The 57,671-nt window shown below is 40.4% G+C and carries 40 protein-coding genes, 1 pseudogene and 2 riboswitches (2 of these 43 cut by a window edge); of the genes and pseudogenes, 12 read left to right on the plus strand and 29 right to left on the minus strand.

The features are described 5' to 3' along the window. The 13 genes from AACU25_RS18275 to ntrB all read right to left on the minus strand — a co-directional run. A protein-coding gene (locus AACU25_RS18275) for an acyltransferase family protein (RefSeq protein ID WP_096577979.1) crosses the window boundary here: on the minus strand, window positions 1-20 show its 5' end (the start). Its footprint begins 1,126 nt before the window's first position; 20 of the gene's 1,146 nt are visible here — the first part of the coding sequence; the start codon lies at window positions 18-20; its stop codon lies off the left edge, out of view. A gap of 190 nt (window positions 21-210) precedes the next feature. After that, window positions 211-5,103, minus strand: a complete 4,893-nt coding sequence (locus tag AACU25_RS18280) for a type I polyketide synthase (protein ID WP_096577981.1) — start codon at window positions 5,101-5,103, stop codon at window positions 211-213. Window positions 5,104-5,106: 3 nt separating this feature from the next. Next, complete coding sequence (locus AACU25_RS18285) at window positions 5,107-7,083, minus strand: non-ribosomal peptide synthetase (RefSeq protein ID WP_321206766.1); 1,977 nt, start codon at window positions 7,081-7,083, stop codon at window positions 5,107-5,109. Window positions 7,084-8,098: 1,015 nt separating this feature from the next. After that, window positions 8,099-9,220: a sensor histidine kinase gene (locus AACU25_RS18290; RefSeq protein WP_096577985.1), complete on the minus strand. Its 1,122-nt coding sequence runs from the start codon at window positions 9,218-9,220 to the stop codon at window positions 8,099-8,101. Window positions 9,221-9,239: 19 nt separating this feature from the next. Next, a complete protein-coding gene (locus tag AACU25_RS18295) occupies window positions 9,240-9,656 on the minus strand; it encodes a hypothetical protein (RefSeq protein ID WP_096577987.1) in 417 nt (138 codons plus the stop codon). Further along, a complete protein-coding gene (locus AACU25_RS18300; protein WP_096577988.1) occupies window positions 9,657-10,154 on the minus strand; it encodes a GTP-binding protein in 498 nt (165 codons plus the stop codon). A gap of 2 nt (window positions 10,155-10,156) precedes the next feature. Beyond that, complete coding sequence (locus AACU25_RS18305) at window positions 10,157-12,070, minus strand: OmpA family protein (protein WP_096577990.1); 1,914 nt, start codon at window positions 12,068-12,070, stop codon at window positions 10,157-10,159. Between the two features lie 190 nt (window positions 12,071-12,260). Next, the gene (locus AACU25_RS18310) at window positions 12,261-12,869 is read right to left on the minus strand and encodes a hypothetical protein (protein ID WP_096577992.1); all 609 of its coding nucleotides are present in this window, start codon (window positions 12,867-12,869) and stop codon (window positions 12,261-12,263) included. 440 nt (window positions 12,870-13,309) lie between these two features. Further along, window positions 13,310-14,647, minus strand: coding sequence for an ArsB/NhaD family transporter (locus AACU25_RS18315; protein WP_096577994.1), 1,338 nt, complete (start codon window positions 14,645-14,647; stop codon window positions 13,310-13,312). Window positions 14,648-14,888: 241 nt separating this feature from the next. Then, window positions 14,889-15,533, minus strand: coding sequence for an adenine nucleotide alpha hydrolase family protein (locus AACU25_RS18320; RefSeq protein WP_096577996.1), 645 nt, complete (start codon window positions 15,531-15,533; stop codon window positions 14,889-14,891). 196 nt (window positions 15,534-15,729) lie between these two features. Then, a riboswitch (cyclic di-AMP (ydaO/yuaA leader) is annotated at window positions 15,730-15,867 on the minus strand. A gap of 17 nt (window positions 15,868-15,884) precedes the next feature. Next, window positions 15,885-16,721, minus strand: coding sequence for an ABC transporter ATP-binding protein (locus tag AACU25_RS18325; protein ID WP_096577998.1), 837 nt, complete (start codon window positions 16,719-16,721; stop codon window positions 15,885-15,887). Window positions 16,722-16,845: 124 nt separating this feature from the next. Further along, on the minus strand, window positions 16,846-18,288 hold the full coding sequence (locus tag AACU25_RS18330; protein ID WP_096578000.1) for an ABC transporter substrate-binding protein: 1,443 nt from the start codon (window positions 18,286-18,288) through the stop codon (window positions 16,846-16,848). Window positions 18,289-18,374: 86 nt separating this feature from the next. Beyond that, the gene (gene ntrB, locus AACU25_RS18335; protein ID WP_096578002.1) at window positions 18,375-19,226 is read right to left on the minus strand and encodes a nitrate ABC transporter permease; all 852 of its coding nucleotides are present in this window, start codon (window positions 19,224-19,226) and stop codon (window positions 18,375-18,377) included. A gap of 88 nt (window positions 19,227-19,314) precedes the next feature. Then, a riboswitch (cyclic di-AMP (ydaO/yuaA leader) is annotated at window positions 19,315-19,458 on the minus strand. Window positions 19,459-19,883: 425 nt separating this feature from the next. On the opposite strand from ntrB, the gene AACU25_RS18340 reads away from it, so the two are divergent. Beyond that, window positions 19,884-21,071, plus strand: coding sequence for a sensor histidine kinase (locus tag AACU25_RS18340; RefSeq protein WP_096578004.1), 1,188 nt, complete (start codon window positions 19,884-19,886; stop codon window positions 21,069-21,071). Between the two features lie 156 nt (window positions 21,072-21,227). On the opposite strand, the gene rnc is transcribed toward AACU25_RS18340, so the two are convergent. The 5 genes from rnc to AACU25_RS18360 form a co-directional block, all read right to left on the minus strand. Further along, on the minus strand, window positions 21,228-21,911 hold the full coding sequence (gene rnc / locus AACU25_RS18345; RefSeq protein WP_045873867.1) for a ribonuclease III: 684 nt from the start codon (window positions 21,909-21,911) through the stop codon (window positions 21,228-21,230). 95 nt (window positions 21,912-22,006) lie between these two features. Then, the gene (locus AACU25_RS36975; RefSeq protein ID WP_096578006.1) at window positions 22,007-22,243 is read right to left on the minus strand and encodes an HNH endonuclease; all 237 of its coding nucleotides are present in this window, start codon (window positions 22,241-22,243) and stop codon (window positions 22,007-22,009) included. A gap of 623 nt (window positions 22,244-22,866) precedes the next feature. Then, complete coding sequence (locus AACU25_RS18350) at window positions 22,867-23,295, minus strand: hypothetical protein (RefSeq protein WP_199347377.1); 429 nt, start codon at window positions 23,293-23,295, stop codon at window positions 22,867-22,869. After that, a complete protein-coding gene (locus AACU25_RS18355; RefSeq protein WP_199347378.1) occupies window positions 23,296-23,475 on the minus strand; it encodes a hypothetical protein in 180 nt (59 codons plus the stop codon). It lies immediately after the preceding gene. 7 nt (window positions 23,476-23,482) lie between these two features. Next, entirely contained in the window at window positions 23,483-24,070 is a 588-nt protein-coding gene (locus AACU25_RS18360) for a Uma2 family endonuclease (RefSeq protein WP_096578008.1), read from the minus strand. Window positions 24,071-24,166: 96 nt separating this feature from the next. Between AACU25_RS18360 and bchD the strand changes: the two genes are divergently transcribed. Next, window positions 24,167-26,200 carry a magnesium chelatase ATPase subunit D gene (gene bchD, locus AACU25_RS18365; RefSeq protein WP_096578010.1) on the plus strand — a complete coding sequence of 678 codons (2,034 nt, stop codon included), beginning with the start codon at window positions 24,167-24,169 and terminating at the stop codon, window positions 26,198-26,200. Window positions 26,201-26,275: 75 nt separating this feature from the next. Here bchD and AACU25_RS18370 read toward each other — a convergent pair whose 3' ends face one another. Continuing rightward, window positions 26,276-27,061, minus strand: a complete 786-nt coding sequence (locus AACU25_RS18370) for an RNA polymerase sigma factor SigF (RefSeq protein ID WP_045871083.1) — start codon at window positions 27,059-27,061, stop codon at window positions 26,276-26,278. Between the two features lie 980 nt (window positions 27,062-28,041). Between AACU25_RS18370 and AACU25_RS18375 the strand changes: the two genes are divergently transcribed. From AACU25_RS18375 to AACU25_RS18395, 5 genes are all read left to right on the plus strand, one after another. Next, window positions 28,042-28,770, plus strand: coding sequence for a Bax inhibitor-1/YccA family protein (locus tag AACU25_RS18375; RefSeq protein WP_096578012.1), 729 nt, complete (start codon window positions 28,042-28,044; stop codon window positions 28,768-28,770). A gap of 150 nt (window positions 28,771-28,920) precedes the next feature. Beyond that, a protein-coding gene (locus AACU25_RS18380) for a PCRF domain-containing protein (RefSeq protein WP_096583863.1) occupies window positions 28,921-30,043 on the plus strand; the annotation gives its coding sequence in 2 pieces (ribosomal slippage) (window positions 28,921-28,992 and window positions 28,994-30,043; 1,122 coding nt in all). Between the two features lie 130 nt (window positions 30,044-30,173). Next, window positions 30,174-31,296, plus strand: a protein-coding gene (prfB, locus tag AACU25_RS18385; RefSeq protein WP_096578014.1) for a peptide chain release factor 2 whose coding sequence is annotated in 2 segments (ribosomal slippage) — window positions 30,174-30,245 and window positions 30,247-31,296 — 1,122 coding nt in all. Because the reading frame shifts where the segments join, the coding sequence is not laid out codon by codon here. 145 nt (window positions 31,297-31,441) lie between these two features. Continuing rightward, window positions 31,442-31,837, plus strand: a complete 396-nt coding sequence (locus AACU25_RS18390; RefSeq protein ID WP_096578016.1) for a carboxymuconolactone decarboxylase family protein — start codon at window positions 31,442-31,444, stop codon at window positions 31,835-31,837. 1,548 nt (window positions 31,838-33,385) lie between these two features. Further along, window positions 33,386-35,410: a serine/threonine-protein kinase gene (locus AACU25_RS18395; protein WP_096578020.1), complete on the plus strand. Its 2,025-nt coding sequence runs from the start codon at window positions 33,386-33,388 to the stop codon at window positions 35,408-35,410. A gap of 263 nt (window positions 35,411-35,673) precedes the next feature. On the opposite strand, the gene AACU25_RS18400 is transcribed toward AACU25_RS18395, so the two are convergent. The 3 genes from AACU25_RS18400 to AACU25_RS18410 all read right to left on the minus strand — a co-directional run bounded on the left by AACU25_RS18400 (window position 35,674) and on the right by AACU25_RS18410 (window position 44,219). Beyond that, window positions 35,674-36,354 carry a PAS domain-containing protein gene (locus tag AACU25_RS18400; RefSeq protein ID WP_045871089.1) on the minus strand — a complete coding sequence of 227 codons (681 nt, stop codon included), beginning with the start codon at window positions 36,352-36,354 and terminating at the stop codon, window positions 35,674-35,676. Further along, window positions 36,335-36,790 carry a ribbon-helix-helix protein, CopG family gene (locus AACU25_RS18405; protein WP_096578022.1) on the minus strand — a complete coding sequence of 152 codons (456 nt, stop codon included), beginning with the start codon at window positions 36,788-36,790 and terminating at the stop codon, window positions 36,335-36,337. The genes AACU25_RS18400 and AACU25_RS18405 overlap by 20 nt, the downstream gene beginning before the upstream one ends. A 541-nt stretch (window positions 36,791-37,331) precedes the next feature. Next, a complete protein-coding gene (locus tag AACU25_RS18410) occupies window positions 37,332-44,219 on the minus strand; it encodes a PAS domain S-box protein (RefSeq protein WP_096578024.1) in 6,888 nt (2,295 codons plus the stop codon). A 227-nt stretch (window positions 44,220-44,446) separates the two neighbouring features. On the opposite strand from AACU25_RS18410, the gene AACU25_RS18415 reads away from it, so the two are divergent. Then, on the plus strand, window positions 44,447-45,265 hold the full coding sequence (locus tag AACU25_RS18415; protein ID WP_096578026.1) for a radical SAM protein: 819 nt from the start codon (window positions 44,447-44,449) through the stop codon (window positions 45,263-45,265). Window positions 45,266-45,349: 84 nt separating this feature from the next. Then, entirely contained in the window at window positions 45,350-45,976 is a 627-nt protein-coding gene (locus AACU25_RS18420; RefSeq protein WP_096578028.1) for a 4Fe-4S single cluster domain-containing protein, read from the plus strand. Between the two features lie 193 nt (window positions 45,977-46,169). Here AACU25_RS18420 and AACU25_RS18425 read toward each other — a convergent pair whose 3' ends face one another. Further along, window positions 46,170-46,676, minus strand: a complete 507-nt coding sequence (locus tag AACU25_RS18425) for a DUF6174 domain-containing protein (RefSeq protein ID WP_096578030.1) — start codon at window positions 46,674-46,676, stop codon at window positions 46,170-46,172. Between the two features lie 494 nt (window positions 46,677-47,170). Here AACU25_RS18425 and AACU25_RS18430 point away from each other — a divergent pair, with 494 nt between their 5' ends. Further along, window positions 47,171-48,193, plus strand: a complete 1,023-nt coding sequence (locus tag AACU25_RS18430) for a tetratricopeptide repeat protein (RefSeq protein WP_096578032.1) — start codon at window positions 47,171-47,173, stop codon at window positions 48,191-48,193. A 107-nt stretch (window positions 48,194-48,300) separates the two neighbouring features. On the opposite strand, the gene AACU25_RS18435 is transcribed toward AACU25_RS18430, so the two are convergent. The 4 genes and pseudogenes from AACU25_RS18435 to AACU25_RS18450 all read right to left on the minus strand — a co-directional run bounded on the left by AACU25_RS18435 (window position 48,301) and on the right by AACU25_RS18450 (window position 53,256). Continuing rightward, on the minus strand, window positions 48,301-48,816 hold the full coding sequence (locus tag AACU25_RS18435; protein ID WP_096578034.1) for an outer membrane beta-barrel protein: 516 nt from the start codon (window positions 48,814-48,816) through the stop codon (window positions 48,301-48,303). Between the two features lie 931 nt (window positions 48,817-49,747). Beyond that, window positions 49,748-51,982 (minus strand): CHASE2 domain-containing protein, encoded by a 2,235-nt coding sequence (locus AACU25_RS18440; protein WP_096578036.1) that lies wholly within the window; start codon window positions 51,980-51,982, stop codon window positions 49,748-49,750. A gap of 388 nt (window positions 51,983-52,370) precedes the next feature. Beyond that, window positions 52,371-52,928: pseudogene (locus AACU25_RS18445) on the minus strand (sensor histidine kinase); the annotation flags it as partial. Then, window positions 52,882-53,256: a hypothetical protein gene (locus AACU25_RS18450; RefSeq protein WP_096578039.1), complete on the minus strand. Its 375-nt coding sequence runs from the start codon at window positions 53,254-53,256 to the stop codon at window positions 52,882-52,884. The pseudogene AACU25_RS18445 and the gene AACU25_RS18450, both read right to left, overlap by 47 nt. Before the next feature lie 239 nt (window positions 53,257-53,495). Here AACU25_RS18450 and AACU25_RS18455 point away from each other — a divergent pair, with 239 nt between their 5' ends. Continuing rightward, window positions 53,496-54,029, plus strand: coding sequence for an MgtC/SapB family protein (locus tag AACU25_RS18455; protein WP_096578041.1), 534 nt, complete (start codon window positions 53,496-53,498; stop codon window positions 54,027-54,029). An 83-nt stretch (window positions 54,030-54,112) separates the two neighbouring features. On the opposite strand, the gene AACU25_RS18460 is transcribed toward AACU25_RS18455, so the two are convergent. Both AACU25_RS18460 and ahcY read right to left on the minus strand, forming a co-directional pair. Further along, the gene (locus AACU25_RS18460) at window positions 54,113-54,451 is read right to left on the minus strand and encodes a hypothetical protein (RefSeq protein WP_096578043.1); all 339 of its coding nucleotides are present in this window, start codon (window positions 54,449-54,451) and stop codon (window positions 54,113-54,115) included. Between the two features lie 455 nt (window positions 54,452-54,906). Then, window positions 54,907-56,184, minus strand: coding sequence for an adenosylhomocysteinase (gene ahcY / locus AACU25_RS18465; protein ID WP_045871100.1), 1,278 nt, complete (start codon window positions 56,182-56,184; stop codon window positions 54,907-54,909). A gap of 555 nt (window positions 56,185-56,739) precedes the next feature. Here ahcY and AACU25_RS18470 point away from each other — a divergent pair. Continuing rightward, window positions 56,740-57,671: the 5' portion of a mechanosensitive ion channel family protein gene (locus AACU25_RS18470; RefSeq protein ID WP_096583865.1), read on the plus strand. It continues 685 nt past the right edge of the window; the window shows 932 of its 1,617 coding nt (coding positions 1-932); the start codon lies at window positions 56,740-56,742; its stop codon lies beyond the right edge, outside the window.

The following is a 57,671-nucleotide window of genomic DNA, read 5'->3' on the forward strand; positions in this document are numbered from 1 at the left end:
GAATTAATGTGTTTATACATTGATACTTTTGCTGGGATAATTTTTACAAATTGGTCAAAAGCAATAATTAACTGCCGATAGAAGAGGATGGACGCAGATAAATTAGTAATTCAGTAGATGATGATTTCTAGATTTATGTGATTGATGTTTGGCGTTGCTGAATTGGATGAAACAAATCATTCCGCCAGCAACGCCAATTTTTACAGTACTTTAGGAAACACCGGCGACTTGTAAATATTTCCCAGGACGCTCAGGATCAGGAATATACCAGGAAGGATTACCTTGCGGATCACGTCCTAATTTTGCACCAGGCTGGGGAGGACGATTGCGGAGGCTGTTATTGGTAACGACAACTGCATTTTGGCTGCGGCTTGTTAGTTCTTGATCTGGTGCAGCAAAGAAGCCAGCAGCTTGCATTTCAGCAAGACTCTCTTTAAAGGCTGTCATCACAAAAGCCAAATCAGCTTCAGAATGGGCGGTGGTGAGGAAGCAAGGACGGTGATCCCAAATATGCACTCCCTTTTCCCGCATCAAGTAAAAGAACAAATCTCCATAGATGAACTCTGGCGCAGGTTTCACCATGAATAGGGAACCGAAATTATAAGCTGTGAAGGGTGCTTTTACTTGTTGGAAACATCTCATTATTTCTGCAACAAACTTATCGGTTCTAGCATTGAGATTTTGCTGTAAGCTAGGGCCACTCTGCTTTAAATGTTGCAGTACGGCTTTTGCTGCTGCTAGTGCTAGAGGATGGCGGACGAAAGTACCAGCAAAGTAAGTGACACCAACCTCTGGAACTGAATCATCACCATACTGCCAAAAGCCACCATCTAAAGCATCCATATATTTTGATGTTCCAGCAATCACCCCAATCGGTAGTCCACCGCCGACAATCTTACCGTAGGTAGCAATGTCTGCTTTAATACCGAAGTGAGCTTGAGCGCCACCGGGATGAATTCTAAATCCAGTAACGATTTCATCAAAGATGAGAGCAATATCAGCCTCTTCAGTGAACTTACGCAATTGCTGCAAGAATTCTTTGGGTTGGTATTCTGGGCGGCGGCTTTGTACAGATTCCACCATCACCCCTGCTAATTCATCAGCCCGACTTTTGAGGATTTCTAAAGACTCGGGTGAATCATAATCCAATACCAAAATATTCTCTACTTTTTCTGGGGGAATACCAGGTGCGGCGGGAATTGACCGCAGTTGCTTGCTACCACGAACAATAACTTCATCTAAAATGCCGTGATAGGCTCCCGAAAAGATAGCGATTAAGTTACGACCTGTAATTGTCCGCGCTAACCGCATCGCCCCTAAAACAGCTTCTGAACCTGTGTTGCAAAAAGCGGCGCGGTCAAAGTTGGTCAATTCACACATTAACTTTGCGACTTCTCCCACTAAAGGAGTTTGGGGGCCGATTTCCATACCCAGTTTCAGTTGGGCTTCAATTGCTTCGGTAATGAAAGCTGGTGACCAACCGAATAAATTCAAACCAAAACCATTGCTTAAATCAACATATTCGTTACCGTCAATGTCCCAAAGTTTAGAACCTGATGAACGAGATACCACAATCGGGTAAACCATCTCTTTCATCGTGGGGTTGAAGCCAGAAACACTTCTGGGATCTGCCAAGTAACGGCGATGAGATTGGGTATATTCTTTGGATTGTTGCGTCCGTTTTGTATATCGTTGGATAAATTTATCTAGATAAGCGCGTTGTGCTGTTGTCAGAGTTTTCTGGGTTTTTTCAATTCGCGCTGCTGCACCAAATGCCTTTTTAGCGCCATTTGTCTCGGCTTCTACTACTGGTTTTGCTTCTGTGGTGGTTTGGGTAGGGGTAACAGATACAGTGTTTTGTGGAGTTGGTACTGTCGGTACAACTGGCGTTGTCAGAGATAAATTGTTGTTACCCAGTAACGCCAATTGTTGAGTCATGATTTGTAGCTGCTGATTAATCACAGTTTCTAGGAAACTAGATGCAACAACAGGTTGGGGCGTAATTTGTTGCGGTGCAGATACATTCGTGGGAACTATGGTTGCAGGTGTTGGTAATGGTGCTTCTGAAGTAGGTTCTGCAACGGTTTCTGTTAAACCAAGCGCGGATACAATTTCTGGCGACAAACCTTCATTAACTAAGTCAGCCAAGGTTCCCAAATTCGGGCAAACTTCTAATAACTGTCTGAGTGTGACCTTGACTTTAAATTTTTTCTTTAACGCTAGTCCAACTTGCGTGAGAGATAGGGAATCTAACCCCATTTCTAAAAACGTTGTCGAGTCATCAAAACCAGCGATTTCTAGTCCAGAGGTTTCTTCGAGAACTTCTTTGAGCAGGGGAATAAGTTTTTGCTTGGGGGATGACATAGTTGCAGGTTTCTCTACAATTTGGGGATTGGGAATTTGAGCAGTTTTGGCGCGGTTGGGATGGGGTAGTGGATCGATCCAAAAACGTTGGCGTTCAAAGGGATAAGTCGGAAGCGGAATTCGCTGGCGTGTTTCGTCTTGATAGAAATTGCTCCAGTCGATAGTCACTCCTGCTAACCACAGTTGTCCTACTGCTTTGAGTAATGCATTCCATTCGGCTGTGTTCTCAGCGTTATCAGCCAGAGAAGCGATCGCAATTTGTTGTTTGATATCTTTCGCTTGTTGGCGCGCTAGGGTTGCAGTTGTAGCCCGTGGCCCCACTTCCAGCAGTACCCGTTCTGGCTGTTCCCAGAGGGTTTGTACACCTTCCGCAAATCGCACAGTCTGGCGCAGATGATTCGCCCAATACATTGGATCGGTGGCTTGTTCATCTGTAATCCAGTTGGCGGTGACTGTGGAAACAAAGGGAATTTGAGGTGCTGATAATTTAACTTGTGCAACTACCTCTGCAAAGGGAGCCACAATGCTATCCATCATCGGGGAGTGGAAAGCATGGGAGGTGTGGAGATGGCGACAGACAATCTCTTCGCTTTCTAGTTGTTGTTGTAGTGATGCGATCGCCTCTGTAGGGCCTGCAACGACACATAGGGAAGGGCCATTAATAGCGGCGATCGCTAATTCTGCACTTAATCGCGGCTCTACCTCTTTAGCTGGGAGGCGCACTGAAAGCATGGCTCCTCCCGGTAACTCCCACATTAAGCGACCGCGAGTTGCAACCAACATCAGCGCATCTTCTAAGCTAAATACACCCGCAATACAGGCGGCGACAAATTCACCAATACTGTGACCAATCATGGCTTGGGGTTTGACTCCCCAACTTTGCCATAGTTGCGCTAGGGCGTATTCAATCACGAATAATGCTGGCTGGGTAAAGAAGGTTTGTTTTAAAGAAATAGCCGCAGTTTCAGCATCGCCTGGTGCGGGATACATGATTTCGCGTAAATCTCTTCCCAGCAAAGGTTTGAGAATTTCCGCGCATCGATCTACTACCTCACGAAATATAGGTTCGTGGTTGTAGAGATTCAATCCCATGTTCACATATTGCGATCCTTGTCCTGGGAACATGAAAGCAACAGGGGGATTGCGGATTTCTGTATGACGAGTACTGACTTGATTGGGGTCTAAAGATTGTAGTGATGCGATCGCATCTGTAATATCGTGACAAACTACATAGCGGCGATAGTTGAAGGCTTTACGTCCGCGCTGTAGGGTATAGGCAACATCAGCTAAGTTAATTTCGGCGTTGTATTGCAGATATTGCTGTAAATTGGCGGTTGCAGCATCTAAGGCTGTACTTGTTTTTGCTGAAAGTAATAATAACTGCTGTGGACGAGAAGCACCGGCAGGTTGAATTTCTGGAGTTTCTTCCAAAACTACATGAGCATTTGTCCCACCCACACCAAAGGAACTCACACCAGCGCGGCGCGGAGTTTCACCTTCTGGCCATTCTACTAATTTGGTATTGACATAGAAGGGACTATTGGCAAAGTCAATTTTGGGGTTGGGGGCTGTAAAATTCAGGCTTGGGGGTAGTTTTTTGTGATATAGGGAGAGCGCAGTTTTAATTAAACCCGTTACCCCAGCCGCCGCTACTAAATGCCCAAGATTGCTTTTAACTGAGCCAATCGCACAAAACTGTTTAGCATCTGTATGGACTCGGAATGCTTGCGTTAAGGCTTCAATTTCAATCGGGTCACCTAAGGGTGTGGCTGTACCATGCGCTTCAATATAAGAGATAGTTTCGGGGTGAATGTTGGCGTAAGCTTGCGCCATTGCTATGGCTTCGGCTTGTCCGTCTACACTGGGAGCAGTAAAGCTGACCTTATCACCACCGTCATTATTGATACCCAGACCCCGAATTACGGCATAAATGCGATCGCCATCTTGCAGTGCATCTTCTAAACGCTTTAGGGCAACTATTCCTGCGCCGTTGTTGAACATTGTGCCTTGAGCATTGACATCGAAGGGGCGACAATGTCCATCACCGGAAAGCATACTGCCTTCTTGCGCGATATAACCGCTATTTTGGGGTGTAGTCATAGATACACCACCCGCTAAAGCCAAATCGCATTGATAGTTGCTCAGGGCTTGGCAAGCTTGAATAACTGCTACCAAGGAAGTAGAGCAAGCAGTATTTACACTGACAGCCGGGCCTTTCAGGTTAAGTTTATACGCCGCACGGGTAGTTAAAAAGTCTTTTTCATTAGCTAGCATGGTTTGGAATTCACCGATGCGATCGACAATTTCCATCCGGCCGCTAATGTTGTTAGCAAAATACGTATTTTGACCACAACCAGCGTACAATCCAATCAAACCATCGAAATACTCTGATTCATAACCCGCATTTTCTAAAGCTTCATATACCAACTCCAGAAAAACTCTCGCTTGGGGATCCATGACCACAGCTTCTGAGGGATTGATACCAAAAAAAGCTGCATCAAAGGTTTCGCCTCCAGGGATGGTTCCTCTAGCTTTAACGTAGCTAGGATCTTCGCAAAGATTGGGGTCAATACTGGGATCTAATTCCTCATCTTGAAAAAAAGTTGTTGACTCTAGTCCCTCACAGAGATTGCGCCATAATTCATCGACATTTCTAGCGCCAGGAAATTTCCCTACCATGCCAATAATGGCAATACCATCAATGGGATCTTGATTATCCGATGCTTGCATATCTACCATTACTTAAACACCTTGTTGATGATGACGGCGACGACTACGCGCTGCTTGTTGACGTTGAGCGCGATTTTGCAGCTTGTCATAAGCAGGTTGGCTGTTTTGTTTTAATTGCAAATACTTTGCTAATGCGCCAATTGTTGAATATTGAAAGAGCTTCACAGCAGGTAACTCAATACTCAGTTCCTGTTGTATCCGTGCTGTAACTTGCAGAATTGAGATGGAAGTTGCTCCTAAATCAAAGAAGTTATCATCTATACCAACGCGCTCAATTTTCAGTAAATCGCCCAAAATAGCTGCTAATTGACGTTCTAAATCAGTTTGAGGAGCAATATAAGCTTGTTCGAGTTGCGGACGTTCTCTACTGGGTGCAGGTAATTTATGTCTATCAACTTTGCCGTTTGCAGTTAAAGGCATTGATTCCAACAACACAAACGCTGATGGCACCATGTAATTAGGTAGTTTTTGCTGTAAAAAACTCCGCAATTGATTGTGGGTGTAACTACTGTGCTGATGCGGCACAATATAAGCAACTAACTGCTTTTCGCCTGTTTCTTGCTGAAGCGCTAAAACCACATTTTCTCGCACCTCCGGATGTTGAGCAATTTCTCTTTCGATTTCTCCCAGCTCAATGCGGAAACCGCGAATTTTGACTTGATTGTCAATTCTTCCTAAAAATTCGATATTACCATCTGGCAGAAACCGCGCTAAATCACCAGTTTTGTAAAGGCGAGTTGGTGAATTGTCATCAAAGGAGTGAGAAATAAACTTTTCAGCAGTCAAATCAGGACGGTTGAGATAGCCTCTAGCGAGTCCATCACCAGCAATGTACAACTCGCCAACTTCTGCGATCGCAACTTGTTGGTGGTTGTCATCTAAGATATAAACTTGGGTATTGGCAATGGGGCGACCAATGGGGATGGAAGCACCTGGTTGCAATGGTGCTGTGATGCTGTAGCAGCAAGTAAAGGTTGTATTCTCAGTGGGGCCATAACCATTAATTAGCTGACAGTTCTCTACAGTTTGGAGAAATTTCTGCACATGGGGAACGGATAAAACATCGCCACCTGCTAAAAGTTGACGCAAGGATTTTAAAGCCTCAATTTTTTCATCAACTATTAAATGGAATAAACCAGCCGTCAGCCACAGAGTTGTAACTTGGTTGTGCTGAATAATCTGCGCTAATTCTTCCAATGATGGTGTGTGAGGAGGAGCAATTACTAATTTTCCACCATTGAGTAAGCAACCCCAAATTTCTAAAGTAGAAGCATCAAAGGAAATCGGCGCAAGTTGTAGAATTACTTCATTATCTGTTAATTGAGCATAATTAGTTTCTTTGACTAACCGGACTACACCGCGATGGATGACACAAACACCCTTGGGCGTACCTGTGGAACCAGAAGTGTACATCACATAAGCCAGGTTTTCGGCGGTGACGTTAGTAGTTAGGTTATCTTGGCTATTTTGAAAAATTGCATCCCAATTTTTATCTAAGCAAATTACAGATGCATTATGAGTAGGTAATTTACTAACTAAATCTTTTTGAGTTAATAGTACTGATACATTGGTATCAGACAGCATGAAAGCTAAACGTTCTTGCGGATATGCTGGATCTAGAGGTACAAAAGCTCCACCAGCTTTAAGAATGGCGAGTAACCCTACAACCATTTCTATTGAGCGTTCTACACAAATTCCTACTAGAACTTCTGCACCAACTCCTAATATTTGCAGATATTGTGCTAGTTGATTAGCACGACTATTCAAGTCTTTATAGGTAATTTGCTGCTCGTTAAAAACTAAGGCTACAGCATCGGGTATTTTTTCTACTTGCGCTTCAAACAACTGATGAATACAAGCTTGCTTGGGATAATCGGTTTGAGTATGATTCCACTCAATTAGTAATTTCTGTTGTTCTGTTGTTGACAAAATAGGTAATTTTGAGATGTCTTTTTCTGGGTTAGTTTCAGATAGGGATATTTGATACACCATTGGTAGTAATGATTTTTACGTAAACCTTAATCTGCTCGTTATACGATTAATCAGGCAATTAAAAACATGAGATATTACTACTAATAAAGCTGTAATACCACATAGTGATATCTGCTTCATCAGTGTGATTCATATCATTATTTAATTAGTTATTTTTTAAGTGAGAACTTGAAAGTAAATTAAATCGGTTAACAATTTATCGGATGTTTAAAAAGAGCATGTATTAATGCGTACGTGCTAACTCTATACTTTAGTTATTTCATTCTGACCTAATTTATAAAAATCATAGTTACTTTCAATACATCTTTATTGAAAATTAAAACTTTAGAGCCAATTTCCTAGGTGAATATTAAGTCTTTACAGAAAAATTAATCGTTGTTGAAGAAGTATTGACGTTTTGGGAAATAGAGGCTAGAGGCTCAGAAATCAGGGTTAGAGAAGAGAAATATCATAGTTTTGGGCGACCACCTATTGATTATATTGACAAAATTGCCCTAAATACTGGGTAAATAATAATACTTATAATTAATACTTAGTATTACGGTTGATAAAATAATTAAAAATATACTCAAAATATAATAAATTTACTGAAGATACTTACTTTTACTGTTAGCCTATAGTCCAATACCCTTGGGTTAAGCTCATTAGCGATTGATTTGTCACTCATTAAAGAAGCCAGAAGAATTGGGGGATTCTCCCCCAAACCCCCGATTGGGTGACGGTTGCGTCCCCCAAACCCCCTCCAAAATTATTGTTCAGTTTTTTGTTGAGTAATACCATGTCTCTAAATTCAGGCTACAGATAATTCTCCCCTCGCTCCCTACCCCTGCTGCCTATGTGTAACGTTTTGGAGAATTGGTATAACTATTTTTTTGGTTTTGTGATCAATTAATTTTCTGAACTGAACTGTATTTGCCTATAGTCAAGAGTTATGATTCAGTAAGTTTTGAGCAATGGTGACAAGCGTTTCTTTGCTCTTGTGAAGCAAGGAATGGGACTATTTCAGGCTCTCCTAATTTGGCATTTTTGGTTTTAAGAGGCGGAACCAAAAGCGAGAACCACCTTCAGGAAGCGGTAAATAACCGATTTTCCCTCCCCAGCGTTCAACTGTAATGCGACAGAAGTAAAGTCCTAAACCAGCTCTACCAGATCTGCTTTTACCTTGAGAGAATTTTTGAAATAACGATGGTACAAACTCTGGCTCTACACCTGTACCCCGATCATCGACGGTTACAAGAACTGATTCTGCATCTAGTTGTAAGCCAATTTCCACAGTAGCCTGCGGTGGGCTATGGCGGAATGCATTTTCTACCAAATTAGAAATTACCCGATCCAAACGCGAGCGATCGCCTACTACTCTCCAGTCAGCTGTGAAGTCAATATTATTGGCTATTTGTAATTGCATATCATTAAGTGCAAAGGTGGGACTTAACACCTTGATTACCTCTTGTACAGAAGCGAGAACATTGGGTGCTTGTTCGGGATCGAGTGTGAAAGCTTCTAGGGATTGCATTTCAGATGAGAATGCATTTAGTATTTCCCGAATCAGCATTTCTTGTTTAATAGTTTGCTGTCTGCCAACTTCTAAATGTTCTTTTCCTTTAGGGGTTAGGTTTTCAAATTCTAGCAGAGCTAAACAACAATTAATACTACTTAATTGTCCTGCTATATCATGGATAATACAGTGAATTAATACTTCTTTTTTTTGATTATCTTTTAATAATTGTTGGTGAACTAATTGATTTTCTCGAGCTTTTTGAATAATAGATTGTTTTTCGTAAAAAGAATTATCCAGTAATTCAATTAATATAATTTTTCGGTTATTTAAGCAAATTGCTGAGGCTTCAAAATGATATTCTTTACCAGATAGGGCGCGGTCTGTCCAGAAACCAGAAGTTAGCTTAGTCGTGCTATTATTTTGCCAAAATTCTTCAGCATCAATCAAAAAATTTTCTAAAAAGGGAAACTGTTCTTCTGGGATTAATACTTCCATCCCTGATGTAATTCTGGGATGGCAAAAATGCCGTAACCAATTGGGTACTGTCCCAGTAACTTTAAATGTACCGAAATTAATTCGCTCTAACACTAAAATATTTAAGGCTGCAAATAAGTCTGCTGTGATAGAGTCATTCATGATTTTATGCCGCCATAAATTAATTTTGATTTGATTCTTGCTGGAAAATTTTTATTAATTTTTCTTGTAATAAGCTGAATTCATTGGCTTGCTGTTGCACGAGTGATTTATGACTTTCATCGCGAGTAGCATCTAACATTAATACCCAATCACCTTCCTCAGAGGGGAAGAGATGGACATCTGCACAGATACCATATTCAGTTTTCATACGGGGGAGAAATAAAGGGAAATCATCTAATGGCAGTAGCCCTTCCAGAAAAAACACCTGTTCTGTAATATACTCACCTGCTTGCAGGTTGCTAACTCCATATACTGCCAATTTTCCCCCCCACGCAGACAAGCAACCATCTTTTTTAACTAATAGATAAGCAAGAGAGAGTTCTTCAATAATAAAAGTCAGAAGATAAGCAATCACAGGCGTGGGGATATCTAACATTTATTCATCCATTATTTTTTGAGCAAGAGTTTGAAAAACTTCTGCTACACCCAAACCATTTTTAGCACTTGTTTTTATAACAGTCCAACCTTTTAGCTGCACTGCATCGATTTCTACAGGGTCTATTTCCCATTCATCTGTTAAATCCCATTTGTTAAGTATCATAATAAAGGGAACATTACCAATTGTCTCTTCTACTCTTGTTTGCAATTCAAATGCTTTTTCTAAAGTATTTCTTCTGGTACCATCGACTACTAATAAATAACCCGATGAACCCCGTAGATATGACATTCTTACTTTTTGAAATTCATCTTCTCCATAAAGATCCCAAAGTATCAAATTAATAGTTTTATCTTGAATATTTATTGTTTTTTTATCAATTTTTACTCCTACAGTAGTATGGTATTTTTCTGAAAAAATACTACTTACAAACCTAGATACTAAACTAGTCTTACCTGTGGCAAATGCACCAACCATACAAATCTTTTTCTGGAGCATAATTATTGAGGTTGCTTCAGCTGAGAGGTGTCGGTTATCAATACTCTGAAGGTAACTCTCCGGTTATCTGCAGGTGCTAATTCTGGTTGTGAAGAGAGAGCAGTATCACCTAAACCTTCAGTTTTCAATTTGCTAGAATTGATACCTTGGGCAGTTAGTTCGGCAAGAATTTTATTAGCCCGGGCTTGGCTAAGTAAATTATTAATTTGTTCTGTACCCGTGGTACTTGTGTGTCCAGAAATTTGCAAACTCACGTTTTTATTGAGAGATTGAGCAATATCTAAAAGTTGATTAATTTTGATTGCTAAATTGGGAAGTTTATTCACTTCACCTGCAATCAACTCAGTTGTACCTTCAGAAAAAAAGAGCATTTCTTGTTCTATTTGCTGTTTATATGACTCTAGTTGAATCAGGGCAATGTCCTGAAGATTGTTGTCATTGAATTGAGTGACACCGGGAATAAAACGCCATAAATTTCTGGATTGGGAAATCCATTGGCGGGGTGCTGCACCACTTGCATTAAGAATGCCATTTTCGTCAACTTTTAGGGTGACGGTTTTTGGTGGTTGCAGCAATTTCTCAGATCTAAGGGTAATTAATTGCGGGTCTAATGATATGTAAGGTTGCCACTGACCAATTACGCTTTTTGGATTGATATTTGCTAGCTGTATCAGTTTTTTAGGATCTACAGCTAAGGGATCGCGCATTCCGGAAATAAAATGTTTTCCCTGACGCTGTTCTGTATTGACTACAACGATTCCTGGTTGGGACTCCAGCTTTTGGATATAGGAATACCAGCGAAATTGCTCTCGGATTGTTAAAAAGCCCCAAACACTGCAAGCGATCGCAATCGTACCTAAAAAGCCCCAAGCATAAATATAATTTTTTTTCGGTGGTGATTTATAGCCTTCAGCTAGACAAGCTTCTAAATAAGGTTTACTGGTAATAAATGGCTCTGTATCCCCTACGAAATTATTCATTTCGCTGCTTAATCGCAGATGGATTTTTTCGAGGGCATCTTTGAGGGTTAACCTTAATTCTTGGGGGGGTTTCCCCCGAATAATTGCAGCTAGTACTGCTTGCGGCCCTTCTTCAATCCAAATGGTGAGTTCGCCAAACTGCAAAGATTGCAGTCCATCTTCTGTGCCTATACTGAAAGAATCTCTAACAAAATCCTGAATAGCTGTCAACATTGCAGAAACTAAATCAGGATCTTGAGTGGTTACCTGGGGTGCTATCAGGTGTTGCAACAATAATCCAGTATTTCTATGAATTAAAAATACTTGTTCTACTCGATAAACCAGTGTGCGGAGAAGAATTATTTCCGCGAATGATTTCCCGGTCTTTTTTGCTTCTAGTCGCCACTGCAAACTTTGCGGTGACAAGCTATGTTCTAAAGTTTGATTTAAAGATTGCAGCATCTCTTCCAAAGCTGTGGAAATCGCTTTGCGAGTTGCTGGGCCAATAATCGGAAAAAAGGTTTCAGAAAGTCTATTTTGGTCTTGTTGAATTGAGTTTTGGAGTGCTGTTTCTACAGTAGTAACTATGGCTTCACCTAGTTGTTTATCCTGCTTGGAACGCAACACCACAGCTTCTGGTAACAGACGACTAATATCTTCTGCTTGAATTTGCGGGTTCTCTAATCGCTCATATAGTTTATTTAGCGCAGTTGGCTCAACACCAAGAAGCAAACTGCGAAGAATATTTAATTCATCATTGTTTTGTACATGATGATTGCTTCCAGGTGAGTTAATAGCAACAGACTGAGCAGAAGAGTTAGAAGAAGCATTGTCAGAACTAGATGATTGGGTTTCTCTTAGAGCAACAGCAGGGTTAATAGCTATACTAATTTGCTTACCATTACTCAAAGATTTCAGGGACTCTTTAGCGATTTCATCCGTAGATTTATTACTCATTGCTAAAATTTCCTGATATATATGCAATAGTAATTTTAAGCGCGTTTAATTGTGGCGATTTAACTGTTGTAATGCTTGCCATAAAGCAGTTTCGACCGTTTAAATTTTCAATTTATAAATTTACGTGCTGTAGCACAAATTGAGGATATAATCAGGATATAGGTATATTATCGGTAGCTGGCGAATTTAATTAAGACTTAATATCAGAGTTTAACCTCACGGCTAGTTCTGTAAACAAAGATGCGAGTTTGGAACGGTCTGCTTTATCTCTCCGTAGTTCTTGAGATTCTCTTTCTAACAAAGTCAGGATTTCCTGATACTTCTGCCGGATATCATCTTGTAAGCTATTGGCTTGGTTGAGAATTTGTTCGCGGAGTTCTCTTTGGCTATTACTAGTTTGTTCGTCCAATTGGGCAAACTTTTTTTCTAAATTAATGGTGAGATTTTTCTGTTCTTCTGCAAGCGCTTTGGCTCCTGCATCTCTGTCTATTTGCTCATTTTTTAAGCGCTCTGTTAAGGAATCAACCTCTTTTTTAATATATAATTCTAAGTAATCTAGGCGTTTTTTGGTTTCATCTCGGACATTATTCAATTCTTTAACCAGACGGTCTTCTAAACGGGCAAATCTTTTTTCAACTTCTCTTACCTGGTTACCAAAAAGAATATCCCTAACTCTATCTAAGCTGTTAAGTTCGGCGAGGTTTGTCCCATTTGATTGTAGTTTATTGATGTCCGAAATTGACCCCCCTTGCCCTGGCTCTCTGGAATTACTATTGGTATATTCTTCCGGCGGGTTCATGGTTTTAATCCTTTTTGAACTTAGAATTAATTCGGCTTTATAGTTGTTGTACCAGATCTAGTACCCCAAATATCTCTATGTTGGGTAGAATCTTTGAATACAATCGGCAAAAGCATCTATCCCCAGATATAAAGTTATCTGAAGTAGAGGTTGTGATTGAGAGTAAATCTTACCCCCATCAAAGGATACCATTACTGAATCAGGGGTAATACCCTACAGACTCCGATGTGATGAGCGGTAAGAGAATGCAGAGTAGGTGATGATTACTGGGAATAAGCTTGCGATCGCAAGTGATCATAGAAACAGATATTGATGATCGCAGAAAGCAAAGAAAAAATTAAATATTTAACTTCATTCAGTTGTCAGGTAGGCACTAGTAATGAATACAGCGTCAGTTTTGTCATACTTGAGCATGGGTGCTTGACTTACTCCACACTGTACTAGAGTAAAAAGCGAAACAACACATACAAAGCCGAAGCTACTAGTTGTAGTAGCATTACGGGAATCCCATAGTGTAGAAAAGTTTTAAAAGAGATTCGCCTTCCATGCTGCTCAGAAATACCCGCAGCGACGATATTAGAAGATGCTCCCACTAGTGTGCCATTACCTCCCAATGTTGCACCAAACATCATGGCGTAAAACAGTGGTAAGACTTCTGGGGGAAATTGTCCTTGGAAGTCGGCTGCTAAAACTGCGGCTGGTGCTAATCCGACGTTGACGAGATATTGTTTCAGCAAAGGTACCATCGCTACCACTAACGGAATATTAGGCACAATGCTAGATAATATACCTACAAAAAATACTAAAGCGAGCGAACCTAAGACAATATTTTTTCCTAAGACTATTGCTAATATTCCTGATAAACCATTAATTACCCCAGTTTTTTCTAAACCACCAATTAGCACAAAGATACTCATGAAGAAGATTAATGTGCTCCAGTCTACATCTCGTAATATGTTGTGAACTGAATCGATTTTACTTTGGTGAGATAGCAGTAAAGCTAAAGCTGCTCCTAATAAAGCAACAGCAGCAGGGGAAATAGGAACAGGTAGAGATTCGCCAATAACAAAAAATAACAGGACAAAAGCAATAATTAATGTACCCACAGCGAGAACTCGTGGATGATTAATTTCTGGATGTGGTAGTTGTTCAAGATTTTCTAATTTTGTCCGCCAAATTTTGCGAAATAAAAATGGTAATGTAGCTGTTACTGCGGCAACGGCAATAACTCCACCTAAACTTAAGCGCAATAAATAATCTGTAAAACTAATATTAATGGCATCACCAACAATAAATGTCGCTGGATCGCCTACAAGTGTCAGTAGTCCAGCACTGTTAGCAACAAATACCATTAAAATCAATAAAGGTACAAAATTTATGCCTATTTCTTGCGCCATAGGTGGGATTAAAGGCGCTAGTAACATTACTGTTGTGGCATTGGGTAAAACGGCACAAATAGGGGTAGTAATCCCCACAATTCCTAGTAAGAGACGCTTACCATCACCTTTAGCCAATAACACCATTTGTGTCGCTAAGTAATCAAATATTTTGGTAGGCTCAAATGCTCTTACTAGTACCATCACACCGAAGAATAAACCTAGTGTGCCATGACTATTACCGATGTAACCAACAGCTTCTTTTAAAGTCATGACGTTGGTAAAAACTAGTAATAATGCTCCTAAAAATGCAGCAATGGTGAGATGTACCCATTCTGTCATGATTAAGACAATGACAGTGATAAAAGTAATGATGCTGAGGATTGCTTGCCAATTTTCCACGCTTTCCCTCTCCTAGTCTAATTATTTGCATAATAATGAAAAAAGCCACCTAAGTATAGGTGGCTTTTTCAGCTAGCATTCCTTACTTGATTTGTGAATTACTCCCAAAGGCGGGGAACACAATAAATAGAAAAGGGAACGAAAAAGAAGCGATTAGACGTAATGTGGAGTTTTCAGAAATCAAATCGGAATGTAAGACATCTTAATTAAATGAAGAGAAACTGAACTCTATAGTCTTGGTTTATTCTTCAATACCGCTGGGGATACCCAAAACAGCACAGGGGAAATCGGAACCTAGTGCGCGAATAATAGGATGCTCAATAGATCTACAACCGATAAATAGAATATCAGCAGTTTCTAATTCCACAACTTTTTTGAGTTCTGTAGCAATTGAACCAAACCGCAAATGCGATTTAAAGGAACCTTGCCATTCCTCTGCTAAACTACGTGCTTGCCATAAAATTTGGTCTGCTTGTTGGATCACAGCTAAGGATTTTTCTTGTAAATTTGGTGCAATAACTGTTAGTTTTGGTTGAGTTAAAACGGGTGTGACGGATTTAGATACATTGCTTGTAGGACACTCTAAAGGAGTGAGATTTCTACTAAAGCTAGAGATATCTGTATACTGACTCTTTTGTTTGTCTGCTACCACATAGACAGCTTGAACTGTGACTTGGGTGTTTGTAGCCAAGCGCGTTTGATGAGCAATCCAAAAGGCAATATCTAATGCAGTATGACTTTTGGGAGATGCATCATAAGCGACAATTAAGTTGACTGGTTTTGTAGTAGAACCTTGTATAGAAGAGTTTTTTTCAGGTTCTGGTAACAACACCATTTGTTCAATTAAGTCGTCTCGACCTATAGTGCTTTGTAGGCGCACTAACATTGGCTTGATTTTCACAGCTTAACTTCTCTCCCATAAAACAAATTACTAATGAGAAGCAGGGTAACCAACTTTGTCTTTTATCATTTGTCCTATGTCATTTGTTTAGATCCATCACCAATGACTAGTAACTAATGACTAATAAGTAAAATCGGTAAAAGAAACCCCAATAACAACTGGTCTAAAAGCCAAAGTTCTTGGCGGTTCCTTCCACTGCCGACGGAGTTAGCTGACGGGCTAAGACTGGAAGGTGTCTCTCATAAAGATTAGCCCCAAACATTGGTTCCTCCGCTTCAAATCCAAAAGATGACGAATTTGAATTAGGCTACCCACTATTAAGAATGATAATCTAATTTATTCGTCTTGGCTAAAATAACGGTCAAGAAAATTCAGGGCGTGGTTACGAAGTTCAAAATATTCTTTTGAGTTTCGCATGGCAGAGCGATCGCGTGGATGGGAAAAAGGCACCTCTAATATTTCTCCGATTGTCGCAGCCGGGCCATTAGTCATTAATACGATGCGATCTGACATATAAATTGCCTCATCAACATCGTGAGTAATCATCATTACGGCTTGGCGATGATTTTCCCAAATATCCAATACTTGCCGCTGCAATTTACCTCTAGTTAACGCATCTAAGGCACCAAAAGGCTCATCCATCAGCAACATTTTTGGGCGAATTGCTAAAGCTCTAGCAATACCCACACGCTGTTTCATTCCTCCTGAAATTTCATCAGGATATTTATCAGCTGCAGCTGTTAAGTTTACCATTGCTAAGTGTTCATTCACAATGCTAATTTTCTCAGCACGGGTGGCATTTTTTAGCACTTCATCTACTGCTAAACGGATATTTTCTCGCACTGTTAACCAAGGTAAAAGCGAATAATTTTGAAATACCATCATCCTTTCTGCCCCTGGCTGACGGATTTCTTTACCATCTAGCCTTACTGAGCCGGAAGTAGCTTTTTCTAATCCCGCTACAATTTTTAACAATGTAGATTTTCCACAACCAGAGTGACCAATTACAGAAATATATTCATCTTCACCAATCGAAAGATTAACACCATCTAAAACGACAAAATTTCCTTTATCTGGTGTGGGATAGGACTTGACTAAATTCTCAATTTCTAGGAAACCATTGCGGGGCATAACTTCGTTATGAGTATTGATAGGTACTGAGGTAGATTTCATGCTCAAATGCTCCGGAAAATATTTAGTCGTGAGTCAATATTGCTACTTGGAAATAGGGAACAGAGAAGAGGTGAAGAAGTATTTTGATTTTTTATTTACCTATTTGATGAACAATACTGAGAAATTAAGACATGAAAAAACGAATAGGAGATTTAGCCCTAATTTCAAAACTATTTAAATAGCCCACAGGATCGCTAGGGTCAAAAGCTTTTTTATCGATGAATACTTCTTTTGATTCCACTTTGTAATCATCTTTGGGGCATTCAATACCCATTTCCGAGGCTATTTCGCGATAAAGGTCGGTTCGCCAACCTTTTTCGGCTAATTGTTCAGCATTTTTAGGAAATTGATGAATTTGTCCCCAACGTGCTGCTTGTGTCATTAACCAGATACTTCTGGATCTCCATAAAAATGTTGAGTGTTCTCCTGGCTGTTTGGGCAGGTTGTCAGGAATATCATAGAAAATCGTATTATCAGCAGCTGCTATGGTGCGGTCTTTACCATCAAATCCGCCATAGTTGTAGTTGCCTAAAATTGCTGGCCCTGTAAACTTAGTAAGTGAGGCACCTGGCTTTTTCGGTTTTGCACCTGTAAAAGACCTATCTGTAATTAGTTCGGCAACTTCTTGGCGATTTTCTGGTTTGCTGCAATATTGGCAAGCTTCAATCATTGCCTTAACTAAAGAACGGTAGGTTTTGGGATAGTCTTCGATGAAAGATTCCATTACTCCCAATAGTCTGTCTGGGTGTCCTAACCAGACTTCTTTACCTTGGGCAAAGGTAAAACCAATACCTTCGTTACCTGTAATTGCTCTAGTATTCCAAGGTTCGGCAACCATGTAGGCTTGCATCGCACCAATCCTCACGTTGGTTACCATTTGTGGAGGTGGGACGATAATCACGCGAAACTCTTTGAGGGGATCGACACCAGCAGCAGCAGAGATATAACGCACAAAGTATTCGTAGATGGCAGAACTTAAAACTACTGCCCAAACTTTGCGTTCTGGGGGTTGGTTGTCAAAGTAATTGCGAAAATCTCTGCCGAAGGCTTCTAAAGCACCATCACCATATTTTTGTTGATATTCGTACCACGGACGCAGCCCAGAATCCCACATGGCTTTGTTCATCGTCATGGCATTACCGTGGCGATGAATTGTCATGGCGGCACATAAGGGCGCATGGCGTGCGCCTTCCGCACCAATTCTGGCGTTGGTGACAGCACCAGATACTACAGGCGCAGCATCCAAGCGCCCAAAGATTAAGCCATCGCGGGAAGTAGCCCAACTAGCTTCGCGGTTGAGTTTGACGTTTAAACCATATTTACGGAACAAGCCTTTTTTCCAGGCGATCGCAAATGGTGCACAATCATTTACAGGTACGTAGCCAACAGTAATATCCGGTTTTTCTAAGTCTTGGGATCTAACTACTGGTTTGATGGCTAAAGCTTCTTCGGTGAGTCCTTTAGCGCCAGTATTACCTTTGATGGCACAGGAGGACAATGCCATTCCAGCAGTAGTTGCTCCCATTCCTATGAGAAATTCTCGTCTTGTCCAGTTATTATCACCCATTTATGTAGCTCCAGAAATATGCTCACGCAAAGAAGCAGCAGTGCAAAGGTAAGAGTTTTTGAGAGTTTTGGCGTGAGAAAAGTGAATTATTTAGCCACAGTGGGGCGACGAGTTACTAATTCTTGAAGTTTGCCAACGGCGTAATCAAGAATTAATCCAGTTAAGCCAATGACAAATACGGCGAGAAACACTGAACTCAAATTTAAACGACTCCATTCATCCCAAACAAAGAAGCCGATACCGATTCCACCGGTGAGCATTTCTACGGCAACAATTACTAGCCAAGCAATACCTAAACTAATTCGCAATCCTGTGAAAACATAGGGTAAGCTGGCAGGCCAAATAATTTTGGTAATGCGTCGCCAACGCGGTATCTCTAATACTCTGGCGACATCTAAATAATCTTGGGGAACGCTAGAAACTCCTAAGGCGGTGTTAATAATTGTCGGCCATAGGGAGGTGATGAAAATTACGAAAATTGCTGAAGGATCTGCCAAGTTGAAGATAGCTAAAGCAATTGGTAGCCAAGCTAACGGCGATACTGGTTTAAAGATTTGAATAATGGGATTTAAGGCTAACATGGCGGATTTGGACATCCCAATCAAAAATCCTAAGGGAATCGCCACTATTGCACCTAAAAGAAAACCTAGCAATACTCTGCGTAGGCTGGCGAGTAATAACCAACCAATACCTAAGTTACCTGGCCCTCGTTCGTAGAAAGGATTTAAAATGTAATCCAGATTCGCAACTAGTGCCTCTGGTGGAGTAGGCATTAATTCATGATTGAATAATGCGACAATCCACCACAGTAAGATGATTCCTAAAAATCCTAAAGCTGGGAGGATAACAACATCTTTTACCAGGACAGGTTTAGCTTTTTTCCAAGCTACTTGTCCAGCTACGGCAAAAATCGCAGCTAAATTTAGTTGCAATATCATTCACAACCTCAACAAATGTCAGCACGGGTACAATAATCCGAGCAGTACCAGCCTTGGACACTGATGAGATTACAAAAATGTTTTCTCTTCAGTCTCCTCTCATTGCCTACGAAGTTAGCTGACGGGCTAGGGCTGAGAGATGCCCCTCTCCTGTAGGAGATACGCCCCATAATTTGGTTCCTCCGCTCTAGTGTCACATACTGTAATACACTAGATTAGGCTGACTTACTCTAAGTCTGCTCAATATAACATGATTTATCAGTAAATTTATCTGTCTATAGATTTAAATTTTCAATTGAATTACTGAAATTTTATAGATATTCTCTTGGCTCAGTATTGTTTTACATCTATGTATATAGTCAGATTCAATCAGTTAATTATGGTGTACCAAAGCTTATTAAATAAAGGTTTATCAAGCCACAAGCTATTTGAGCATCTGATTAATTTTAAGATTCTAGTGATCAAAAATATACATCTTAATCGCTGAGTATTAGTTATTGAACAAGCTAACACAGTAGTTAGCAGATGTAATAGTTAAAGAAATATATACCGTTTGGTAGTTGTATTTTTTTTGAATTAGCCTAACTCAAGGCGGCACTTGTTAAACTTAGTGCATAAAGAATTTGGCTCATCTGTCTATTTACAGAATTTAAAATAATGGATTTTAGTCAAGTACTGGCTGAAAAGACTGAGATTATCTTGCAAAAATGGGTGTTAGAGGTACGGAAAGATCAACATATTGAAAGCGCGGATGATTTATCTTACACAGCAATCAAAAATCATCTGCCTGATGTCATCAAAGCAATGGTCACAGTACTGTCAAAATCCCAGGGTAATGATGTAAAATCAATTGTTGTGGCTAGTTGGCAGCACGGAGTTCTGCGCGCTGAACAGGGCTTTGATCCAGGCGAAATTGCGCGAGAATATCATCTGCTGAGAACGGTAATATTTGAGACTTTAGAAACAAATTTATTGCAGGGAACACCAACAGCAATTGTGCGGGCAATGCGGTTAATTGATACTGTAATTGATGAAGCGATCGCACGGTGTTTCAATAGTTATTTTGAAGAGCGTTTAAGAGAATTACAACAGCTCTATAATTCGCTGATGCTGCATAACGAGGAACTCAATCGTTTAGTAAATGCTAACCAAGATTATCTTGCTCAATTAGCACACGAGTTGAAAAGTCCTTTAGCCTCAATTATTGGTTATTCAGATTTATTTTTACGCCAACAAAGGCAGCAAACTAGAGTAAATAACAACCATGTAAATGTAGAACATATTGAAAGAGTACTACGTAATGGTAGACATTTACTCCGCCTAATTAACGATATTTTAGAGATATCGCGCTACGATGCAGGAAAGGTACAACCAGAACCAGAATTGATAAATGTGAGCGAATTAATCAACAATGTTTTGGAAATGTTAGAGCCTTTAGCTAAAGAAAAAAAATTACCAATTGTCATTAACTGTGAACTTGCTCCCCAACAAATATTCACAGACCCAGTTAAATTACAACAAATTATTACAAATCTTATTAGTAATGCCATTCGCTATACTGAGTCTGGAAGCATTGATATCAGCTGTCAGGTATTGGACGATCAAAAATGGGCGATCGCAGTTAAAGATACAGGAATTGGGATTGCGCCAGAAAATCAAACTCAGATATTTGATCCATACTTCCGCGTAGGTTGTCAGAAGTCCTATGTTCACGGAAGTACTGGGTTGGGGTTAGCAATAGTAGCGCGGCTGGTAAAACTATTGCAAGGTGAAATTAATTTAATTTCAGAGATTGGGGTTGGTTCAATTTTTTCTGTAACTTTCCCTTTGCAATTAAAAATGTAAAAAATTTGATTTCGTGCATAGATAAGTAGGGTGTGTTGTCGCGCAGCGCAACGCACCAAGACAAAATTAATAATTCAATTTATATTGAATTTTCCTCCCCAATTTACTTCAATACAAAAGATAATTTTGTATCTATGCACTAGTCAAAAATTTTATTTACAACAATCCTTGTCTTTTTAATTTAGCTAATGCATCTTCAGCCGCAGCTTTTTCAGCATCTTTCTTGTTACGTCCTTTACCTTCTCCATACTCTTTTTTATCAACAAAGACTTTAGCTAAAAACTCTGGTGCATGAGATAAACCACCTGTTTGTACTGTCTCGTATACGGGAGGAGTTGGGCTAACGTTGCGTTGTACCCATTCTTGAAAGCGATTTTTAGAATCTACATTAGAACGAATCACAACAACTTGTTCTGGTACAGAATCAAATAGTGGTGCGACAATGGCGCGTACTGCTTCAATATTAGAATCATTATCTAAATAATAAGCCGCTAGAACTGCTTCAAAGGTACTACTGAGTAAATTAGGATTTTGGTAACCACCATCTCTAATTGCACCCTTTCCTAGCCGCATTCTAAAATCTAAACCTACCTCAATAGCAAACTTTGCTAATTGCTTCTCATCTACTAATGCAGAACGTCGCCTTGTTAATTCATCTTCTCCCTTTTCCGGGTGACGATTATAGAGGTACTCACCGCTTAAATAATTTAGCAAAGCATCACCCAGAAATTCTAAGCGTTCGTTGTGTTCGCCTTCACCTGGATTTTCATGAACATAAGAACGGTGGGTAAGCGCACGGCGTAATAGTTTTTCGTCACGGAATGTTAGAAGTTTGTGCATTTTGATACTTGTTTAAGTTTTGAATGTAATTAAATTACAGGGTGAGCCGCATACCCACCCCATGAGATAATAAGTTGACAATATCTGGATTCTACCTAGACGCAACTACCTCTCTTCCATTTAGGTGGAAATAAACTATTCCCACGGTTATTATTGCAAGAAAAACAAGCCAGTCTGAGGTTTTCTAGAGAGTTAGTACCACCAAGACTTTTAGGCATAAGATGTTCAAGCGTTAGCTTATCTTGTGTCATACAATTACCACACCACCAACAGTAAGAACCATATAAAACTATTAGTTGATTCTTTTTGCTTTGTTTCTGTTTAGTGTTCATATTTTTTATGTTCCTTTACGAGTTTTGTGCAACAGCGTTGGAACATCGTTTAAGTAGCATCAAATTAGTGTTGTATGACAGAAATCCTAACTGAAAATTTTTATTACAACACTTACAACAAGCACAACTATTCAAGTTGGTTGTACTAAATTTTGGGTTAGAAGTTGCAAATGCAGTAGTTTTAGGCTTCTATCTGAGTGTGTAGTCAACTAGGTGAGTAATTACTAACTTGAGTACATGATTAACAAACTAAGTTTTTGCTTAATTAGTTAAACAAGTACTTAAACCAGTAGTTACTCAACTGGTTGACTACAGACTCACTTAGAAGTGAAAAACTGCTGCATATGCAACCACCAACCTTAGCTTTATGCTTTTGGACGATGATTCTTATACTGCTGTAACCAAAAATATAGCACCTACAATTGTAGTAATGTCAAGTAGCTATTAGTTAATTTTTTCGTTGATTTTCATGATTTAGTATATAACTGGAATGACCTAGACTTACCACCGACTAGCGTAACTCCCTAAATATATTTTAAAAATCAAATAATAAATAACTATAGGCTATATGATTAAACTACTAATTAACCATTTATTTAAATAATTTGATAACTGATAATAATTTATTGCTTACTCTCGGCGATCGCACTATACAAAATGCCTAATATCTTATTAACATCTTTGATGTAATATTCGCTCAAATCAATCGAAACTATATTTCCTTCTAGCTTGAGAAATTGCCAGATAGTCCCGATAGTTACAGCACCATATATAGCCTTGATGCGATTTTGATTTTTATCGTTAAATAATTGGGCGGCTACCATTTCGGCAATACATTGTGCTAACCCAGACCTTAAGTTTTCATTCTTGCTTTCTACAAGCACAACAACTGGACTGCGTACAAGTAACTGATCGGAAGACAGGCTTAAGATAAAATCACAAAAGCCATTGAGTCCGCGTTGGCTATCAACTGTAAAATCGACTCCAGAAAATAAACTGATTTCATAATTAAATTTCCGCCTGATTTCTAATAAAATTGGGCTAATAATCATTTAGCTGCGAGCTTTCTTGGAACTAATAGCGACTGCCAAATCAACATTTTCTTTTAAAATTGTAGATAGTAAATTGCTACATTCTTGCTCCTGGATGCTAGCAAACATTCCAGATGACTCATGGATGGTTAAACCAAAAGCATCAATAATCTCAGCTAGTTTAAAATCACTATAAGCCATAAACAAGTTAAAAATTTAGCTTTGGCGGAAATATTTTACTTAAATCAAAAGATAAATCAGGAAAACAAGATAAACTTATCGTTTGATTAGGCAAGACAATTCGCTTACTTGAATAACCGTATTTTCCTAAACTATCTGCATAAGGTTCGCTGTAACATTCTAGGTGATTATCAAATAAATTAAATATCCAATAATTAGTAATTAAAGCTTGAGCATAAAGGGGAATTTTTACAACTTGATCGTAATCTAAAGAAGAATCTGCAACCTCTATAACCAGTAACACATCACTAGGTGCTGGGTGGGCAGATAGATAATTATCATCTTTGTTTTTAACAATCGCAAAATCTGGTTCAGGTTCGCTGTTAGGGGGTAAGGTAATTGGGGCTTGAGATTGCAAAGTTGCTCTATCTTCTACTAACTTCGGTAACAGTTTCCACAAATTTCTTAAACAAGTTTCATGTGCCTTACCCTTCGATACCATTTCGATGATTTCTCCGTTGACTAATTCAATATGGTCATCCTCATGGAAAAAACCTAACTCTGTAAGTCTGTGGTATTCGTCTAAAGTGAAGCGTTTAGCCTGAGCAATACTCATCAATCTTGCTCCTTGGGGAAAGTTGTCACAACACTTATTCTAAATGTGCCAGAAGCTTGATATGCTAAAAGCCGAGACTAGCTATATTGCCAAACAATGCCTGCGCCTACTATCACCCCCAAAATCACTTCCTTCCCGCTGACAGCCGTAGTCGGACAAGAAGCGATTAAATTAGCTTTACTCTTAGCAGCAGTCGATCCTGGATTGGGTGGAGTGGCGATCGCAGGCCGTCGTGGTACGGCAAAATCTGTGATGGCGCGTGCAATTCACGCCTTGCTACCACCCATTGAAGTTGTTGAAGGTTCGATTAGTAACTGCGACCCCAATCAGCCCCAAGATTGGGACGATCTCCTGTTAGCAGAATACGCAGATAAAGATATTCAAGCAGTCCCCACTGCAATTGTCCCTGCGCCTTTTGTGCAAATTCCCCTCGGGGTGACAGAAGACAGACTCCTCGGTTCTGTGGACGTGGAAAAGTCGGTAAAAGAAGGGGACACTGTATTTCAGCCTGGGTTACTCGCTACAGCTAACCGAGGTGTGCTGTATGTGGATGAAATCAACTTATTAGATGACCAAATTAGCAATCAGCTATTAACAGTATTATCAGAAGGGCGCAACCAAATTGAACGAGAAGGGATCAGCTTTCAGCATCCCTGCAAACCTTTGTTTATTGCTACCTACAACCCAGAAGAAGGCGCATTACGGGAGCATTTACTAGATAGAATTGCGATCGCACTTTCAGCAGATGGAGTTCTGGGTTTAGATCAAAGAGTACAAGCAGTTGAACAAGCGATCGCTTATTCTGTATCTCCCCAAGAGTTCCTAGAACAATATAAAGAAGACTTAGACGGACTGAAAACTCAAATTATCCTGGCGCGGGAATGGTTGAAAGATGTCATCATTACCCACGATCAAATTGCTTATTTAGTCAATGAAGCTATTCGTGGTGGCGTTCAAGGACACCGCGCCGAGTTATTTGCGGTACGAGTTGCAAAAGCGGCTGCGGCTTTAGATGGACGCAACACCGTCAACGCGGAAGACTTGCGCCGGGCTGTGGAATTGGTAATTGTCCCCCGCGCCACAGTTGTGCAGACACCCCCACCAGAACAACAAGCACCGCCACCACCCCCTCCACCACCTCAGCCACCAGAAAATCAGGACGACTCTGAACAAGAGGAACAGGAAGAAGAACAGGAACAAGAGGAACAAGAACAACAAGAACCACCCAGCATCCCTGAAGAATTTATCTTTGATCCGGAAGGGGTGATCCTGGATGATACTGTGCTTTATTTTGCTCAGATGGCAAAGAGGCAAGGTAAATCTGGTAGCCGCAGTATTATCTTCTCAGACGACCGGGGACGCTACATTAAGCCTATGTTGCCCAAAGGCAAAGTCAGACGCATTGCCGTAGATGCCACACTCAGAGCCGCCGCTCCGTATCAAAAAGCACGTAGAGAAAGACACCCCGATCGCAAAGTCATCGTTGAACAGGGAGACATTCGCGCCAAGCGGTTAGTACGCAAAGCCGGGGCGTTGGTAGTATTTGTAGTAGATGCTTCTGGCTCCATGGCTCTCAACCGGATGCAATCAGCTAAAGGTGCAGTCATGCAACTTTTGACCGAAGCATACCAAAATCGCGACCAAATAGCCTTAATTCCTTTCCGTGGCGAACAAGCAGAGGTATTATTACCTCCTACTCGTTCCATTGCTTTAGCACGTAACCGTTTGGAAAGACTACCCTGTGGTGGCGGTTCACCCTTAGCGCATGGTTTAACCCAAGCTGTACGCGTTGGGTTAAATGCTCAAATGAGTGGAGATATTGGGCAAGTTGTGGTTGTAGCGATCACCGATGGCCGGGGTAATATACCCTTAGCCCGTTCCTTAGGTGAACCACAGGAACCAGGAGAAAAGCCAGATATCAAAAGCGAATTGTTAGAAATTGCGGCGAGAATTCGCGCTTTGGGAATACAACTGTTAGTAATTGATACTGAAAGTAAATTTGTTTCCACTGGCTTTGCCAAAGAATTAGCGCAAACAGCCGGAGGTAAATATTATCATTTGCCGAAAGCGACCGATAAAGCAATTGCGGCTATGACTAAAGGTGCGATCGCGGATTTAAAATCTAGGTAATTAGTTTAGAGTTGAGGGTCAAGGGTCAAGAGTCAAAAGTTAATTAACTTTCAACTATAGACTTTTGATCATTGACTATGACCCATTAGCTACAGCTTGCGGTTGTAAATAGGAAATTAAATCTTGAATTCCCTTTTGCAGATATCGCGTTACTGTCATGGGGCTGGTGCCAATATTTTTAGCTGCATCCTTACGGGAAAGTTCTTTTAAAAATACTAATTCAACTGCCATGCGTGGCTTTTCTTCTAATAGACTGATAGCACCTTGCAATTGTTGACGTTCTTCTTCTTGTTGTTGAAGCGCGCTAGAACGAGGACAAGGAAGGGCTTCACCTAAAGTTATTTGACAATCAACATAATGAACTGCTGTAGCATCTAAACTTAAAGGCATCCGATTTTGAGCAGCTAATTTAGTTTCTTGCCATTCTTGAACAGAGACATGCAGCTGTTTAGCAATTTCAGAATCTTTAGGAGGGCGACCTAAAGCAATTGATAATTCTTTGCGAACCTTTTGCCCCTCATTATATAATTCTTGCCAACGCCGGGGAATTTTTAATAGAGTACTGCGATCGCGCAGAAAATGCAGCATCTCTCCACGAATATATGGTACAGCGAAGGAACTAAACGCATATCCTTGGCTGGGATCAAAGCGTTCAATGGCCCTAATCAAACCAAAATAACCGATTTGTTCTAAATCTTCATAAGGTTCATTACATTGATGGCTAAATTTGTGAGCCATCTTCCGTACTAAACCAGTATGTAGCTGTACAAGTTGATTACGAAGTTTAATAGAAGGATTCTGGTGGTATAAATGTAATAGCTCTATACCATCTATTCGCACAGAGGACTCACTTGCTGCCATATAAAAATTCCTTTGTTGTAACTCCTTTTTCTAAAGAAATGGAGTTGCGTATATTGTTATCAAAGCTGTCATTATTTTCCTTAGACGAGACTGAATAAACCATCGTCGTTATACTGAACTTATCAGGGTCTCGAAGCTCTAATTCAGTATTTACACGCATGATTTTTTATTGATCTATGTTGTTGGTAAAAATAGTTTTCTCCACAACAATTTGCAGAAGCTCATTATTTTGAGTTCTGGCAACACACCTTAAATGTTTATGCTTAAAAATACATACATTGCTCAACGAGTATCTTGCTTGCTGAGTTGAATGGGAAAAAAATACTGCCAATCTATACTATAAATTTAGGTTGCCCATCCTGCTATCAGAACTAACCACACCAGCATTTGCGGATATAGCTGGACATCAAGAAGTTATCTCAATAGCAGTATTTTGACTGTTTCTAATTTACTGACTAAATTTTACCGATCCTTACCCTTACCCTTGGGTAGGAACAACCAAAAATTCTCTGTCAGTATGAACAATACTGTAGAGTCTCCAAAAACTCAAGAATCAGATTTTTTAAGCACAAAAGTACCATTCTGATTTGATAAATACAGCAAAAAATAGCATTTATTTACGAAATTTGCAGAAATTAAATTATCCAATTAAGAGAGTGAAGACCACGATCATCGTCTTCCTCCTCTAGCTTGAAAATGGTCATAGGGCATGGGAAAGACAAATTTTCATGCTTGGTTGTGCCAAAACTGGGCGTGAATGGCTGACTTGAAAGTACTGAGTAAAAATACTTGCCATTGCTACTTTCATACATAGTGATGAAATTTTTTTCATTGGGACTGCTTCCTCTGCCTCCTCTGCTTTTACAGCCATAGGATATTTATTTTAGAAGTCTCTCGCTTTACTCCCTGGTTACTTGCCGCAGATATTGGTAAAAATGAGAGTAAAGCAGAACGTTTATCTGTAAAACACTTTTTTAAATATGAGCAACACCAGCAATTTTCGTGATGCTATTCGGGACGCTAGAACTCAAGCCCTCGTTGGCCCTAATGTAATTGCCAATGCCCTTCCTTATGTCGGTGGTGGTCTTGTACTCACAGCACTGGGAACCTACGGTGGTTTGGGAGTTATCCGTACTAACCCCGGAATTTTCTTTCCCACCTTCATTGGTGCGGTAATTCTAGAGCTAATTTTGTTCTTTGTGGCGCAAAATGTTGCTGAAAAAGGCAACAAAGGTTTGGCGTTACCCCTACTAGCTACCTATAGTCTCTTAACTGGATATACTCTCAGTGGCTTAGTGTTTGTCGCCTTGAGAACTCAAGGTGTAGGCATTCAAGGTATTGGTTTAGCTGCCCTAGGTTGTGGTGTTACCTTTATTGTTGCCCGCCAAATTGGTTCCAATCTTTCGGAACAAGACGGGATGGCTTTAAGTAAAACCATCTCTCTCGGCATCATTGCCTTGGTGGTTGTCTGTTTGACTCAATTTGTCTTTGCTTTGTTTGGTGTTTATACACCAACCTGGCTAGAAATTGCTATTTCTGGTTTGGGCGTATTTTTGTTCGCTGGCGCATCTGTAGTTGATTTCTACATCTTGCCACGTACTTATCGCAACGATCAGTACTTGCCTGCGGCTTTATCTATGTACCTCACCTACATCAACCTATTCATTTTTATTTTGCGGCTGTTAATTGCCCTGAATGGCCGCGATTAAGCACCCATAGGTAAGTAAAATTGATAAATTATTACCGTGGTTGAATCTCAACAACCACGGTTTTTTAATTTGGTTGACATTTCAACTTAAGAAAAAATTTTTGTAATACAATATGTAGTAAGTTATCAGCCGTAAGTGAGCAAAGTTATGCTGGAACTCTCAAACATCAAACGTGAAGTAGAAAGGTTGTCGAATATCCTGGGCAAAGCAGAAGATTGTCTTTGACCTGGGAGAAATAACTGCAAGAATTCAAGAATTAGAAAATATAATTTCTCAGTCTAATTTTTGGGAAAATAGCTTTATTGCCTATCCAACAGTTCGAGAGATTGAATCTCTCAACGCCAAAAAGAGAAAATATCAGCGATCGCATTCACTTCTAGGAGATATCAAAGCTGCTCTAGAACTGTTAGAATACTCTGCCGATGAGCAATTATTGCATGAGGCGCAAACTAACCTGATCCAGCTTCAACAAGAACTTAAAACACTAGAAATACAACAGTTACTAGTTGAATATTACGACCAAAAGAGCGCATATCTTACTATTACTGCCGGGGTTGGTGAAATAGATGCCGAAGATTGGGCTTCGATTTTGTTTAGAATGTACTATCGGTGGGCAAATAGCCACAATTACAAAATATATCTAGTCGCAGAATCTTGCAAAGATTTAGCTGGAATTAAGTCTGCTACCCTAGAAATTACAGGTCTTTACGCATACGGCTGCCTCAAATCAGAACAAGGAACTCATGTAAAAATAGTTAGGATTTCTCCCCAAAATGGTAATGGTAAGCGACTCACGTGCTTTGCAAATATAGAAGTTAGCCCCATTTTAGATCAATCTTTTGAGTTAAAAATTCCAGACAAGGATTTAGAAATAACTAAATGTTGGCATAGTGGAAATGTTAACCGCCCAGAAACTTGGGTACAAGTATTTCATATTCCTACAGGAATTACTGTCTTGTGTGACCAAAAACGTAATCAGCTGCAAAACCAAGAGCAAGCCTTAGCTATTCTTAAAAGTAAGCTATGGGCTTTCATGCAAGCCCAAGGTGTTCAGAATATGTCTGATCTTCAATCTGGCAGAATCAAATCTCTATTCAAAAAGCCCATCCGTGAATATATCTTGCATCCCTATACCAGGGTCAAGGATTTGCGTACCCAAGTAGAAACAACAGCTGCAACGGAGGTTTTGAATGGTGACATTGATTTTTTGATCAAAGCCTATTTGCAGCAGCAATATCAAACCCTAGCGCGAGCAAATATGCATACTGAATAATTTCAGTAATTTTAGCAACTTATACAAATGCAACGAGAGAACTTGCTCAACTACAGCTAAAATCAAAAAGGCAAATAGAATTAAGAGCAAGTTCCTCACCATCGGGAGCGCTTTATCTTTAGTAAGCACTATGGATGTCTTAGAACTCAAACGCGAAATCGAAACGTTGTCTTACCGCCTGGGTAAAACCCAGGACTATCTTTGACGTACCTGCACTGACAGCGAAAATTCAGGATTTAGAACAAATTTCCGCCCAGCCAGAATTTTGGGACGACCAAACCACAGCCCAAGAAACTCTACAAGAACTTAATGACCTGAAAGCCCACCTTGAGCAGTATCATCAGTGGCAAACTCATCTGGAAGATACCAAAGCTGTGGTTGAGTTGTTGGAGTTAGAAACCGACGAATCGCTGTTGCAAGAAGCGGAATCTACGATTACCACACTCAATAGCGAACTCGATCAGTGGGAGTTACAACAATTACTTTCCGGCCCCTATGACGATAAAGGCGCGGTGTTAACAATTAACGCTGGTGCAGGCGGTACAGACGCTCAAGACTGGGCATTTATGCTGATGCGGATGTATACCCGTTGGGCAGAAGCCCACGGTTACAAGGTGGCTTTAGCTGAAGAGTCAGAAGGTGATGAAGCCGGGATTAAATCGGCTACTTTGGAAATTACCGGTCGCTACGCCTATGGTTATTTGCGATCGGAAACTGGTACACATCGCTTAGTGCGGATTTCGCCATTTAACGCCAACGGTAAACGCCAAACCAGTTTTGCTGGGGTGGAAGTTATGCCACAAATAGATAGTTCTGTACAACTAGATATTCCCGAAAAGGATTTAGAAATTACTACATCTCGTGCTGGTGGTAAAGGCGGACAGAACGTCAACAAAGTAGAAACAGCAGTGCGGATTGTTCACATTCCCACTGGTCTTGCTGTGCGTTGTACAGAAGAGCGATCGCAATTGCAAAATAAAGAGAAAGCTTTGGCTCGTCTCAAAGCAAAGTTGCTAGTGATTGCACGAGAACAGCGCGCCCAAGAAATTGCCGAAATTCGCGGCGATATGGTGGAAGCTTCTTGGGGTAACCAAATCCGTAACTATGTATTTCACCCATACCAAATGGTTAAGGATTTGCGTACCAACATTGAAACAACAGCCATTACCGATGTGATGAACGGCGACCTTGATGCTTTCATTCAAGCCTATTTGCGTCAAGAAAACCAGCTTGTAGAAAGTACTCCTGCTTAGTTAGGGATTGGGGACTGGGGACTGGGGACTGGGGATAAGGGACTGGGGATAAGGGAGATGAGGGGATAGTGAGAAATTACTATTACCCATTACCCATTACCCATTACCCATTACCCATTACCCATTACCAAACACCAAACACCAAATGACCAATTTAATAGAATACGAACAAGCTAGCGATGAAGTGCGGGCGGTATATGATGATATTCGCGCTACACGCCAGACTGAATATATCAACAATTTTTGGAAAGCGATCGCTAATCATCCCCCTACCCTGCAACGCACCTGGCAAACTGTCAAGGAAGTCATGACCAGTCCAGGGGAGATTGATCCATTGATGCGTGAACTAATTTACATCGCTGTCAGCGTGACCAATGGCTGTGATTATTGTATTGCTTCACACACAGCATCAGGACGTGCTAAGGGCATGAATGATACGATGTTTGGTGAATTGTTAGCGATCGTTGCTACAGCAAATACAACTAATCGCCTTGCTAATGGCTATCAGATTCCCGTAGACGAGCAATTTAAAAATCAGTAATAGTCTGTTTTATGTAGTTGCTATGTATTAAAACACAATATTGTTATCCTGCAAACTCTGCTATAGCAATCAGTTTTGATGCAAAGAAAATACTGAAGTAGAAAGCGAACAGGAAAGAAGAAATTAAGGTATATAGAGTTTTTTAGCCATCAAATATGATTCTTATACTCAAGTGGGTGGCTAATAAACTACACATTACATATACTCATTCTAGCCTACTTCAAGACGCGCTGTACTTATATAACGAAGCTTTTTTTACTAGCTATAGCTTTGTATAAGCAAAGTTTCATGGCTTTCTATTAAATATGAAGCTTTTAATAATGTATAAAATATGATTCTTGTAGAAGAGTGGTATTTGTATAAATTCAACATATATAAGAACAATATTTGTTTTATAAAAAATGTAGGTATAGTTTTATTCCTGATGATCGTTGCTCTTTCCCCTTGCTATGCAAGCATTTTCAGGCATCAAACCGAATTGTTATATGTAATAAATTAGTTACAAATATGTAGCAAAATTTTTAAGCTTGTATTTTCCTATTTAAGCGCCACACGTAATAAATACAACAAGTTAAATCTCTTGCCATATGATTGTTTTGATGAGTATAAACTGGTAGAGTTGATAAAAATTAACACTGAAAAAATAAAATCTTATAGACAATATAATATCTTCAAACCTATCGCAAGACAGATGGAAATGTTGTTTAAAAAAACTAAGATTATTAGAAATAAAGCAAAGGGCATCACGAATCTTGAGGGTGCAGATACATAGGTAAATACAGAGTAAAAAATTATAATTTTTTACTCTGTATTTTCTATGTTTGCTAAGATTTTTGAGTTGGAAAAGTAGTACTCAGTAACCCTCATCAACTGCATATACTAATAATCGTGCAAAATTAAGTTTATTAGTGGAAAGAGGGAACAGAGAAATAATCTGTGTAATTAATTGTTTTAGGTACTTAATATAAGTTACTCAGCAATCTCACTTGACAGCAGTGACTACAAGGGCGTGTGTCCCTTAGCACGATTCGGATATCTTATACTAAATCAAATAATGTTCGCGACACATCAATATATTCTAGAGAGTAGGGCACTGCCGTGCTTCTACAAGCTGTTGCATTCTCTTTTCAAATTGGTATTACAGTAGGCGCTAACCTTTTTTCAGAAGTGATCGACACAGTGGTGCTACTCTGTGGGAAGCCGTAGAAGCGTCAGTACTGTTTTTAGGTATTAAAACTCCAGAAAAAGCATGAAAATCGTTCTTCTTTAGCCTAAGCACGCCTATTTTCAAATTAGCCCCTCATGGAAAAATGCCACAAGCAAACATCAAAATTTCTCTTCCCCTGTTCCCTATTTTCAAGACAGTGATTTCTTTAATACGTCAATTTTGATATCATTGGCGGGGCGTTAACTTACGGCATAAATATACTTTACTGCCTATAGTTAGCAATAAACTGTTGCATATTTTTATCTAACTAAATAAATTTACATCAGTAATAATACGCAAGCTATAATCAAATCATTCCGGATAAAACTATATTTATTTTCATGCATAGTCACCTTCTGGATGCACGTTACCGAATCTTGGCAGTTCTAAATACAGGGGAATTGACACAAACCTATTTGGTGGAAGATACAAACCTTCCTAACAGTCAATTTATCTTGAAGCAACTACAACCTGCCAACAAAAATCCTCAAGATATAAAAATTTTGCGCCGCCTGTTTGCACGTGAAGCAGCAACTTTAGAAAAAGTCTGTAAAAAACACGAGCAAGTTCAGCAGCTAGTTAATTATTTTGAAGAAAATGAAGAATTCTACTTAGTACAAGAATTTATTGCTGGTAAGCCTTTAACTGAGGAAATTTTTTTAGGTACTCCCTTGGAGGAAGAGCAAGTTATTAATCTCTTAACAGAGATATTAGAAATTTTGGTATTTATCCATAGTCAAGAAGTCATACATCAGGATATTAAACCAGCAAATATTATTCGGCGTGAGTCAGACAACAACTTAGTTTTGATTGACTTTGGTTCTATGAAAGAAATTGTCGCTAATATTGTTGGCAATCTCGAATATATACCCATAGAGCAATTACAAGGTAACACACAACCTAACAGCGATATATATGCTTTAGGTATTATAGCGATCGCAGCTCTCATTGGGTTAACCGACAATGAAATAGCTATATTACCAAAGCACAAAAATTTGCTGACAGGTGAAATTGTTTGGCGTGATAAAATTCCCCAAGTCAACAAAGGTTTAGCTAGAATTCTCGATAAAATGGTGCGTTTTGATTACCAAAAACGCTATCAGTCTGCTACTGCAGTATTAAATGACCTCAAGCATCTAAAAAATGGCACTCAAAAACGGATAATTAACAAGCCTTGGTTAATTGTTGCTGGAATAGCTAGCTTGATTACAGTTGGTGCTGCTGCATGGTTTTCACTCACTTCCAAACCTGCGGGTGATGCTAAGTTATTATACCTGCAAGGAATAGAAAAATATGAGCAAGGTGAATTCCAAGAAGCTGTTAAAGATTTGACTCAGGTAATTACATTAAATCCGCGATATGCACAAGCTTATAATCGCCGAGGTGATGCTTTTTATCGATTAGGAGAATACCAAAAAGCTCAAGCCGATTCTAGCAAGGCAATTCAGCTAAATCGCCGGGATGATAATGCTTATTATGACCGTGGCTTTTCTTTTTATGAATTAGGTAAATATAAACAAGCGATCGCAGATTTTAATCAAGCAATTAAACTGAATGCCAAAAATCCTTATACTTACTATGGACGGGGTTTAGCGCGTGTAGAATTAAAAGATTATCCAGCAGCAATTACAGATTTTAGCAAAGCGATCGCCTTTAACCCCAAGTATAGCGAAGCCTACTTACAACGGGGTATTGTCCGCCGTCGCTTAAAAATGAAAGAAGCTGCGATTCAAGATTTTGATACAGTGATTGAGCTAAATTCCCATGATGCTAAAGCCTACTATCAACGGGGTTTAACTTTATTTGCGAATAACCAAAGTCAAGCTGCAATTCAAGATTATAATAGCGCCATTGACATCAATCCGAAATATCTGGAAGCTTATCTCAGTCGGGGAGATGTTTATAGCGATTTGGGCAAAAATTTAGAAGCAACTGAAGATTACAACAAAGTTATCGAACTAAATCCAAAATTAGCGGTAGCATATCTCCATAGAGGAATGCATCGCTTTTCTTTGGGAAATTATCAAGGCGCAATTGTAGATTATAACCAAGCAATTCAAATAGAACCTAAAAATGCAGTTGCTTATAATAACCGGGGTAATGCTTATCTGGAATGGGGAAATAAAAAAGTAGCACTGGCAAATTACACCAAAGCGATCGCAGTTAATTCGCGATATGCTTTAGGTTATTATAATCGGGGTTTACTGCGGGCAAAATTAGGGGAGAAAAAAGGCGCGATCGCAGATTTTCAGCAAGCCGCAAAGTTATTTCAGCAGAGAGGCGATCAAGATGGCTATAAAGATGCACAATCGCAGCTAAAAGGATTACAAACTACATCAGATAACGAATCTAAATCTACATCCTAGATTCCGCCCTTGGAAGATGAGAAATGAGGTTTTAAATAAAAGGTGACTAATAACAGACAAAGAGGATATTCCAGTGCCAACCCTCAATCACTTGAGAATGATTGCAGAAATTATTGATTAAATTTTGTATTATTTAATTTCAAAAATTTTCCTCCAAAATCCCAAATTTAATATCGCAAATTTTGAAGGAGCGCACCCTGAAATTGCACAAAAAAGGACGCACCTGATGATTTTTAAATTCTTGAAGGAGTCAAATTATTTATTTAAGCCTGTTCCAGTACTCCTGGTGGAATCGGCACAAGTTGAGGCGTTGATAAACAGGTTCCCTGTCTATACCAAATACCATCAACCTCAAAAGCCTCGAATTGAGTGGTGAGTATCGCCCAAGCGCGCTCATTCAATCCCGCAGAATATGTCCAGGTGAACTGGCGATCATTATGTAACCTTTGTTCCAGTTCTGCTAAATCCTCAGGTAGCCAAAATTGGGTCATTACCCTCTGAGTCGCGATTTCTGGTGGTGTCTCTAGCATCTCAGCCATAGGCTGATTGACAATGATTTGCTTGCGAGTATCTTGTCTGACAATACTCACAGGGCGCTCATTTTCTGCAGCAGCTACCATGCGGTACAACAATTCTGACGGTATTTGCAACTGGCTACAAAACACAGAACCTTGATATTGTAATATCCGTTCCGCAGTTTCTGCGGAAGTTGGTGGTTCTTGTGTCGCCATCCACCCAAAAAATTCAATTGGGTTTTTACAACCTCGCCAGCGAATCCGCACTTTCCCATTAATTCTGTATGCAGTTTCACTGAGAGCATCTCCGTAGCTTTGAGCAAGCTGCGTAGCATCACGCTTAGTAGGAGCAACAATTGAAACTCCTTCATAAGACATTTTATAATTCCATCCCGGCAAGTTGAGGATTCTAAGAATACTCACACTCATCTTCTTTGACACCTCCAGAATCTCTATACACTTTTACACCCCTAGTATCTTGATATACGGACAATTTAAAAGTTTCTTCCCAAATCTTTACTCTTTCCTCCTCCGGGATGGCTAAAGCCGATGTGATAATTGCAAAGTCTCCTGGTGTAGGTAAAACTTCACCCTTAGCTAACGCTGATAAGTTTTTTATTCCACAGCGTTTCAGTTCTGTCATATTGGTTCGCACTAAATCAGCAATGGTTTTGGGAGCAGCATTTCGAGAACTGTTAGAGCTAGAACCCGTTTTTTGGGCTATCCACTCATGGGCCATCTCCTCGATCGCATCGCTTTGGGAAATACCCAAACGAGCACAGATGCTCTTGAACTCCAGCGCTAAATCTAGGGGAATATAGCCGCTGATTTGCTTGTAATCATCAGAACGCCTTCTGTCAGTCATATACCGAAATCCTGAATATTACGCTTGTCTTTTATTTTCTCTCATGAAGTCACAAATGCAAGACATTTTTTTTTGTCTTAATTAAATGACAGCTTGACAAAAAAAAATGACAAACTTAGTATGAGAACTGGAGCAGTAAGCGGCTGAAGACAAAAAACGGTAGATACCCTTAGAAGCTAGCTGCTATATCTTGTAGCTAGCTTCTCACTTTTTTGTAGATGCGAGAGTTTTTTGAGTCTCTATATATTCAGTATATCTGCTTATAAAAATTTGGCAATAGTACCTAGACAAATAGTTTTCAGGGATTTTTAAATTTCACGTAGAGAATAAGGCGGGTAGATTTTCATACTTGGGGAGGGAGTAAAAATTGTGTTGGGAATGGGTAATGGGTAATTGGTAATGGGTAATTGGTAATTGGTAATGGGTAATGGGTAATTGGTAATTGGTAATGGGTATTTGTCATTAATTATTTCTCCCCCTGCTCCCTGCTCCCCTGCCTACGCAGCGTTCGCGTAGCGTCCCGCAGGGATGGTATATTTTTTTAGTTGGAAGTCCCTTGCTCTGCGAGTTCCATAATTTTTTCAAATTGAAAGTTATCTGCTAAATCAGTTAAAAAGGTTTTTAAGACAGCATTTTCTGTGGAAATCTGATCCAGTAAGTCTAAAATCATGCCATCGCTGCACTGAGCCGCCGCATGGTAGAGCTGGGTGAGCCATTCCGGTGACATTTGCGATAACAAAGGCAGTAATTCGCTAGAAGTGAGAATTTGTTCTTTTTTATTAAGATTCGCTTTGACTAATTGATTGCTGTCTTGCTGGTAAAGATATTTGACTCCTAAATAAGTACTCAGCTTTTCTAGTAAAATTTCTTCGCGGAAGGGTTTATTGATTAAGTCATCACAGCCAGCTTTGATCATGGCGGCGCGCTGTTCTTCAAAAGCGTTGGCAGTTAAGGCAATAATGATAGTGCGGCGCTGAGGTATAGAAAGTTTGCTTTCGGAAGCTTTAATAAATTTTGTGGCTTCGTAGCCATCCATAATCGGCATCCGCATATCCATAAAAATGAGGTGTGGTTGCCATTCTTGCCATTGAGCGATCGCTTCTTTACCATTAGTAGCTTCTTGCACCTCAAAACCGATAAATGTTAATAGCTCGACTATCAATAAACGACTTTCTCTAGCATCATCAACTACTAGGATGCGATATTGTTCTTGATGAGGTGCTAAACCAATAACAGGGGATTTAGTTGGTTGGAGATGAATGTCCCTAGCTGAAGCGAGGTTAATTTGAATATCAAAAGTAAATTTACTACCTTCACCTAAAGTACTACTAACGCTAATATCTCCACCCATTAGTTGTACATATTTGCGGCTAATGGCTAAACCTAGTCCTGTTCCCTGCTGCGATTTTCTGCCAGTTTCAGTTTGTCCAAAGGCTTCAAATAATAAATCAATTTCTTGGGGTGCAATGCCAGGGCCAGTATCTTGAACTTCAAATAAAATTTGATTGAGATGAGATTGATTTTGCTCTTGTTGCTGCGATGTTACCCGCAGTATGACGCTACCTTGATGAGTAAACTTAATAGCATTTCCTAAAAGATTGAGCAGAACTTGCAGTAATTTACTTTCATCAGTTTGCACATATTGGGGAATATCATCAGCATATTCAAATAGCAACTGTAAGTTCTTAGCAGCAGCCCGGAAGTGCAACATATCTTCCAAGCTTTTTAATAAATGAATTAAATCAAAGCTTGTAACATTCAAAGTAGTTCTACCAGCTTCAATTTTGGACATTTCTAAAATGTCATTGATTAAATTTAATAGATGCTCACCAGCACGATTAATAATTGCTAAGTGCTGCTGATGTTCGCTGGATAAGGTATTTTCCCGGCTCATAATTTGGGTGAAACCAAGAATGGCGTTGAGTGGTGTTCGCAATTCATGACTCATATTCGCCAGAAATTCACTCTTAGCCCGATTAGCCGCATCAGCTGCGATCGCAGCTGCTTGTAATGCTTGTGACTGACTTTGAGTTTGGGCTAACAATTGCGCTTGCTGTAAAGCAACTCCTAGCTGATTACCAATTTGGACAACGATGTTGATTTCTTCTGTTTTCCATTGGCGGGGGCCAGAATTTTGGTAACTAGCTAATAATCCCCACACTTCATTGCCACATAAAATAGGCACAGTAATATAAGCTTTAGCTTGCAGACGCTTTAAAAAGTTGATGTAATTGGGTTGAAATTTGACTTTGTCAATATCTGTAACATAGCGGAAATTGGCAACTTGGGTATACTCAATCTCTGGGATGGTGTTCATCTCTGAATCTCGCACCTGCTGCAGACTCTCTAACATTGTCCAGATGCAACGCCCTTCTGCTAAAGCGCCTTCGGTGAGAGAAGGGTCATTTTTTTGTGCTTCTATCAGCGAAGACCAACCAAATCCTACCGATTCAGAGACAAATTCACCAGTCCAATCGGGATGGAAACGGTAAACCACAACGCGATCGCAGTCTAGCACTTGTCGTAATTCTTGGGTGGTGGCGGCGAAAATCGTCTCTAAATCTAAGGTTTGGCGCATCCTTTGAATCACTTGGGCGATCGCTCTTTCCCGTTCCGCACTTTCTTGTAAGGCTTCTTCTGCTAGCTTGCGCTCGGTAATATCTGTAACTGTGCCAATATAGCCCTTAACTTCCCCATCTTCGCCGATTTCTGGCAATGCCTGACAAATTACCCAGATAATTTTACCATCAGGGCTGAGAAACCGATGTTCCATTTTATAGGGACTTTTGTTTGCCCTAGATGTATCCCAACTTGACAACACAAGCTCGTAATCATCTGGATGCATGGCTTTTGCCCAAGCTCTACCCAGAGACTCAACTAAGGAAAGCCCAGTAATTTCACTCCAGCGTTGATTAAAATATAAAATATTGCCATCAACATCAGTATGGAAAATACAAGCTGGTGAGGCTTCTGCTAACAGTTGATATCGTTGTTGACTGGCTTGCAAACCTAATTCTGCCAACTTCCGCACATTGACATCTGCTAAATAACCCACACATTCGATTGGGTTCCCCGCCTCATCGCGGATTAACCTTACTTGCTCGTAGATCCAATGGTAAGTCCCATCAGCGTGTAAAAAGCGGTATTCGTAAGACCGATACTCCTGCTCAAATAGCTCAGAAAACTTTTTCAAGAGAGATTCCACATCTTCTGGGTGGACGTAACGCAACCAGAAACTCGAATCTTGGAGAAATTCTCGAGCTTCATAGCCGAGCATTTTCTTCACGTTCTCACTCATAAAAGTAGTGCCAAAATCCCCAGAGGTTTTGCAGCTATAAATCACCACTGGGCTAGAAGTCAGGAGATATTGTAAGCGTTCGTTAGCTAAACGCTGTTTTTGCTCTGCATATTTGCGATCGCTAATTTCTACCATGACTGTACCCACACCAGAAGGGCGATCGTCTTCACCGGGAATGGGAAAATAGGAAATTAAAAAGTGACGCACCGTATCTGGTTGCTGGGGTGCAGGGCTGCTGACTTCTATGTTGAGAATTGGTTTCCCAGTTGATAGCACCTGCTCGTAATATGGAGTAACCACAGGGGCAATATGGGGAATAATTTGCTTAATAGTCTTACCAATGTGGTCTTTTTGGGGATATCCATTGATATCTGCCTGTAATTCGTTGATTTGCACAAACCGTAGTTGATTATTTAAAATACTCATGCCCACAGGCGCACCAGAGAAAAAGGCATTGAGGCGCGCTTCTCTCAGGGCGATTTCTTTTTCTAAGGCTTTGCGTTCGGTGATATCTTTGTTTGTACCTGTCATTCGCAGTGGTACACCCTGTTCGTCACGCTCAAAAATCTGCCCGCGAGTTTGAATCCACTTCCAAGTTCCAGAAGAGCAGCGCATCCGAAATTCTACTTCATAGATTGGGCTGACACCTTGCAAATGCTGCGCTAAAACTGCGTTAACTAAAGGCAAATCTTCGGGATGGACTAATTCTTCAAAAGCTTGGACATTATCTTCAATTTCATGTTCTTCATAGCCCAGCATTTTCTTCCAGCGCCAGTCACGATAAATTTTGTTACTGGTGAGATTCCAATCCCACAATCCCAAATCGCTGGCTTCTAAGGCTAATTGCAAGCGTTCTTCGCTCTTTCTATGGGCTGCTTCTACCAATTTTCGCTGAATTAATCCCCCTAGCTGGGCAGCAACCGCAGATACTAGCAATAGCAAGCGCTTATCAACTTGTACCGGGCTGCTTTTGAAGAATGCCAAAATCGCCAAAACCTTGTTACCAGCTACAATTGGCACACCAAATACAGCTTTTAATCCTACCCTAGCTGCTTGTGGCGATCGCAAAAAAATAGGCTGTGTGACACGAGACACATCTTCCAACCATTCTGCCTGTTTCTGTTGCCAAACTCGCCCTGGCAAATCTTCGCCCAGATTTAAGCTAATAGTTTTACTTTCTAAGCCGAATTCTTCTAAACTGCTATCTTCACCGTACCAACTGAGAGTATGTTCTAAAATTTTGCCATCATCGCTCGGTATCCAAGCTTCGCCAAAATCCCAGGCGATATTTTGGCAAATTAAGCGTAGAATCACCACTAAAGCCGTATTTACATCAATGGCGCGAGTGATCGCTTGGGTAGTTAACAGCAATAAACGGCTTTCGTTTTCAGCTTGCTTGCGCTCAGTGATATCTTTAGCTGTACCCAGTATGTACTGTTGCCCATCAATTTCAATCATTTCCGCGCTGAACAAGGTAGTTTTCACTTCGCCTGTAGCTGTACGGACATCAACTTCATGGTTACGAATCGCTTTTGTTTGGCGCAAAATTTGCTGAAGATAAGCATATTCTTCTGGATTTACCCAAATCTGCAATTCTTGGTTAGTATGTCCAATGACTTGAGCATGGGAATAACCAAAAAATGAACAAAAGCTATCGTTAACTTCGATATAGCGCATCTCCGGAATAATACTGAGGCTAATCGGGTCAGGAGATGAGCGAAAAGCCGAACCTAACTTTTCTTCGGAAATGCGGCGTGCGGTTTCCGCACGTCGGCGTTCTCTGGCTTCTAGGGCTAAAGAGACTAAATTTCCTAAAGAACGGGCAAAATTTTGGTCTTCTTGTGTCCAATGATGAGCAATTAATACAGATTCCAAGCATAAAACACCGACAGTTTTTCCCCCTAGCCGGATGGGTGTATCCAGCATGGAAGTAATGTTTAAGGGAGTCAAGTAAGACTCCAAGAACTCTTTAGTGCGAGGATCGGTGCAGGCATCATGGGCGACAATTAGTTGGTTTTGATGCAAAGCTTGGAAATAAGCTGGATAATCTGCAGTAATCAGGGAAGAGCCTTCGCTATGTTGCTCTTGACTTTGCTCAAATAAATCTATGCACTGCAAAATTGTCTCGTTTTCTGAATATAGCCAAACACTAGCTCGTTCCACCGCAATATTTTTTGCCCCTACTTCTGTAATCAGACTCACAGCTGCTTTGAAGTCGCCTTGATAAAGCACTTGATTGGTGGCGAGTTCTGTAAGTACTAAATTATGCTGACGCAGCTTAATCGCACTGGCTTGTAATGCTTGTTCGGCGCGTTTGCGCTGCGTAATATTACTAGCTGTACCAGTAATACCAACAACTTCGCCCTCATCATTATGTAAAGCGATCGCATTCAGCATCAGATACAGGATGCTACCATCTCTTGTACTACAAATAGTTTCATGCTGAAAAATCGACTCGCCATTGAGAAGACGCAGAAAAACTTCCTGCATCTGGGTAACTTGGCTGGGCAAAATAAAATCAGTAAACGCCCGCCCAATCATCTCTTGGGGTTCGTAACCATATAACTTTCTCACCGCCGGATTAATAAAGGTAATTAATCCTTCTATATCCACAGACCAAATGATATCTTGGGAAGTCTCAACTAGGTGACGATATTTACCTTCACTGGCTTTGAGCGCAAACAGGCGCGCCTTCCGCGAAGCTTCGCTGATACGAATTTGCTGCTGGAGTTGGCGATTTTGCTTTTCTAATTCTGCACGTGCTTGTTTTTCTGTTTCTAATAGTTGAGCTTGTTCGCGCGCAACAGCAATAGCGGTAGCGGTGGCTTGTAAAAGTGAGACTTCTGCAGTTTCCCAAAAACGGGCGGCGACACAATTATCAAAGCCAATGAAACCGAAAAACTCACCTTTGACAAAAATCGGGAGAACCAGAATTGATAAAACTCCCTGACTAGCTAAAATCTCCCGTTCTAACTCCGGACATTCCGCCACGATGTCGGAAATCATTTTGCCTTGTGATAATAAGGTAGCCCAACGTGGAAAAGACTTATCATAAGCAACACTTTGTAAAGCAGGGTTATGATTTTTTGGCTGAATTCCTGGCGCACACCATTCCGCACATTGGCTCATCACTAAACCGCCTCCGGCTGTATGATGATTTTCAAAAATATATACACGACTAACTTTTGCGGCTATCCCCAAAATTTGGACAATTTCGCTGTAGTATTGCTTAGTGCCATCGAAATTAGCTAATTTGCGTCGAATTTCTAGCAAAGCTTCTAAATAGCGTTCGCGAGATTTTTGGGTAGCTTGTGCAACTTGGCGATCGCTGATATCTATGAGTGTGGTGACTACAAAATATTTACCATCATCCTGTTGCCCAATTACCTGAGTCATCTCTACAGGTAAGCGCGAACCATCTTTACGTGTAATAATAAATTCTCTTTTTTCTGACTGAGTTGCATTAACAATAAAATTTTTATATTGCTGAATTAAATTAGATTTAGCAACAGCTGTTAAATTCGCATAATGTAGGGTAAATTGCTGACCAATTAGTTCTTCACTGGTAAATCCATACATTTGACAGTAGGTAGGATTTACCTCTAAAAAATATCCATTTTCATCAGTCAGACAAATGCCTACTTTAGCACTATGCAACATCGCATCTATGTATATGTTGCTGTGCTGTAAATTCTGCCTTTCTGCTAATAAATGAGGATTTTTAGCTGTTAATCTTTGTTTGAGGTCTTCAAGAGTAAGTCGATTCTTGACCCGTAGTACAACATCTTCTAAGCGTAAGGGTTTAGCAATATAATCAACAGTCCCGATTTCATAGGATTTAAATTTTTTAAAGAAATCATCTGGATAACTGAGGAAAATTATCGGAATATTTTGTGTAGTTTTTTCATATAACAGATATTGCCAAAGTTCATATCCATCCATCTCTGGCATCATCAAATCTAACAGAATTAAATCGGGTTTAAAAGCATTTACCTGACTAATTGCGAGTTTTCCCGAATTGACGCTTTTAACTTGATACCTTTGACAGCAAAGAATATCTGCTAAAAATTCTAAATCTTCTGGCTGATCTTCAACCACCAAAATTTTGATTTCCTGAATATTAATTGCCATATTGATTTTTTATTTGATTTCAAAGAGTCAAGAGTTGGAGAGACGCGATTAATCGCGTCTGTACAAGAGTCAAGAGTCAAAGAATTAATTTTGTTCAACCTTCATCCTTTATCCTTTTGAGCTAACCTCACAAGTTCCTCAACTTCTAGGTTTAAATTTGTGTTAAATCCAAATTTTTAGATTGATTTTTGATACCAGTGTATGTTTGATTTTATGAAGGAGCAAGTATGAGTGCTACAGCATATAAACAATATCCTTCCTGTGCTTCTGTCTATGGCCCAGTAGAATCGTGGCGATTTGGGCGATCGCTTGGCATCGATCCTATTGGTTCACAATCTACCTGTTCCTTCCACTGCATCTACTGCCAGTTGGGAAAAATTGAAGCCATAACGACTGAACGCCAAATTTTTGTCCCAACAACTCAAATTATTGATGAGTTGCAGACTGTGCCACTAGATAATGTCGATACAGTCACCCTCAGTGGGAGTGGTGAACCCACACTAGCCCTGAATTTAGAGAAAATTATCGGTGTTGTCAAAAGAATTACCAAAAAGCCCACAGTGGTTTTGACTAATAGCACCTTGCTATCCGATCCCCAAGTCCGTAGGGATTTGATCATGGCAGATACAGTCGCCGCAAAACTAGATGCCGTTTCGTCAAATCAATTGCAGCAAGTCAATCGCTGTGTAGAGACAATTAATCTACCAAGCCTTGTGGCAGGAATCGAGCAATTTCGTCAGGAATATTCAGGACATTTGGCTATTCAAACAATGGTCTTGTCTCCTTGGACACCAGAAAGGATTATGGATTACATCCAAATCCTGCATATTTTGCAACCGGATGAAGTTCAACTCAATATTCCTGCCCGTCCCCGTGTTTTGGTACGTCAATTAGACGCACGCGGTAATGATATTCTCCAACCCGCCCCCTACCTTGTTCAAAATCTCAGATGTATCAGCACAAACGTCTTAGCTTCCTTAGCTAATCAAATTCACAATGCGCTTAAAATCCCGGTGCGTTATCCAGGAATGGCTGTGCTGGTTTAGGGAGACACGATTTATCGCATCTCCACTGAGTGAAAAGTCAGTTATGAGTTTATTTAACAGCTAAAGCTTCAAAGGAGGAAAAAGATGGAATCCCAGCCAAATTACCCATCGCAACAACTTATGGAAATTCCCCCTGAGCATCTTAATATTATGGGCTATGTTGATGAATCTGAAGTCAATGGGCCTGGTTGTCGTGCTGTTGTTTGGGTGCAAGGTTGTTCCCGCGAATGTCCTGGCTGTTTTAATCCAGCATCTTGGTCATTCGAGGTCAACCAATTGATATCCGTTGACACCCTTGCTGAAAATATTTTGAAAAAGCCGCGCAATACAGGGGTAACTTTCTCTGGCGGCGAACCCTTTTGGCAAGCACCTGCATTGGCATCTTTAGCACGGAAGCTGAAAGCTGCTGGATTAAACGTGATGTCATTTACTGGCTTTACCTTAAAGCAGCTGCAATCGGAATCTGCTCCCCCAGGTTCGCAAGATTTGTTAGAGCAGCTAGATATTCTGATTGATGGGCCGTTTGTGGAATCTTTGGCGATTCATTCTCCTACTTCTCCAGTCTCATCCAGCAATCAACGAGTTAACATTTTTAATCCTGCTTTCCAAGACAAAATTACCTGGGCTAGCGACCAGATAGAAATTCATGTCTTTAAAGATGGTAGTCGGTTGGTGACTGGCTACCAAAGTTTGTGGCAGCAGGTGGAGTAGGTTGGGGATTGGGGAACTCGGGGCCCCCTCTGGGGATAAGGGGTAATGGGGATTGGGGACTGGGGACAAGGAATTTTAGATTTTGGATTTTAGATTTTAGATTGAAAGCCAATCCAAAATCCAAAATTGAATTAACAATTACCAATTACCCATGCCCAATGCCCCATGCCCCATGCCCCATGCCCCATGCCCTTTACTTAATTTCTTTGAAATCTTCGATTGTGAGATATAACTCTTCATCGGCTATCTGACTGTTGTAATCGATGCCTATTTGGGTTGGGTAGCCGAGTTTTTTGTTGTAGTTTACAGTCATGTTGGATGCTTTTTTGGCGATCGCATCCCGAATTACGTTGAATACCTTGGGCATTGTACTGTATTCCTGGAATAGCTCGGGATTGACTTTTTTACCATTTTTATCGGTAATTGAAGTTGTTTGCCCGTTACGCACTTCAATTGTTACTGGAACTGTAGCTTCCTCTATACAGAAACAACTTCTACTTAGTGTATAGCGGTAGTTACGGATTCTTTGCTGACTCCATACCCGGCGATTCTGTCTAAATTCCTGTAAGTTTGTGTTTGCGATCGCTGATGACTGTGCTACCTGTGTCGGAGATTGAGATATTGCTGGTTTGTTTAAACCCAAAGCCAGTAATAGCCCTGTACTTACTAATCCAGCACTAAAAATAATACCTAAGCGCATATAAATAAATTAAATGGTTATAAGTTATGAGATTTTGACAAAGCTTTTAAAGTTCCTGATAGGCTTTGCCAAGGTTAAATTTATGTTTTTTAGTTAAATTTGCTACTACATAATCTTAGGCTTCTCTGTATGCTGAGTTCGATAACAGAAAAAAAGCGATCGCATCTGTGCCTAAATTAACTCTTCGTTAGATATGAGCGATCGCGAGAAATTAGCAATATCTTGCTTAAAACCTTTCATAGTTCCTTTATCTTGAGTGACTGTAACTCTCTTCATTACCTCAACTACAGCACTCAATTTGATAAATACAGGATTTCTCTGAGGTACATTTTTAAGTTAGCTATTATACTATATTCACTCTATTTACGTCTTATATCTAAAGATAGAGAATATTGTTTATCTCATATTTGGAAATTATCACCTGAGAAGGGTTAATTCCAAATGCAACGGCCCTAGCAAACCTGCCTATTTACTTTTAGTGCAACCGAGGTCAGATGTCGCAACCTTCAAATCCAGTCACCCAGTGGGAACAACGCCGTGATGAAGCAACCCGCTATTACAAGCGAGGAGAATTTCAAGAATATCTTGCACTTGCAACCGAAAATTTAAAGTTGGCTCGAATCATTCCAGATCGCGCCAGAGAAGGTTATGCATTAAATGACATCGGACTGGCTCACCTCGGTTGCTGGCAACCTGAAAAAGCATTAGATTGTTTTAATGAAGCATTAACCCTGGCTCAAGAATTTGGGAATTTGCGAGCCGAGGCTACCGCACTCAGCAATTTAGGTTCTACCTACAGTCGCATAGGCAAATTTTCCCTAGCTTTAGCATCTTTTGAAAAAGCACTGCAAATTTTCCGGCAATTAGAAGATGCTCAAGGCGAAGTTTCTACTTTGAATGATGTAGCACTGGTTTACACCAGATTGGGAGAACCAAAAAGAGCGCTATTGCTGCAAAACCAAATTTTGGCTATGCGTCGCTTACTGGGAGACTTTTCCGGTGAAGCGACAACCTTAAATGGCATTGGGTTCGCCTACAGTGCTTTAGGTCAGCAACAGCAAGCTTTAGAATATTTCCAAGCAGCATTGCCAATTCAAAAAGCTGTTAAGAATATAGTTGGCGAAGCGACAACCTGGAATAATATTGCCTCTATATATAGTGATTTAGGTCAACCCAAACAAGCACTATTGATTTATTATCAAGTGCTTTTAACACGTCGGGCACTCAAAGACCTCTCTGGTGAAGCCACCACTTTAAATAACCTTGGTTTTACCTATAACAGCATTGCAAATCATAGCCAAGCACTCAAATATTACAAGCAAGCTATAGCAATTTATCAAGAATTAGGCGATCGCCTCGGAGAAAGTTCGACTCTCTTGAACATGGGCAGCCTTTACGCCACCAGAAGACGTAAAAAATTAGCGCTATCCTGCTACCTCAATGCTCAAGAGTTAGCCCAGGAAATTGAATATCAGCCGCTAGTGGATAAGGTAAAGCAGTTTATTAATGCGCTGTAGGTAGGGACTGGGGATTGGGGACTAGGGATTGGGGATGAGGAAGAAATAACTAATGCCCATTACCCATTACCAATGCCCCATGCCCAATGCCCAATGCCCCATGCCCATTAGAATCTATAACCTACTCCAGTTTGGAAGCTAACGGCATCGGCATCACTGTTTCTGTAAGCGTCAATACCCCATTTAGCATCGCCATAGACGATGACGTTATTGGCAACTTGTGATTCTGCACCCAAGGTAACTACGGGTGCATTTTGATTACCTAGCGGGGTGTTTTTACCTTCATCGGTAACAAACGAGTAACCGCCACCGAAGTAAACGTTCGTATTTTTGGCGATGGGCGCGTCATAAGTAACTATAGGCATAATTGCAGTGGCATCACCACCAAATAGAACGGAACCCCGAAGCGATACAGGTGTTCTGGGCATAGTTACCCGTCCTTGCACGTTACCACCAAATTGAGCATCATCATTTCCTTGTCCGCCACTTGTTGCGCCAGCAGCAATCCCAACACCGATGTAATTGCTGTTAGTACCAGCTGTTTGAGCAGAAGCAATTCCAGCGGAGAGGACAACAGAAGAAACAACAACGGCAGAAGCTGCTAAAGCTTTGAGTAGTTTCATAATTTCTCCGCACTAGAGTTAAGTGCAATCAATGTTCTCTATTACTAGAATCCTCTTTTTGACAAAATTCACCCTCGCACACTGAGGTCATCCACTTGGTTGAATTGTTTTTCACACAGTTGGGTGAAGCGTGGTGAAATAGTTTTGGGTAATAATTGATATATGTTGGTAAATAAAAGAAATTGCAATTTGTGGCTTGAGCAATGAAGCGATCGCCACCATTATCTGTGCCAAAATTGGTATTTGTATAATAAATTTATAATTCTATACGCTTGGCTCATTAGTGATTGATTTGTCACTTATTCAAAAAGGCAGAAGAATTGGGGGAGAATCCCCCAAACCCCCGATTGGGTGACGGTTGCGTCCCTCAAACCCCCTCCAAAATTATTATTCGGTTTTTTTGTTGAGTAATACCATTTTGAAAAAAGAACGCGACACATTGGTAGGGGCACGGCATCGACAATCTTTTGGTCTATCAAATATCTTACTGGTGCCGTGCCCCTACAAAGAATTTATCTGTCGCAAACATTATTTGATTTGGTATAACTAGTACAGCACGGCGTAAATAAACAGACCATACCCTACGGAAAGCCCTTCGGGTTCGCAGTCGCTCATGGGGGAAACCCCCAAGACCGCGTTGGCTCACCGCTCCGCGTCTACAAAATCAACAAAACCGTTATTCTGTCTTAATTTTGAATTTTGAATTTTGAATTTTGAATTTTGAATTTTGAATTCACGGCGGTACTAGTTTTTAGGTTTTGTTAGCAGTTAATTTTCTTAACTGAACTGTATTTAACCTGAGTTCGGGATAAGCTGAAACCCTCATTACACCGTTGCTTGATTCTAGGATATTTCAACGTGCTTGCGTTGTTTCAGACATTTAAGCTTGAATAAACCTCCTTAACCCGAACTGACGTTATTTATTTATAATTCACAATTGCTTGTGCAAATTTTGGTAGATGATACTTAACTGCTTCTCTACCTCCGGTGGTTTATTGGTAAAGCGAATACAAAAGCTATTATCGGTTGATTGCTCTAAAACTTTGGCATAAATATCATCGCTGAATACTTCAGTATTAGGCATTTGTAAGTTGAGCTTGATATTTGTTAGAGGTGTTAATACTGTAGAAATTTCATCTTGAATAAGATAGATTTCTGCACCCTTTAATGAAAGCTTGCTTAACTTTCCCTGCATGATAGTACCATCAAGATGTTTACCATCTAAGGCTGTGTATTGTAAGGAAATTGCTTCAGGTAAATTTAAAAATATCTCTTCTTCTTGAGGTAGGTAAAGATTATATTTGCCACCTATACCGCTAATCTCATAAATTGTGATGGGTTGTTGCACACCTTTGGGTTGGACTTGTTTTTGCCCATCAATCTTTAATATTGTTTCTACCGCTTTGAAAGTAGATTCAGAAATCAATATTTGACCGCCAATACTGTAAGATTCAATGCGATAGGTAAGGTTAACTTGGTCGCCCACAATTCCATACTTGCTGCGTTTCTCAGAACCAATATTACCAACCACAACTTCACCAGTGTTAATCCCAATCCCCATTTCTAAATTAGGTAATCCTTGTTGTTTCATGGTTTCGTTAACAGCTTGCATCGCTAATTGCATTCCTACAGCACAAGCGATCGCTCTGGTTGCGTCGTCTTCGCGATGGGTGGGAGCACCAAACAGTACTAAAATCCCATCCCCCATGAACTCATCAATGGTTCCTTGGTACTGGGTAATGACATCAGCCATGTATCCCAAGTAGAGATTGATAATTTTAATGACTTCTTCGGCGGGTAAGCGCTCGGATATGGCTGTAAATCCGCGAATATCTGAGGTGAGAATCGTGATATTCCGCCGTTCGCCACCTAACTTCAAACCTTGGGGATTTTCTAATAAATTAGCAACTACTGTATCAGTTAGGTAACGTCCAAAAGTTTTACGTATAGAACCAGCCATACGCGCAAAATAAGCCGTAACTGCGATCGCACTTCCGGCTAAAGCTAATAATGGCGGTATCACAGGTATCCACCAGCCGGCTAAAAACGCACTATAAGAAAAACCCACTAACCCACCTGCGGCGATCGCCGGAGCAAATACTTTAGGTAATGAGACTTTGCTCATTCCCCCTGTGTATCGTAATTGCCAAATTAAGGTAGCACCTAATCCAGACCAAAATAAAATCCACAAACATTCTAGTGGTTTTGCCCAAGTCTTAATTAAAGGACGCTGATCAAGTACACTGCTCAGAATTTGGCTAATCTGATTGGCGTGGATTTCTACTCTGGGTGTGTGTTCAAGACCGAGAGGAAAACCACTATTAAAGGGAGAAAAAACAAAATCCTCAAATATTTCTCCTACATTCCCAATTAAGATAATGCGATCGCGTCCCCAATTAGGTGGTAAACGATTTAGCAAAACATCTGACATGGAAACCGATTCAAAGGACTGTTTCGGCCCGCGATAGTTTAATAAAATCTGATATCTTCTGGCATCAGCGCCTACATAACCACCATCATTTGCAGCAAAAGCCGGAAATGTAGTTTTTCCTAGGCGATATATAGGTGCATCAATTTCTGGTGGCTGAATTCCTTCTGGCTGTAAATATCGTAAAGCCAGCATCATGCCAAAGCTCCAAATTTGTTTCCCTTGGCGATCGCTAATCGACAAAAACCCACGCCTCACTTTCGCGTCTGGATCAATCAGTAAACCATTAGCGCCTATTTGTCCCTTAACTTTCAATAAAGGAGAAGGGGGAACGCCTGCACCTGTTACTTGTTGGATACCAATTATATTTTGATAACTTTGATAAACCTTAGCTAAATCTGTATGTCCTGGGTCTACAGGTAAATCGCGATAAATATCCAGACCAATGACTCTTGGTTTTCTCGCTTGCAATTTCACGAGTAACTGAGCTAAAAGCTGGTCTGGTACATAGTCTTGACCAATTAGTTCGTGTAAATCTGTTTCATCAATACCCACAATTGCAATGCGATCGTCACGTGATTCTTGTGGGCGTAAACGCATATATTGATCGAATGTTGCCCACTCCAAAAACTGAAGTAAGCCAGAAAAGCGTAGTAAGATAATCAATCCGGTAACACTAGGAGTAATAATCAATAAGCTACGCCATTGCCAAAGCACCTGTCTCAGCTTTGTCCACATTGAACCAGACCAAAATTATTTTGTATTGTATTGTTAGCGCAAAATATCTGCATCGTAAACGATGTGTTACCCATTTTTTCAGAAAGTTATTAAAGTTTAATTAGTTTGATTGATGAAAAATCAAAATTAAATACCCGTTATTGATATGTCATAACAATTGAAATAATTTTGGCTACCAATAATTTATTTGTAGGGGCACGGCACCCGTCAGATAATTTGGTATACCACAAGATTATATATGCCGTGCCCTACCTACCCATCTGTCACGTTCTTTTTTCAAAATGGTATAAGAATCAAGAACGGGCATTGTTAGTTGCTTAAGAGTGGCTTGTAAATGAGTAAAAAAATATTTTAAATCATCAATATATCCGAACAATTGTTACCTAAATTAACCGTGAATAGGTAAAGCGATCACAAATTTTGCACCCTGACCTAGGCTGGAATTTACAGTCAAAGTTCCGCCATGTTTTTCTGTGACGATTTGGCGAGCGATCGCTAATCCTAATCCTGTACCTTTACCAACCGCTTTAGTAGTAAAGAAATTGTCAAAAATCTTTTGTTTTACTGCCTCAGTCATCCCTTTACCATTATCAGCAATAGTGATAATTGCTTTTTGTTTCACAACTGAGGTTGTAATGGTAATTTGGTTGTGATTGGCTTGAATTTCCGCAAAACTGCGTCCTATATTTCCCTCATCTAAGGCATCAATGGCATTGGCAATAATATTCATAAATACCTGATTTAATTGCCCAGGTAAACATTCAACTAAAGGTAAATTACCATAGTTTGTAGCTACTTCAATAGCTGGGCGTTGTTCGTTAGCTTTGAGGCGATGTTTGAGTATGAGAATAGTGCTATCAATACCCTCATGTAAATTAAATGGGACTTTGTCATCTCTATCATGACGAGAAAAAGTGCGGAGACTGGTACGAATATTTTTTGATCGCTAAAATTAAAAACTGCTGCAGAGATTGTTGGGTTTGCTGTAATCCCCATTGCTTCAAAGAAATCCCGCCAAAATCTTCCATCACCAGCACATAACCATTCTGGTAAGTTTCCAAGCTGTAGGCTTGGACAATCAAAGGTGAGTTGAGATTTTTCGTAATTATGTACTGATTGCGAAATAACAAGAGTTCGCTAAAGCTAGGATAAGAATTTTTCAATAGTTTCATGACTACTTTCAGTGAGTCAATCTCTCGATATCCTCGATATACCAGAGTTCTAGAGCCGTTGTAGAGTTCTTCACTGATTTTGTATCCGGGAATATTCAACATACCACTAAATTCTTGAGACTATCTTTAGTGTTCCCAGCGTTGAGTTGTCAATTCTTCCTCAGAACTATTTTCGATCAAGCGTGTGTTACCCATTTATGTAAATACGGTAACTTTATTGATTTTAGGTTGTTAAACTAATTACAATTTAAAAACTCAAGTTTTACGGAAAACTTTGTTGAGCCTTGAGCCTACTGATAAGAGGCACAAAATTCCCTTCTATTGTTAGGAGTGATAGATCAATGGGATCAATGTTTATTACTGCCAATGATTGGCCACATATAGCATTTAGACTGGCGATGGCGCTTCTAGTAGGTTGCTTGATTGGCTTTAACCGTCAGCAAGGAGGTAGGCCTGCGGGGATGAGAACTTTTATGTTGGTAAGTATGGGCGCAGCATTATTCGTGATGATCCCCTTACAAGCTGAAGGTGACAGTCCTTATGCAGCTACCAATGCCTTAAGTCGGACAATTCAGGGTGTAGCCACAGGTGTAGGATTTCTGGGTGCTGGATTAATTTTGCAAGAATCTCCTAGAAAATCTCATGTGCCAAAAGTTCGAGGCTTAACCACAGCCGCCTGTGTTTGGACTTCAGCAGGATTGGGTGCAGCAATTGGCTGTGGTTTATGGCAAATGGGATTATTAGGAGGGTTGCTAACGCTGATTACGCTGAGTGGAGTGAAAAGACTCAATCGCTCCTTCGTTAGCCTAGGTAATCAAAATAAAAAGGGCAATCAGGAGTTAATCACCACTGAAGAACATGATGATGATGATTAACATTTAGTTACAGCATGAAAACTGATTTATGCAAAAAGTTTTGATTTTTGACTCATTCATAGGACATCTTTCATTGCTGACATCTAACTTTCGCTGTTTTGCCAAGGTGAAGTTGGTAATTGATTGACTGATTTAACAATACAACTTTCTAGATAAATGGGAACTTGTCCACAATTAGGACATTGCGCTCTATTATCTGGTTTGCTGTCGGTTTTACCTTTGGGACGAGGCTTTGAGTTTTGGGGTGTCATAAACACCACTTCAATAGACAGTGGTGCCAAGCATTTCTGACATTCGCAAATTAATAGCTGCTCTGTGGGGCTTGTTTGGTAGACTTTGAGATGTTGAGCAGGAAAGAACTGTTCTGGTGGTTCAGGCTTGTAGTGCGATTCATCAAAATTCTCAGAAATAGGTTTGGTCATGATTACTTTAGTATTTGTTGCCAGTAGCTAATGGTAGTGACCTGCAATGCTAACTCTCTTCTATGATTTTGACTTGAAATATTGAATATGCGTTAGCTGCATCTTCGTAAAATCATAAATTTATCAGCTTTTTTGTCAAGTTGCAGCCGCGATGCCTGCGGCAGGCTACGCCAACGCATTTGAGTTGATGGTATCTCAATACTGCTCGGTTAAATATTTTCAACTCGGAATTTAGTTTGGGGAAAAGGTGAAAGGGTAAGGGTTAAAGGTTTTTCTTGCCCCTTTTCCCCTTCCCCTTTTGCCTTTAACCGACAAGTATTAGATAGTATCTGCGCGATCGCAATTTCTCTATTAAGAATTTCGGCGCTTTACATCTTGTAAAAATGGGATAGGCAATTGCCCATCCCATAGAAAAACCTAAGTTATGCTAGTCTCCCTTAATTTTAGGGTGCGCTTTAGGTTCCAGAAGTCCAAGAATTGATGTACTCAATTTGGTCTGCTGTTAAAGTATCAATGTTAATTCCCAAAGCCTGTAACTTCAGGCGGGCAATTTCTTCATCTACTTCTCTAGGAACTGAGTGTAAACCTGGTTCGAGTTTACCTTTGTTCTTCACTAGGTATTCCACAGCTAAAGCTTGGTTAGCAAAGCTCATATCCATAACGGCGCTGGGGTGTCCTTCTGCAGCCGCCAGGTTAATTAAGCGTCCTTCGCCTAGAACAATCACTGATTTACCGCTTGGTAATTTATACTCTTCAGTGAAGGGGCGTACTTGCTTAACTTCTTTAGCTTGAGATGCTAAATATTTTAGGTCAAGTTCAATATCGAAGTGACCGGAGTTACAGACGATCGCGCCGTCTTTCATCGCATCGAAATGTTCACCACGAATTACGTGCTTGTTACCTGTAACTGTGATAAACAAGTCACCTTGAGGTGCAGCTTCTGACATAGGCAGAACGCGGAAACCATCCATTACAGCTTCAATTGCCTTAATGGGGTCGATTTCGGTCACAATCACATTCGCACCTAAACCACGGGCGCGCAGGGCTGTACCTTTACCACACCAGCCGTAACCAACAACCACAATGGTTTTACCAGCTAGCAGAATATTTGTGGCACGGATAATCCCATCTAAGGTAGATTGTCCGGTACCGTAGCGGTTATCAAAGAAATGCTTGGTATCAGCATCGTTGACATTCACTGCAGGGAAGGTGAGCACACCATCTTTGAACATGGCGCGTAACCGCACAATTCCCGTTGTAGTTTCTTCAGTGGTGCCAATCAAATCGGCAATTTGATGTTGACGTTGTTGAATGAGGGTGGCAACCACATCACTACCATCATCAATAATGATGTTGGGACGATGGTCAAGCGCGATTTGGACGTGACGGTTATAAGTTTCGTTATCTTCGCCTTTTTGGGCAAAAACAGGAATTTCGTGATCGACGACGAGGCTAGCAGCTACGTCATCTTGAGTTGAAAGCGGATTGCTAGCAATTAACACTGCATCTGCACCACCAGCTTTCAAAGCGATCGCTAGATGTGCGGTTTCTGTAGTTACGTGAGCACAAGCCACCAGTCGCAACCCTGCAAAGGGTTTTTCTTGAGCAAAGCGATCGCGGATTTGCCGTAAAACTGGCATTTCGCGTCCAGCCCATTCAATGCGCTGTCTTCCCAAGGGAGCGAGGGCGAGGTCTTTAACCTCGTGCTTTAATCGGGGAGAAGTTGCGGTCATCAAAAATGTCCTCTAAAAAGTCAAAAAAGGTACGCAATCTCTTACGTACTGTACTAGATTATTCCACGACTTGCCATTTTTGGCTGTAATCTCCAAACCAAGTCAATGGCTCTTTAAACTAGCTTGACTTTTAATCAGGGGGAATGTCAACAAGGAGGGGATTGGGGGCTGGGGATTGGGGACTGGGGACTGGGGATTGGGGATTGGGGACTGGGAAAAAGCAGGGGAGCAGGGAGCAGGGGGAAAAATAACAAACACCAATTACCAATTACCCGTTACCAATTACCAATTACCAATTGACCAATGCCCCATGCCCCATGCCCAATGCCCAAATTTCATTTATCCTTGATCAGAGTAATATCAAAAATTCCTGTAGTTATTGCTCACAATAAACAACGTAAGATGTCATCTGCCTAAAGATAGATAAGCAAGAAAATTAAACACATCTACCTAAAAGGATAAATTGAACTTTAGATAGGTACATTTACTTAAATTTATTGTGGAGGATAGCTGGGCAGGTATTTGATAAAAGATGTTAAGCAAGGAGGTGTTGGAGTGCGCTTTCAATTTTTGGCGCTAATGAGTTCAATGGCGATCGCTGTTGTCTCTGTACCCAAAGCTACAGCCCAAATTCCCTTTTTACCTAGCTTGCCAACTCCTAGTAGTGTAAGTAAAGATTCAGACAATAGAATTGTCACAGGCTGGATCTATTTAGACGGTCGCAGGTTGTTCCAAATAGCTGCAACTAGAATAAATTTCCCAGAGCGATCGCAAAATATTCAACAAAACTTGGATGAAATTAGCCAAAATTACCTGCGTTCAGCTGCACAATCGGTCAATGTTCAGGTAGAAAAAGTTAACGAAGCACCTGTAATTACTATCAACGGTCAATACCTGATGACCGTGACTTCCGAAGACGCGAGACTGCGTGAGGAAGATGCCACACTTTCAGCCAATCAAATAGTAGATACATTACAAGAAGCCTTACAAAGGGCAAAACAAGAACGGAACACGCAATTTTTAATTGACCAAGGGAAAATAGCAGCTGCGATCGCCTTAGCAATGATGGCTGCTAGTTGGGGTGTATATAGTTGGCAACGTCGGTCTCAACATGATGTCAAACAGCCTATTCTGCCAACTTCTCGCCAAACCCAACCAATCACCACACAACTAAATCAACAGCAACATCGGCATTTACACGAAGTTAAAAAACGCCTATTTCAGCTAACTCAAGCTGGAATTTGGGGTGGTGGTACATTCATGATTTTGGGTTTATTTCCCTACACCAGAGTTCTGCAATTAGGAATTCTCTCAGCTGCTCAAATTCCTGTGAGATTGGGGATTGTAGCATTGGGCACTTATGTAGTAATTCGTTTTAGTTATGCACTGATTGACCGTTTTACCTCCACTCTCATCAGTAGCGGTGCTTTATTCGCCTCCGAAACTTCGGAACGGTTACAACTAAGGGTTTCTACTTTTTCCGGTGT

The organism is Tolypothrix tenuis PCC 7101, assembly GCF_963874875.1.
GTDB lineage: Bacteria > Cyanobacteriota > Cyanobacteriia > Cyanobacteriales > Nostocaceae > Aulosira > Aulosira tenue.

Coding starts and splice junctions, on each gene's coding strand:
- AACU25_RS18455 (WP_096578041.1), top strand. CDS start 53,496: ATGGGATCAATGTTTATTACTGCCAATGATTGGCCACATATAGCATTT.
- AACU25_RS18355 (WP_199347378.1), bottom strand. CDS start 23,475: ATGGCTTATAGTGATTTTAAACTAGCTGAGATTATTGATGCTTTTGGT.
- AACU25_RS18420 (WP_096578028.1), top strand. CDS start 45,350: ATGGAATCCCAGCCAAATTACCCATCGCAACAACTTATGGAAATTCCC.
- AACU25_RS18425 (WP_096578030.1), bottom strand. CDS start 46,676: ATGCGCTTAGGTATTATTTTTAGTGCTGGATTAGTAAGTACAGGGCTA.
- AACU25_RS18450 (WP_096578039.1), bottom strand. CDS start 53,256: ATGTTGAATATTCCCGGATACAAAATCAGTGAAGAACTCTACAACGGC.
- bchD (WP_096578010.1), top strand. CDS start 24,167: ATGCCTGCGCCTACTATCACCCCCAAAATCACTTCCTTCCCGCTGACA.
- AACU25_RS18325 (WP_096577998.1), bottom strand. CDS start 16,721: ATGAAATCTACCTCAGTACCTATCAATACTCATAACGAAGTTATGCCC.
- AACU25_RS18360 (WP_096578008.1), bottom strand. CDS start 24,070: ATGAGTATTGCTCAGGCTAAACGCTTCACTTTAGACGAATACCACAGA.
- AACU25_RS18410 (WP_096578024.1), bottom strand. CDS start 44,219: ATGGCAATTAATATTCAGGAAATCAAAATTTTGGTGGTTGAAGATCAG.
- ntrB (WP_096578002.1), bottom strand. CDS start 19,226: ATGATATTGCAACTAAATTTAGCTGCGATTTTTGCCGTAGCTGGACAA.
- AACU25_RS18290 (WP_096577985.1), bottom strand. CDS start 9,220: ATGAATGACTCTATCACAGCAGACTTATTTGCAGCCTTAAATATTTTA.
- AACU25_RS18300 (WP_096577988.1), bottom strand. CDS start 10,154: ATGCTCCAGAAAAAGATTTGTATGGTTGGTGCATTTGCCACAGGTAAG.
- rnc (WP_045873867.1), bottom strand. CDS start 21,911: ATGCACAAACTTCTAACATTCCGTGACGAAAAACTATTACGCCGTGCG.
- AACU25_RS18375 (WP_096578012.1), top strand. CDS start 28,042: ATGAGCAACACCAGCAATTTTCGTGATGCTATTCGGGACGCTAGAACT.
- AACU25_RS18415 (WP_096578026.1), top strand. CDS start 44,447: ATGAGTGCTACAGCATATAAACAATATCCTTCCTGTGCTTCTGTCTAT.
- AACU25_RS18320 (WP_096577996.1), bottom strand. CDS start 15,533: ATGTTAGTGCGCCTACAAAGCACTATAGGTCGAGACGACTTAATTGAA.
- AACU25_RS18370 (WP_045871083.1), bottom strand. CDS start 27,061: ATGGCAGCAAGTGAGTCCTCTGTGCGAATAGATGGTATAGAGCTATTA.
- AACU25_RS18440 (WP_096578036.1), bottom strand. CDS start 51,982: ATGTGGACAAAGCTGAGACAGGTGCTTTGGCAATGGCGTAGCTTATTG.
- AACU25_RS18395 (WP_096578020.1), top strand. CDS start 33,386: ATGCATAGTCACCTTCTGGATGCACGTTACCGAATCTTGGCAGTTCTA.
- AACU25_RS18295 (WP_096577987.1), bottom strand. CDS start 9,656: ATGTTAGATATCCCCACGCCTGTGATTGCTTATCTTCTGACTTTTATT.
- AACU25_RS18350 (WP_199347377.1), bottom strand. CDS start 23,295: ATGATTATTAGCCCAATTTTATTAGAAATCAGGCGGAAATTTAATTAT.
- AACU25_RS18310 (WP_096577992.1), bottom strand. CDS start 12,869: ATGAACCCGCCGGAAGAATATACCAATAGTAATTCCAGAGAGCCAGGG.
- AACU25_RS36975 (WP_096578006.1), bottom strand. CDS start 22,243: ATGAACACTAAACAGAAACAAAGCAAAAAGAATCAACTAATAGTTTTA.
- AACU25_RS18330 (WP_096578000.1), bottom strand. CDS start 18,288: ATGGGTGATAATAACTGGACAAGACGAGAATTTCTCATAGGAATGGGA.
- AACU25_RS18340 (WP_096578004.1), top strand. CDS start 19,884: ATGGATTTTAGTCAAGTACTGGCTGAAAAGACTGAGATTATCTTGCAA.
- AACU25_RS18390 (WP_096578016.1), top strand. CDS start 31,442: ATGACCAATTTAATAGAATACGAACAAGCTAGCGATGAAGTGCGGGCG.
- AACU25_RS18435 (WP_096578034.1), bottom strand. CDS start 48,816: ATGAAACTACTCAAAGCTTTAGCAGCTTCTGCCGTTGTTGTTTCTTCT.
- ahcY (WP_045871100.1), bottom strand. CDS start 56,184: ATGACCGCAACTTCTCCCCGATTAAAGCACGAGGTTAAAGACCTCGCC.
- AACU25_RS18400 (WP_045871089.1), bottom strand. CDS start 36,354: ATGAGTGTGAGTATTCTTAGAATCCTCAACTTGCCGGGATGGAATTAT.
- AACU25_RS18305 (WP_096577990.1), bottom strand. CDS start 12,070: ATGAGTAATAAATCTACGGATGAAATCGCTAAAGAGTCCCTGAAATCT.
- AACU25_RS18430 (WP_096578032.1), top strand. CDS start 47,171: ATGTCGCAACCTTCAAATCCAGTCACCCAGTGGGAACAACGCCGTGAT.
- AACU25_RS18405 (WP_096578022.1), bottom strand. CDS start 36,790: ATGACTGACAGAAGGCGTTCTGATGATTACAAGCAAATCAGCGGCTAT.
- AACU25_RS18460 (WP_096578043.1), bottom strand. CDS start 54,451: ATGACCAAACCTATTTCTGAGAATTTTGATGAATCGCACTACAAGCCT.
- AACU25_RS18280 (WP_096577981.1), bottom strand. CDS start 5,103: ATGGTAGATATGCAAGCATCGGATAATCAAGATCCCATTGATGGTATT.